General features: G+C 68.8%; 54 protein-coding genes and 1 pseudogene (2 of these 55 running past the window's edge). 27 read left to right on the forward strand and 28 right to left on the reverse strand.

The genetic code is table 11. The annotated features are described in order from the left end of the window. The 3 genes from PBN85_RS02210 to PBN85_RS02220 form a co-directional block, all read right to left on the reverse strand. Positions 1-1728, reverse strand: the 5' portion of a protein-coding gene (locus tag PBN85_RS02210) for an AI-2E family transporter (RefSeq protein WP_051583245.1). 132 nt of this gene lie to the left of the window's left edge; 1728 of the gene's 1860 nt are visible here — the first part of the coding sequence; its start codon is at positions 1726-1728; the stop codon falls past the left edge of the window. 13 nt (positions 1729-1741) lie between these two features. After that, complete coding sequence (locus PBN85_RS02215; RefSeq protein ID WP_037531800.1) at positions 1742-2083, reverse strand: SWIB/MDM2 domain-containing protein; 342 nt, start codon at positions 2081-2083, stop codon at positions 1742-1744. Positions 2084-2198: 115 nt separating this feature from the next. Beyond that, complete coding sequence (locus PBN85_RS02220; protein WP_153810790.1) at positions 2199-2369, reverse strand: hypothetical protein; 171 nt, start codon at positions 2367-2369, stop codon at positions 2199-2201. 373 nt (positions 2370-2742) lie between these two features. Between PBN85_RS02220 and PBN85_RS02225 the strand changes: the two genes are divergently transcribed. The 5 genes from PBN85_RS02225 (at position 2743) to PBN85_RS02245 (ending at position 7611) form a co-directional block, all read left to right on the forward strand. Beyond that, positions 2743-3264 (forward strand): hypothetical protein, encoded by a 522-nt coding sequence (locus tag PBN85_RS02225; RefSeq protein WP_271300022.1) that lies wholly within the window; start codon positions 2743-2745, stop codon positions 3262-3264. A gap of 24 nt (positions 3265-3288) precedes the next feature. Next, positions 3289-3777, forward strand: a complete 489-nt coding sequence (locus PBN85_RS02230) for a hypothetical protein (protein ID WP_037531803.1) — start codon at positions 3289-3291, stop codon at positions 3775-3777. A 9-nt stretch (positions 3778-3786) separates the two neighbouring features. After that, positions 3787-6312 (forward strand): TcfC E-set like domain-containing protein, encoded by a 2526-nt coding sequence (locus PBN85_RS02235; protein WP_037531805.1) that lies wholly within the window; start codon positions 3787-3789, stop codon positions 6310-6312. A gap of 58 nt (positions 6313-6370) precedes the next feature. Next, positions 6371-7048 carry a hypothetical protein gene (locus PBN85_RS02240; protein WP_271300023.1) on the forward strand — a complete coding sequence of 226 codons (678 nt, stop codon included), beginning with the start codon at positions 6371-6373 and terminating at the stop codon, positions 7046-7048. 83 nt (positions 7049-7131) lie between these two features. Then, on the forward strand, positions 7132-7611 hold the full coding sequence (locus tag PBN85_RS02245) for a hypothetical protein (protein WP_333781837.1): 480 nt from the start codon (positions 7132-7134) through the stop codon (positions 7609-7611). On the opposite strand, the gene PBN85_RS02250 is transcribed toward PBN85_RS02245, so the two are convergent. Together PBN85_RS02250 and PBN85_RS02255 are read right to left on the reverse strand one after the other, a co-directional pair. Then, positions 7606-7980, reverse strand: a complete 375-nt coding sequence (locus tag PBN85_RS02250) for a hypothetical protein (RefSeq protein ID WP_037531810.1) — start codon at positions 7978-7980, stop codon at positions 7606-7608. The two genes, PBN85_RS02245 and PBN85_RS02250, sit on opposite strands and share 6 nt — an antisense overlap. 82 nt (positions 7981-8062) lie before the next feature. Further along, a pseudogene (locus PBN85_RS02255) lies at positions 8063-8380 on the reverse strand (DUF1636 domain-containing protein); the annotation flags it as partial. 363 nt (positions 8381-8743) lie between these two features. On the opposite strand from PBN85_RS02255, the gene PBN85_RS02260 reads away from it, so the two are divergent. Both PBN85_RS02260 and PBN85_RS02265 read left to right on the forward strand, forming a co-directional pair. Beyond that, positions 8744-8944: a hypothetical protein gene (locus PBN85_RS02260; protein WP_037531814.1), complete on the forward strand. Its 201-nt coding sequence runs from the start codon at positions 8744-8746 to the stop codon at positions 8942-8944. Positions 8945-9130: 186 nt separating this feature from the next. Continuing rightward, positions 9131-10144 carry a metallophosphoesterase gene (locus PBN85_RS02265; protein ID WP_271300024.1) on the forward strand — a complete coding sequence of 338 codons (1014 nt, stop codon included), beginning with the start codon at positions 9131-9133 and terminating at the stop codon, positions 10142-10144. A 73-nt stretch (positions 10145-10217) separates the two neighbouring features. On the opposite strand, the gene PBN85_RS02270 is transcribed toward PBN85_RS02265, so the two are convergent. The 4 genes from PBN85_RS02270 to tgt all read right to left on the reverse strand — a co-directional run bounded on the left by PBN85_RS02270 (position 10218) and on the right by tgt (position 12327). Beyond that, positions 10218-10481 (reverse strand): hypothetical protein, encoded by a 264-nt coding sequence (locus PBN85_RS02270; protein ID WP_271300025.1) that lies wholly within the window; start codon positions 10479-10481, stop codon positions 10218-10220. Further along, positions 10478-10684, reverse strand: coding sequence for a DUF5818 domain-containing protein (locus tag PBN85_RS02275; protein WP_037531818.1), 207 nt, complete (start codon positions 10682-10684; stop codon positions 10478-10480). The genes PBN85_RS02270 and PBN85_RS02275 overlap by 4 nt, the downstream gene beginning before the upstream one ends. A gap of 315 nt (positions 10685-10999) precedes the next feature. Further along, positions 11000-11188: a hypothetical protein gene (locus PBN85_RS02280; protein ID WP_037531820.1), complete on the reverse strand. Its 189-nt coding sequence runs from the start codon at positions 11186-11188 to the stop codon at positions 11000-11002. 2 nt (positions 11189-11190) lie between these two features. Then, positions 11191-12327 (reverse strand): tRNA guanosine(34) transglycosylase Tgt, encoded by a 1137-nt coding sequence (tgt, locus tag PBN85_RS02285; RefSeq protein WP_271300026.1) that lies wholly within the window; start codon positions 12325-12327, stop codon positions 11191-11193. Between the two features lie 64 nt (positions 12328-12391). Between tgt and PBN85_RS02290 the strand changes: the two genes are divergently transcribed. Continuing rightward, positions 12392-12556, forward strand: a complete 165-nt coding sequence (locus PBN85_RS02290; RefSeq protein WP_200870340.1) for a hypothetical protein — start codon at positions 12392-12394, stop codon at positions 12554-12556. 7 nt (positions 12557-12563) lie between these two features. Here PBN85_RS02290 and PBN85_RS02295 read toward each other — a convergent pair whose 3' ends face one another. From PBN85_RS02295 to PBN85_RS02330, 8 genes are all read right to left on the reverse strand, one after another. After that, complete coding sequence (locus PBN85_RS02295; protein WP_271300027.1) at positions 12564-13013, reverse strand: EF-hand domain-containing protein; 450 nt, start codon at positions 13011-13013, stop codon at positions 12564-12566. Further along, positions 13013-14077, reverse strand: coding sequence for a tRNA preQ1(34) S-adenosylmethionine ribosyltransferase-isomerase QueA (gene queA, locus PBN85_RS02300; RefSeq protein WP_271300028.1), 1065 nt, complete (start codon positions 14075-14077; stop codon positions 13013-13015). The genes PBN85_RS02295 and queA overlap by 1 nt, the downstream gene beginning before the upstream one ends. Continuing rightward, positions 14074-14787: a peptidylprolyl isomerase gene (locus tag PBN85_RS02305; protein WP_037531825.1), complete on the reverse strand. Its 714-nt coding sequence runs from the start codon at positions 14785-14787 to the stop codon at positions 14074-14076. Before PBN85_RS02305 ends, queA begins: the two co-directional genes overlap by 4 nt. Positions 14788-14867: 80 nt before the next feature. After that, positions 14868-15374 carry a pantetheine-phosphate adenylyltransferase gene (coaD, locus tag PBN85_RS02310; protein ID WP_037531827.1) on the reverse strand — a complete coding sequence of 169 codons (507 nt, stop codon included), beginning with the start codon at positions 15372-15374 and terminating at the stop codon, positions 14868-14870. Between the two features lie 23 nt (positions 15375-15397). Then, a complete protein-coding gene (locus PBN85_RS02315; RefSeq protein ID WP_037531880.1) occupies positions 15398-16288 on the reverse strand; it encodes a polyprenyl synthetase family protein in 891 nt (296 codons plus the stop codon). 4 nt (positions 16289-16292) lie between these two features. After that, the gene (locus PBN85_RS02320; protein ID WP_037531882.1) at positions 16293-16532 is read right to left on the reverse strand and encodes an exodeoxyribonuclease VII small subunit; all 240 of its coding nucleotides are present in this window, start codon (positions 16530-16532) and stop codon (positions 16293-16295) included. A gap of 50 nt (positions 16533-16582) precedes the next feature. Beyond that, complete coding sequence (locus PBN85_RS02325; protein ID WP_271300029.1) at positions 16583-16777, reverse strand: hypothetical protein; 195 nt, start codon at positions 16775-16777, stop codon at positions 16583-16585. 62 nt (positions 16778-16839) lie between these two features. Next, complete coding sequence (locus tag PBN85_RS02330; RefSeq protein WP_271300030.1) at positions 16840-18507, reverse strand: GGDEF domain-containing protein; 1668 nt, start codon at positions 18505-18507, stop codon at positions 16840-16842. 97 nt (positions 18508-18604) lie between these two features. Between PBN85_RS02330 and PBN85_RS02335 the strand changes: the two genes are divergently transcribed. Beyond that, positions 18605-19015 (forward strand): NUDIX domain-containing protein, encoded by a 411-nt coding sequence (locus tag PBN85_RS02335; RefSeq protein ID WP_271300031.1) that lies wholly within the window; start codon positions 18605-18607, stop codon positions 19013-19015. Positions 19016-20389: 1374 nt separating this feature from the next. Here the strand turns inward: PBN85_RS02335 and clpA are convergent. Together clpA and PBN85_RS02345 are read right to left on the reverse strand one after the other, a co-directional pair. Continuing rightward, entirely contained in the window at positions 20390-22705 is a 2316-nt protein-coding gene (gene clpA / locus PBN85_RS02340) for an ATP-dependent Clp protease ATP-binding subunit ClpA (RefSeq protein WP_271300032.1), read from the reverse strand. Positions 22706-22839: 134 nt separating this feature from the next. Next, entirely contained in the window at positions 22840-23034 is a 195-nt protein-coding gene (locus PBN85_RS02345; protein WP_037531833.1) for a DUF1192 domain-containing protein, read from the reverse strand. A gap of 90 nt (positions 23035-23124) precedes the next feature. Between PBN85_RS02345 and PBN85_RS02350 the strand changes: the two genes are divergently transcribed. Beyond that, positions 23125-24123: an NAD(P)H-quinone oxidoreductase gene (locus PBN85_RS02350; RefSeq protein WP_271300033.1), complete on the forward strand. Its 999-nt coding sequence runs from the start codon at positions 23125-23127 to the stop codon at positions 24121-24123. 7 nt (positions 24124-24130) lie between these two features. Here the strand turns inward: PBN85_RS02350 and PBN85_RS02355 are convergent, their stop codons facing one another. Together PBN85_RS02355 and mnmA are read right to left on the reverse strand one after the other, a co-directional pair. Then, positions 24131-24385 (reverse strand): UvrB/UvrC motif-containing protein, encoded by a 255-nt coding sequence (locus tag PBN85_RS02355; RefSeq protein WP_081792895.1) that lies wholly within the window; start codon positions 24383-24385, stop codon positions 24131-24133. Further along, positions 24382-25497, reverse strand: coding sequence for a tRNA 2-thiouridine(34) synthase MnmA (mnmA, locus tag PBN85_RS02360; protein WP_271300034.1), 1116 nt, complete (start codon positions 25495-25497; stop codon positions 24382-24384). Before mnmA ends, PBN85_RS02355 begins: the two co-directional genes overlap by 4 nt. A 154-nt stretch (positions 25498-25651) precedes the next feature. Between mnmA and PBN85_RS02365 the strand changes: the two genes are divergently transcribed. The 3 genes from PBN85_RS02365 to PBN85_RS02375 all read left to right on the forward strand — a co-directional run bounded on the left by PBN85_RS02365 (position 25652) and on the right by PBN85_RS02375 (position 26671). Continuing rightward, positions 25652-25897, forward strand: a complete 246-nt coding sequence (locus PBN85_RS02365; RefSeq protein ID WP_081792896.1) for a hypothetical protein — start codon at positions 25652-25654, stop codon at positions 25895-25897. 102 nt (positions 25898-25999) lie between these two features. Then, positions 26000-26299 (forward strand): CtrA inhibitor SciP, encoded by a 300-nt coding sequence (gene sciP, locus PBN85_RS02370; protein WP_037531838.1) that lies wholly within the window; start codon positions 26000-26002, stop codon positions 26297-26299. A gap of 114 nt (positions 26300-26413) precedes the next feature. Continuing rightward, complete coding sequence (locus PBN85_RS02375; protein WP_037531839.1) at positions 26414-26671, forward strand: GlsB/YeaQ/YmgE family stress response membrane protein; 258 nt, start codon at positions 26414-26416, stop codon at positions 26669-26671. 949 nt (positions 26672-27620) lie between these two features. Here the strand turns inward: PBN85_RS02375 and PBN85_RS02380 are convergent. Then, on the reverse strand, positions 27621-28343 hold the full coding sequence (locus PBN85_RS02380) for an SIMPL domain-containing protein (RefSeq protein WP_037531840.1): 723 nt from the start codon (positions 28341-28343) through the stop codon (positions 27621-27623). A 208-nt stretch (positions 28344-28551) separates the two neighbouring features. Between PBN85_RS02380 and PBN85_RS02385 the strand changes: the two genes are divergently transcribed. Both PBN85_RS02385 and PBN85_RS02390 read left to right on the forward strand, forming a co-directional pair. After that, positions 28552-29739 carry an efflux RND transporter periplasmic adaptor subunit gene (locus tag PBN85_RS02385; RefSeq protein ID WP_271300035.1) on the forward strand — a complete coding sequence of 396 codons (1188 nt, stop codon included), beginning with the start codon at positions 28552-28554 and terminating at the stop codon, positions 29737-29739. A gap of 1 nt (position 29740) precedes the next feature. Continuing rightward, positions 29741-32971 carry an efflux RND transporter permease subunit gene (locus PBN85_RS02390; protein ID WP_037531843.1) on the forward strand — a complete coding sequence of 1077 codons (3231 nt, stop codon included), beginning with the start codon at positions 29741-29743 and terminating at the stop codon, positions 32969-32971. A gap of 30 nt (positions 32972-33001) precedes the next feature. On the opposite strand, the gene PBN85_RS02395 is transcribed toward PBN85_RS02390, so the two are convergent. Further along, positions 33002-34069 (reverse strand): suppressor of fused domain protein, encoded by a 1068-nt coding sequence (locus PBN85_RS02395; protein ID WP_271300036.1) that lies wholly within the window; start codon positions 34067-34069, stop codon positions 33002-33004. Positions 34070-34338: 269 nt separating this feature from the next. On the opposite strand from PBN85_RS02395, the gene PBN85_RS02400 reads away from it, so the two are divergent. The 9 genes from PBN85_RS02400 to PBN85_RS02440 all read left to right on the forward strand — a co-directional run bounded on the left by PBN85_RS02400 (position 34339) and on the right by PBN85_RS02440 (position 47143). Then, the gene (locus PBN85_RS02400; protein WP_271300824.1) at positions 34339-35547 is read left to right on the forward strand and encodes a DUF445 domain-containing protein; all 1209 of its coding nucleotides are present in this window, start codon (positions 34339-34341) and stop codon (positions 35545-35547) included. Positions 35548-35629: 82 nt separating this feature from the next. Continuing rightward, entirely contained in the window at positions 35630-36730 is a 1101-nt protein-coding gene (locus PBN85_RS02405) for an ABC transporter permease (RefSeq protein WP_037531844.1), read from the forward strand. After that, positions 36730-37659, forward strand: a complete 930-nt coding sequence (locus PBN85_RS02410; protein ID WP_037531846.1) for an ABC transporter ATP-binding protein — start codon at positions 36730-36732, stop codon at positions 37657-37659. The genes PBN85_RS02405 and PBN85_RS02410 overlap by 1 nt, the downstream gene beginning before the upstream one ends. Further along, positions 37659-38621 (forward strand): MlaD family protein, encoded by a 963-nt coding sequence (locus tag PBN85_RS02415; RefSeq protein WP_037531848.1) that lies wholly within the window; start codon positions 37659-37661, stop codon positions 38619-38621. The genes PBN85_RS02410 and PBN85_RS02415 overlap by 1 nt, the downstream gene beginning before the upstream one ends. Positions 38622-38625: 4 nt before the next feature. Further along, entirely contained in the window at positions 38626-39210 is a 585-nt protein-coding gene (locus tag PBN85_RS02420) for an ABC-type transport auxiliary lipoprotein family protein (protein ID WP_037531850.1), read from the forward strand. A gap of 85 nt (positions 39211-39295) precedes the next feature. Then, complete coding sequence (locus PBN85_RS02425; RefSeq protein ID WP_271300037.1) at positions 39296-40210, forward strand: ATP-grasp domain-containing protein; 915 nt, start codon at positions 39296-39298, stop codon at positions 40208-40210. Continuing rightward, positions 40207-41223: an LLM class flavin-dependent oxidoreductase gene (locus PBN85_RS02430; RefSeq protein WP_271300038.1), complete on the forward strand. Its 1017-nt coding sequence runs from the start codon at positions 40207-40209 to the stop codon at positions 41221-41223. Before PBN85_RS02425 ends, PBN85_RS02430 begins: the two co-directional genes overlap by 4 nt. Positions 41224-41680: 457 nt before the next feature. Beyond that, complete coding sequence (locus tag PBN85_RS02435; protein WP_271300039.1) at positions 41681-44488, forward strand: TonB-dependent receptor; 2808 nt, start codon at positions 41681-41683, stop codon at positions 44486-44488. Positions 44489-44683: 195 nt separating this feature from the next. Continuing rightward, a complete protein-coding gene (locus tag PBN85_RS02440) occupies positions 44684-47143 on the forward strand; it encodes a TonB-dependent receptor (protein WP_271300040.1) in 2460 nt (819 codons plus the stop codon). 45 nt (positions 47144-47188) lie between these two features. Here the strand turns inward: PBN85_RS02440 and PBN85_RS02445 are convergent, their stop codons facing one another. From PBN85_RS02445 to bamA, 4 genes are all read right to left on the reverse strand, one after another. Next, positions 47189-47383 (reverse strand): hypothetical protein, encoded by a 195-nt coding sequence (locus PBN85_RS02445; RefSeq protein ID WP_037531856.1) that lies wholly within the window; start codon positions 47381-47383, stop codon positions 47189-47191. Next, entirely contained in the window at positions 47374-47679 is a 306-nt protein-coding gene (locus PBN85_RS02450) for a hypothetical protein (protein WP_037531857.1), read from the reverse strand. Before PBN85_RS02450 ends, PBN85_RS02445 begins: the two co-directional genes overlap by 10 nt. A gap of 123 nt (positions 47680-47802) precedes the next feature. Next, positions 47803-48627, reverse strand: coding sequence for a response regulator (locus tag PBN85_RS02455; RefSeq protein WP_081793023.1), 825 nt, complete (start codon positions 48625-48627; stop codon positions 47803-47805). A 151-nt stretch (positions 48628-48778) separates the two neighbouring features. Next, a complete protein-coding gene (gene bamA, locus PBN85_RS02460) occupies positions 48779-51298 on the reverse strand; it encodes an outer membrane protein assembly factor BamA (protein ID WP_271300825.1) in 2520 nt (839 codons plus the stop codon). Between the two features lie 375 nt (positions 51299-51673). Here bamA and PBN85_RS02465 point away from each other — a divergent pair, with 375 nt between their 5' ends. The 3 genes from PBN85_RS02465 (at position 51674) to PBN85_RS02475 (ending at position 54750) form a co-directional block, all read left to right on the forward strand. Then, positions 51674-52516 (forward strand): alpha/beta hydrolase, encoded by an 843-nt coding sequence (locus PBN85_RS02465; protein ID WP_271300041.1) that lies wholly within the window; start codon positions 51674-51676, stop codon positions 52514-52516. 66 nt (positions 52517-52582) lie between these two features. Beyond that, the gene (locus tag PBN85_RS02470; RefSeq protein ID WP_271300042.1) at positions 52583-53755 is read left to right on the forward strand and encodes a methyl-accepting chemotaxis protein; all 1173 of its coding nucleotides are present in this window, start codon (positions 52583-52585) and stop codon (positions 53753-53755) included. 80 nt (positions 53756-53835) lie between these two features. Continuing rightward, positions 53836-54750, forward strand: a complete 915-nt coding sequence (locus tag PBN85_RS02475) for a polysaccharide deacetylase family protein (protein ID WP_271300043.1) — start codon at positions 53836-53838, stop codon at positions 54748-54750. On the opposite strand, the gene PBN85_RS02480 is transcribed toward PBN85_RS02475, so the two are convergent. Beyond that, on the reverse strand, positions 54751-56612 hold the 3' portion of the coding sequence (locus PBN85_RS02480; protein WP_271300044.1) for a beta-glucosidase. It continues 349 nt past the right edge of the window; the window shows 1862 of its 2211 coding nt (coding positions 350-2211); its start codon lies off the right edge, out of view — the gene reads right to left on this strand; the stop codon is at positions 54751-54753.

The raw sequence follows: 56612 nt of genomic DNA on the forward strand, positions 1-56612 counted from the left end.
GAGCCCGACGACGATCCGTGCCGCCGGCAGCCGCTCGCGCAGGCGGCGGATCAGGTAGCGCAGCCGCGCCGGCACGTCGTGCAGGTCGAGGTACAGGATCGCGACGACCGTGACGCCGCTGACGTCGAGCGTGGCGATGGCGTCGCGCGACGCCGCCGCGCTGGCGATGCGCCGCGCGGCGAGACCGTGCTGGCCGAGCAGCTGCGCGAGCATCGCGGCGATCGCCTCGTCGAACGCGCCGTCACCGGGGATGCACAAAACGACGCCGTCCTGGCCCGCGACCGGCGGCGCGCCCGGCGCGAGGTCGTCGATCACCGACAGCATCGACCGCGTCATCCGCGCCGCGCCGGCGGCGTCGATCGTACCGCGCGCGACATCTTCGGCGGCAAGTTTGAGGCCTTCGCGCGCGACGCCGTCGTAATAAGCGGTGAGCGTGCGGTCGTCGAGCAACGCCTCCGCCTGCGCCAGCGCCTCGTCGGGATTGTTGGCGAGGATCCGCTGGTAGAAGCTTTCCACCGGCGTCAGCGCCGGACGGTCGCCGAGCAGCACGTCGAAGAATTCGAGGCTTTTGACGTGCCGCCCCATCACCACGAGGCACAAGGTCAGCGGCGTCGACATGATCAGCCCGATCGGCCCCCACAGCCATGTCCAGAAGATCGCCGAGACGATCACCGACACCGGCGACAGGCCGGTCGAGTGACCGTAGAGCAGCGGCTCGACAACATAGCCGGTCAGCGGTTCGACGATGACGAACAGCGCGACGACCTCGATCGTCATGCCCCAGCCGGGCTCGACCGCGGCACCCAGCGCGGCGGGGGCGACCGCGGCGAGGAACGAACCGATATAGGGGACGAAGCGGAGCAGCCCCGCCATCACCCCCCACATCGCCGGCGAGGGGATGCCGATCAGCCACAGGCCGATGCCGATGACCAGCCCGAAACAGGTGTTCACCGCGAGCTGCGACAGGAAATATTTGCTCAGCCGCTGACCGGCGTCGTCGAGCGCGCGGGTGGTGCGGTGAAGGTCGCTCGACCCGAAGACGCGGATGAAGCGGTCGCGCAGATCCTCTTTCTGCATCAGCACGAAGATCGCGACGATCAGCACGATGATCGTGGTTTCGAGCGGGCCGAGGATCGGTTCGACCACCGTCTTGGCAAGGGTGAAGGGCGAGCTGCTGCCCTCGACCACCTCGACGGGGACGGGCTGGCGCTGGCCGGGCGTGGCAGACGGGCCGCGCAGCGTCGCCGGCCGGGTGGCGCGGTGCGTCTCGCCGCCGCCGAGATCCTTGGTCAATGCGGCGATGCGCTCGACGGCATAGCCCCGCACGCCCTGGATCTTCGCCTCGATCGTCTGGGCATAGCGCGGCGCGTCGGCGGTCAGCGCCGCCGCCTGGCTGCCGATCAGCGTGCCGACGAGGCCGAGCAGCCCGAGCGCGGACAGGACGGTGAGGATCACCGCCGGCGCCCGCCACAGGCGCAGGCGTTGCAGGCCGTTGACCACCGGCGACAGGACGAACGACAGCATCACCGCGAGGGTGATCGGGATCAGCACGTCTTGCCCGAAATAGAGCGCCGCGATGACCAGCGTGCCGACCGCGACGCCGGCGAGCGTCTTGAGCTCGGGCGACGAGGCGGCCCGCACCTGTGCGGCACCCGGTGCCGCGACCTCCGTGTCGCGGCTGCCGGTCACCACATTCTCATAACCGGCGACGCCGTCGGACCCGTCCATGGCGAGCGGCTGCTCAGCCCTTCTTGGCGGTGAGGTGCGCGCTCAGATGCTTGTTCATCTCGAACATGCTCGCCGACTTCTTGCCGAACACCTTTTCGAGCGTCGCGTCGGCGTTGATCTGGCGGCGGTCCTTGGCGTCCTGCAGGTCGTGCTTCTTGATATATTCCCAGACCTTGCTGACGACCTCGCTGCGCGGCAGATCCTTGTCGCCGACGATCGCCGCGAGTTCGGGGGAGGGCGTTACCGGGGCGGTGATGCCGCCGCGCGCGCCGCCGGCAGGCTTGCCGGTCTTCTCCACCTTCTTCTCGGCAGCCTTGGTTTCCTGCTTGCCGCGTTGTTCAGCCGAACGTGCCATGTCCTACTCCCTCTTCCAATTCACCGCCGTAACGATCCGGAGGCGCAGAAGGCTCCGTCAGCGGATCATGCGGCGGCGGGCAGCGAAAGTCACGCAGCGCCGCCGGCTTTGCGGTTCAGCGTGCGGCGACCGTGACGGCCGGCTGGCTCATCGCCTCGACCGCGGCGATCTCGATCGGGGTGAGGCCGGACAGACGGTCCTGCGCCTCGACGGTACGGATTTCGTGCGTCGGCAGATCAGTAACGGCAACGGACGGGCGGGCGGCCCCGAAGAGGCCCAACTTCATACGGCTCATAATGTCCTCGGATTTGCGGGGATCTGTCCCTCGCGCGATCCCACAATCCGGTGCCGGCAGCTTGGTTCCATGCCGTTTACCGCGTCCGTCCCGCATCGGGACGGCCGCGCTCCGGCCCCAAAACCGTATAAAGTAGAATTGACGGCCGCGGACAAAGACCATTTATGGTTCTAATACCATTCGATAGCCGCCGAACCGGGTAAAATGATCAAGAGCTTGTTAACAGGAAAATGCGAGTGACACGGTTGTGACCGGTGCAACCCGCATATCGTCGTTTCGACGAGTAAGGCGGCGGATACGGGCATAGATGCATTTGCACTAGACTTGGGCCATGAGCATGAGACACTTCGAGCTTCGCAACTGTTTGATCCTGTCTGTGGCGCTGCTGGCGGCGACGCCGGCGGCCGCGGCGACCAACGGCACGCTCGGGGCGACATCGACCGGGACGGTGCAGATCACCCTCTCGGTGCCGAGCCGGGTGCAGATCTCGGGCCTGACCGACATCAGCTTCGCCAATGCCGATCCGAGCCAGCAGGCGAGCAGCTCGCAGAGCAATTGCGTGTGGAGCAACACCGCGACCAAGGGCTATACGATCACCGCGACCGGCAGCGGCACCGGCGGCGCCTTCACGCTCGCCTCGGGCGCGCTCACCCCGGTCAGCTATGCGGTGCTGTGGAACCAGTCGGCGGGCCAGACCTCGGGCACCGCCCTGGTCGCGGCGACCGCGTCGAGCGGCTTCGTGTCGACCGCGACCGCGCCGACCTGCGCCACCTCGCCGTCCGCGACGTCGAGCCTGACCGTCACGATCGCGCCGTCGCAACTGCAGGCGATGCCGTCGCTGACCGCCTACACCGGCACGCTGACGCTGCTCGTCAATCCGCAATAATCACGGCGACGGGAGGGGCTGGCGATGCGGCGGCGCGCGCTGGCGTTACTGGCCCCGGTCGGTGCGGGACTGGCGGCGTTCGGCGCGAGCCCGGCGGCGGCGCAGCAGGTGCAGATCACCCGGCTCGGCGACTATGCGTTCGGGCTGGTCGGCGTCGATCAGGACATCAGCAGCAGCCGCAGCCTGTGCGTCTCCGCCGCGAACCTGACCGGCCGCTACAGCGTCACCGCGAGCGGCAGCGGCGCGGGGCAGGCCTTCACGCTCGCCGGGGCGGGCGCGCCGCTCCCGTTCGAGGCGCAATGGAGCGGTTCGGCGGGGCAGACCGGCGGCACCGCGCTGGTGCCGGGGGTCGCGCTGACCGGCCAGACGACGACCCTGCTCGGCCTCAACCTCAGCTGCGCACTCGGCAACGACAGCGCCAGCCTGACGATCGTGCTGCGCGCCACGGCGCTCGGCCGCGCGACGGCGGGCGCCTATAGCGGCACGCTGACGCTGCTGATCGCGGCGGAATAGGCGCGGGCGGTGGGCTGGTCGACCGGCTGGTGCGCGCTGGCGCTGGCGCTGCTGGGCACCGCCCCGGCGGCAGCGCGGGACGCGGCGACGGACGCGCCGCCGCGACTGGCGGTGGCGGCACCGGCGGGGTTCGACGGCCTGCTCGCACCGCAGGCGGCGCTGGTCGACGTCTATCTCGGCGGCCGCGCGATCGGGCAGGCGCGCGTCCATTATCGCGGCGACCGCATCAGCTTCGACGCGGTCGATGCGCTGGTCGCGCTGATCCCCGATGTGCGCGATCCCGCGGCGGTGCGTGCGGCGCTGGCGATACCGGAACTGCCCGCCCACCGCGCGCTGGTCTGCGCGGGCGACATCGATCCGGCCGATTGCCGGACGCCGACGCCCGACGTGGCGGGCGTGGTGTTCGACGAGGCGCGGTTCCGCGTCGACCTGTTCCTCCACCCGCGCCTGCTCGCCGTCCGCCCCGCCGCCGAACGCCGCTACCTGCCGCGGCCGCCGTCGCAGCTCACCCTGGTCGACCAGATCGGCGGGACGATCGCGGGCAGCGGCGGCTATCGCGACTATGCGCTGCTCAACCGGGCGCTGCTCGGTTACGGCCCGGCGCGGCTGCGCAGCGAGACCTCCTATTCGTCACGCTATGGTCTGCTCGCCGATACGCTCGCGGCGGAGCTCGATACGCCGGGCTATCGCCTGTCTGCGGGCGTGCAATGGGCGCCGGGGATCGACCTGACCGGCCGGCGGCGGCTGGTCGGCGTCGGTGTGCAGAGCCAGATCGACACGCGGCTCGACCGCACGGTGATCGTCGGCAGCCCGCTGATCGTGTCGCTGGCGATGCGGTCGCGGGTCGACGTGCTGCGCGACGGGCGGCTGCTCACCTCGCGCAGCTACGATGCCGGCAATCAGGCGATCGACACCAGCGGCCTGCCCGACGGCGCCTATGAGGTGGTGCTGCGGATCACCGGCGCCGGCGGCGCGGTGCGCGACGAGCGCCGCTTCTTCACCAAGAACGCCGCGATCCCGACGGTCGGCGCGCCGATCGTCTTCGCTTATGCGGGCGTGCTCGCCGACGATCGCAACGGCCGGTTCGTGTCGCCGTCGCGCGTCGCCTTCTACGAAGCGGGGATCGCACGGCGGCTCGATCCGCACCTCGCCTTGGACGCGACGCTGATCGGCACGGATCGCAATGCGATGGTCGAGCTCGGCGGCTATTGGCTCGGCCGCACGGCGCAGCTGCGAGGAGCGGCGCTCGCCTCGGTCACCGGCCAGTTCGGCGTGCTGGTGCAGGCGAGCGCGGCGGAGGCGGCGCGCTTCCATTATGCGATCGACCTGCGCCGGGTATGGAGCCGCGGCGACCGGCCGCTCGTCCCGCTCGGTGCTCGCGACGATGCCGCGCTCGGGCTCGGCACCGAACCGGCGGCGCGGCTCGCGAGCGGTGGCTTCACGCAGATCAACGCGACGGTCAATTACGCCCTGCCGCGCGGGCAGATCGCGCTGTCCGGCTTCTATCGCGACGACCGGCGCACGCGGGCGAGCTATGGCCTCGGCCCGAGCCTGACGATGCCGCTGATCCAGCGCGGCGGCGTGCAGGTGACGCTGCGCGGCGACGCGACGGTGACCAATCAGGCGCACGCGGTCTATCTCGGCATCAGCCTGCAACGGCTGCGCGGCACCAGCGCGGTGAGCGCGACCGCCGGCCTGCGCGGCGACGGCGGCGCGGGCGTGCGCGGGCGCGCCGCGCCGGTCGGCGGGATCGGCGCCGCGTGGCAGACGGATCGCGCGCTCGGCGGCACGCTCGCGCTGTCGGGCGGCGTCGAGCGCGAGATCGACGGCACGCTCGCGCGCGGCCATGCCGACTGGCGCGGCGATGCGGCGAGCCTTTCCGCCGATCTCGCCCAGCCGCTCGCCGGCAGCAACGGCACGACGCAATACAGCCTCGGCTTCCAGACCACCGCCGCGGTGATGCGGCAGGGGCTGGCGATGCAGGGGCGCGAGCGCAACGACAGCGTCATCCTCGTCGCGCTCGCCGGCGCTGCGCCGGACGACGGCGCCGACGATGCGGCGTTCGAGGTGCTGGTCGACAATGGCGCGCGCGGCATCGTGCGGCCGGGCGGCACGCTGGCGGTGTCCGTCCCCGCCTATCGCCAATATGCGGTGCGGCTGCGGCCGACCGGCGCGGCGCTGATGCAGATCGACGGCGGCGCGCGCACCGTCAGCGTCTATCCCGGCACGGTCGCGCGGCTGGCGTGGCGCGCGCGGACGGTGATGGCGATGTTCGGCCGGCTGCTGTGGCGCGACGGATCGCCGGTCGCCGATGCTGCGATCCGCGCACCCGGTGCGATCGGCAGCACCGACGGCGCCGGCTATTTCCAGATCGAGACGGCGCGGGACGCGACGCTGCGGATCGCCGCGCCGGACGGGCGCAGCTGCGCGATGCCGGTGCGGGCGACCGCCGGGGCGAGCGGCTATGCCGCGCTCGGCACGCTGATCTGCGGCGGCGGATCGATATTCAACCAGATCGCGGATGCGCGGCCATGACGGAGAGACGAGGATGAGGGCGATCGGGATGAGGGCGATCGGGATGAGGGCGATCGGGATGAGGACGTTCGGGATCGTCGCAGCATCGGGACTCACCGCCTCGCCCGCCGCGGCGCAGCTGGTGCTGAGCCAGGTGGTGGTCGACCTGCCGCCGACCGCGCCGCCGCGCGTCGACGTCGAGGCGGCGAACGGCGGCACGGAGCGGATATACGTCGTCGCCGAACCCGCCGAGATCATCGCGCCCGGCACGCCCGACGAGCGCCGCGTCGTCGATCCCGATCCGGCGCGCAGCGGCCTGCTCGTCTCGCCGCAGAAGATGATCCTAGAACCCGGCGAGCATCGGCTGATCCGCATCGCCGCGGTGGCGCCGCACGGCGCGCGCGACCGGGTCTATCGCGTCACGGTCAAGCCGGTGGCGGGCGAGGTCACCGGCGCGCAATCGGCGCTCAAGGTGCTGGTCGGCTACGACATGCTGGTGATCGTCCGGCCGCAGGTGATGACCGATGCGGTCAGCGCGCGGCGCGACGGCACGATGCTGACGCTCGCCAACGACGGCAGCACCAGCGTCGAGCTGTACGACGGCAGGCAATGCGCCGCGGGCGGCGGCGACTGCCGGCCGCTGCCGGCGAAACGGCTCTATGCGGGCGCACGCTGGGTGCAGCCGGTCGATCCGGCGCGGAGCGTCACCTATACGGTCAAGGCGGGGCTGGCGGTGAAGACGATGACCTTCCGCTGACGCCTTGCCGATCCGCCGCCCGGCCCGTAGGCGCCTCGATAGAAGCCGGTAAATCGAATAGCTTAGGGGGCATTATGCGGATTATGGGGTGGATCGCCGGCGGGCTCGCCGTGGCGATGGCGGCCGCGACGCCGGCGGCGGCGCAGCTGACGCTGGAGGCGAACGGTGCGCGGGCCGATGCCCGCTGGGGCGGTGAACTCGGGGTCGGCTACGGCTTCGGCGCGGCGGGCTTCCGCCTGACGCCGATGATCGGCGCCTTGGTCTATCGCGGCGACAACGATCGCTATCATGAGGATCCGAACGGCGGCAACGCCCGCTGCCGCGATGGCGAGACCGGCCAATATGCGGCGAGCAGCAAGTGCGACGATACCGCGGTCAAGGCCTATGGCCGTGTCGAGGCGACCTATGCGATCCCGCTCCTCGCCACGGTCGGGGCAGGCGTGCGCATCGGCGACGACCTCCGCCCCTATGGCACGGTGGCGCTGCCGCTGCTGCCGACGATCAGCGTCAAGGGCAATGCCGGCCCGCATTATTACGCGCTCGGGCTGCGCGTCGGTCTATAGGCCGCCCTGGAAGGCGAAGGTGAAGCGCGACGGTGTCGTCTTCGCGGAGGTGCCGGCGCGGCGGGCGGGGGTGACCGCGGTCAGCGTCAGCAGGCCGTCGGCGACCGGCACCGGCACGCCGAGGATCAGGTCGACCGGCTTCGTCCAGTCGCCGCCCGAGACGGTGGCGCGGACCACGACCCGCCCGGCCCAGACGCAGGTCGTGCCGACCGGGCAGCGGCTGTCCTCGACGACGTGATCCGGGCGGACACGCGGACCGCCGACCAGCGCGGTCTCGCCGAGCGCGACCGGGCCTTCGACCGGCGGATGCTGCGCACAGGCGGCGAGCGCGACGGCCAGCGCCGTCGCGGCAGAGCGGCGATGGCTCATGCGACGAGGAATCCTTCGGGCGGGTCCGGGTGAGGAAATGGCCTTTCACCGCTTCGGGCCACACGGCGAACGCCACCTCTCCCGTCTCGCTCGCCGCATAATGCGCGGCGAAGGTGAGGATCGCCTGCGCCGTCGCGGCATCGGGGCGGAACCGGCCGAGCACATAGCCGATCTTGCCCGGCGCGCGGAGATGGACGGTACAGGCTTCGGCGCAGGCGAACAGGCAGGGCATCGCCCGCACCGCCACTCCCGTAGAGGCCTGACCGGCCTGCGCCTCGCGCAACGCGGCGAGCAGCCGTGCGCCGGCGGGGCCTTGCGCGGCATCGCGGGGATCGCCGCGGCGGTGGCAGGTGCTGCACGCGATGACGTCGACGCCGGGGGGAACGGGGACGAGCTTCATATCCGCATCACGCTGTCCTGCCGCGGCCCGGCACCTGCCGCCGGCATGGCGGCAGGGGGATGGCGGAGCCGCCGGCCTAACGGTCGACACCGGGTTTGCCAACCGGACGGCCCCGGTACGCTGGCGTACACTGTCCGAAGCGGGCGACGAATAGGGTCGACTTGCTGACGTTAACCATTAAGGGCGGCCGCAGCGGCAGATTTCTCCCGAATATGTCGTGTGCAGTTCTCCAGGACTGTCGGAGCCGTCGCTACGTGAGGTGGCGGCGGCTCCACCTTGTCGGGCGTCGCGGCGGCGGAATGACGCGGCGATGCGACCCATCGCGCCGCGGTGCGTTGCCGTCTCCACACAAGGAGACCGACGATGAACGACCCGATCCGTCCCGATGCCGAAGGCCAGACCGACCTGCCGATCCAGCCGACCGGATCCGGTGTCGCCGATCTCGAAATCGCCTATGAACAGATGAAGCTCGCCGAACAGGCCGAGGCGGATGTCGGTGCGGTGTCGGATATCCCGACCGAGCCGGGCGCCGCCGCGGCCGAGAGCGCCGCGCATCCGAGCTGATCGCCGCCCGCGGCGCGTCGGCATTCTGCCCCGCCGGCGCGCCGGCCTTTTCGTGACGCCGGGTGTCCGGCGGGGAGACTGACGATCTTTCACCTGTTCTTCGCGACACCCACTGCGTACGTCATCCTGCGCTGGCTGCTGCCGCTCGGCCTGCCGCTGTGGACGAAGGGGGGCATCGGCCTCGCCATGCTGGCGGCGTCGCAATTCCATTTCTGGAGCCGACTCTCGTCCGGCTCGGTGTTCGCACCCGAATTTCCGCGTGGCGTGGTGATCGCGTTCAACTGGGCGTTCGGCGCCCTGCTGCTGCTCGCGTTGGTGCAGATCGCGCTCGATCTCGGCACGCTCGCGACGATGGCGGTGCGGCGCGGTGGCGTCGCGCTGCCCGATACGGTACGTTATGCCGCGGCCGGGGTGGCGGCGCTGCTCGCCGCGATCGGCGTCGCGCAGGCCGTGCGGGTGCCGCCGGTGCGCGATATCGCGGTGACGATCCCCGATCTGCCGGCGGCGTTCGACGGCTATCGGCTGATCCAGCTGACCGATCTGCACATCAGCCGGCTGTTCCCGCAAGGCTGGGCGCGGGCGGTGGTCGATCGCACCAATGCCGCCGGCGCGGATCTGATCGTCGTCACCGGCGATTTCATCGACGGTTCGGTGGCGATGCGCCGCGACGACGTCGCGCCGCTCGCCGGGCTGCGGGCGCCCGACGGCGTCTATGCCATCCCCGGCAACCACGAATATTTCTTCGATTACGGCGGGTGGATGCGCCACCTGAGCGGACTCGGCTTCCGCATGCTGCCCAACGCGCATCGCGTGCTGACACGTGGCGATGCGGCGATCGTGCTCGCCGGCGTCACCGATATCTCCGCGCGAGCGCATGGCGAGGCGGGGCCGGACCTCGGCGCGGCGCTCGCCCGCAGCCCTGCGGCGCCGGTGATCCTGCTCGATCATCAGCCGCGTCTCGCGCGGGCCGCCGCGGCGCGCGGCGTCGCGCTGCAACTGTCGGGGCATACGCACGGCGGGATGATCGCCGGGCTCGCCGCGGCGCTGGGGCCGGCGAACGGCGGCTTCGTCTCCGGCCGCTATGACGTTGACGGCATGACGCTGTACGTCAGCAACGGCACCGGCCTGTGGCCGGGCTTCGCGCTGCGCCTGGGCCGCCCGCCCGAGATCACGCGGATCACGCTGCGCGCCGCGCGGTAAGGGTTTGCGAAGAGGCAAGCACGGCGTCAGCCGCGCGCCCAAGCATGACACCTCTGCGCGTCCGCGCGAACCGCTACAGGCCGAGCTTGTCGAGCGCCGCGGCGAGTTCGCCGTCGACCGCCGCATCCTTCGGGGTCAGCCGGTTGAGCGCGGTCTGGACGCGGGTCTGCGCGACCTGCAGCGTCTTGTGCCGCACCTCCCGCGTCGCATTGGTCCGCCACGAGGCGCTCTCGCCGAGCAGCGCCGCCCATTTCGCCTCCTCGGCGGCAAGGATGGCGAGCGCGAGGCGCAGGCCGTCGCGGCGGCCGCGGGCATAATCGTCGGACGGCGCGCTCACGCCGGCGCGACGCCGTCGGCGTTGACCAGCTGAGGCCCGACCAAGGTGCCGACCAGCCGGACGCGCTTCTCCACGAGATCGACCGGGGTGCGATGCAATTCGAGCTCCCAGCGTCCACCCGCATCGCGGCGGAGGTAGAAGGCGCCGCCGTCGCGGATCAGCGTGCCGGTTTCATCGACCCTGGTGCCGATCGCGATCGTCATGGCGGCCCTCTTCATGCAAGCGTCGGAACGGTGGCAGGGGGTGCGATGCCCCGCCGATCCGCCACGGGGGTCGGTGCCGGTCGTGCCGGCGGCGCCTCTCCCCGCGGTGGCTGAGCCCCCGGCGCAACGGCGTCAGCCTGCCGGACCAGTGGGCAAAAAGAAAGGCCGATCGAAACGACCGGCCGTAAAGTTTTTAGGAGAGGATGCCTGAAAGGCACGCTCTTTGTGCAGCGCAGCACCGATCCTCGCAAGTGCAAATGTTAGCGCTTAGCATGCAAAATATGCAATCGTCGGGGATGCAGCCCACGGTGCGCGTCAGTCCCGGCTCTTGCCCGAATTGGCGAACAGCACCGCCGCGGCCACCGCCGCGGAGCCGATGCCGACGCCGATGATCCGCATCGGCCAGCGCTTCTTGCTCGCCGGATCGCGCGTCGCCGCGACGGCATCCTGCTGCGCCTTGGCGGCGGCGGCGGCGGCGAGGATCTCATTGGGTTGATCGGACATGCTTACTCTCCCTTGCCGCGCTGGTATCGCCCTCGAAACGCATCGGCGAATGCGGTCAACGTGCCGTCTGCAATGGCGTTTCGCAGGTCGGCCATCAAGTCTTCGTAGAAGCGGATATTGTGCTCGGTCATCAGCATCGCGCCGAGGATCTCGCCGGCGCGGACGAGATGATGGATATAGGCGCGGCTCCAGGTCGTGCAGACCGGGCAGCCGCACGCCGGGTCGAGCGGCGTCTGGTCCTCGGCGAACCGGGCGTTGCGCAGGTTGATCGGTCCCTCGCGGGTGAAGGCCTGGCCGGTGCGCCCCGATCGCGTCGGCATGACGCAGTCGAACATGTCGATGCCGCGCTCGACCGCGCCGACGATGTCGTCGGGCTTGCCGACGCCCATCAGATAGCGGGGCTTGTCGGCGGGCAGCTGGCCGGGGGCGAAGTCGAGGCAGCCGAACATCGCCGCCTGTCCCTCGCCGACGGCGAGGCCGCCGACCGCATAGCCGTCGAAGCCGATGTCGACCAGCGCGTCGGCGCTTGCCTTGCGCAGCCCCTCGTCGAGCGCGCCCTGCTGGATGCCGAAGATCGCATTGTTGGCGCCGTGGTCGCCGCCGCCGTCGAAGGCGGCGCGGCTGCGCTTCGCCCAGCGCATCGAGCGTTCCATCGCCGCCGCCTGCACCTCGCGCGTCGCGGTGGTCGGCACCAGCTCGTCGAACGCCATGACGATGTTGCTGCCGAGCAGCCGCTGGATCTCGATCGAACGTTCCGGGCTGAGCAGGTGGCGCGTGCCGTCGAGGTGCGACTTGAACGACACGCCCTCCTCGGATCGCTTGGTCAGATCGGCGAGGCTCATCACCTGATAGCCGCCCGAATCGGTCAGGATCGGCTTCGACCAGCCCATGAAGTCGTGCAGCCCACCCAGCCGCGCGACCCGCTCGGCGCCGGGGCGCAGCATCAGGTGATAGGTGTTGCCGAGGATGATGTCGGCGCCGGCGGCGGCGACGTCGGCGGGCTTCATCGCCTTGACGGTGGCGGCGGTGCCGACCGGCATGAAGGCGGGGGTGCGGATCGTGCCGCGCTGCATGGCGATCGCGCCGGTGCGGGCGCGGCCGTCGGTCGCGGTGATGGTGAAGGCGAAACGCGGAGACATATCCTCGCTTTGGCGAAGCCGGTGCGCGGTGTCGAGCGTTGGGAGCGGGCAAGGAGAGATGCTGATGACCGACGCTTCGATGGCCCCCGGCGACGACGCCCCCGCCGGCACCCCCGGCACCGGCGAGAATGTCTGCCCGCGCTGCAACGGCAGCGGCCGGATCGACGATGCCGCCTGCCCGAATTGCGACGGCAGCGGCGTGGTGATCGAGGGGATCGGCGGCGGGTGAGCGGCGGCTAGCGCTTCTTCTTGCCGGGCGGGCCCATCGTCCGGCCGGCATTGGCGCGGATCGTCAGCAGCTCCTTGTGGGAGACGAAGCCGTCGCGGTTCACATCGAGGCGGGCGAAGACCCGCGCGAAGGCGGCCTGCAATTCGGCGAGCGTGATGCGGTTGTCGCCGTCGCTGTCGACCTCGAACGGGCTCGGCAGTGCGTTGCGGTCGCCGAGCCAGCGCTCCGCCCAGTCGGCGAAGGCGATATAGCCGATGGCGCCGCTGTTGCCGGTATCGCTCGCCGCGAAGCTGCGGCGGACGCCGGCGTCGAGCTCGGCGCGGCTCGTCCGGCCGTCACCGTCGCTGTCGAAGCCGGCGATCGCCATGCCGACCGGCTCGACGACGAAGGTCGCCGGCGGCTGGCCGGGCGGCGTCGCGGCGGGGATCGCCGCCTGGAGCAGCAGCGCGAGCAGCATCAGCGCCGCCCCGGCAGCAGCAGCGACGCATCGCCATAGCTGTAGAAGCGATAGCCGGTGGCGATCGCATGCGCATAGGCCGCCTGCATCCGCTCCCGCCCCATCAGCGCCGAGACCAGCATGAACAGCGTCGAGCGCGGCAAGTGGAAGTTGGTGATCAGCCCGTCGATGCCGCGGAAGGCATAGCCGGGGGTGATGAAGATCGCGGTGTCGCCCTCGAACGGGGCGATGATCCCGTCTTCGCCCGCCGCGCTCTCGATCAGCCGCAGCGAGGTGGTGCCGACCGCGATCACCCGCCCGCCGCGCGCGCGCACCGCGTTCAGCCGCGCGGCGGTTTCGGCGTCGATCCGGCCCCATTCGGCATGCATGCGGTGATCGGCGGTGTCGTCCGCCTTGACCGGCAGGAAGGTGCCCGCGCCGACGTGGAGCGTCAGCGTCTCATGCGCGATTCCCGCTGCGCCGAGCGCGTCGAGCAGCGCCGGCGTGAAGTGCAGCGCCGCGGTGGGGGCGGCGACCGCGCCGGGTTCGGCGGCGAACATCGTCTGGTAATCGTCGGCGTCCTGCGCGTCGGTCGGGCGCTTGGCGGCGATATAGGGCGGCAGCGGCATTCGCCCGGCGCGTTCGAGCAGCAGCTCCACCGGCTCGTCGCCGAGGAAGTCGAGCGCGAAGCTGCCGTCGTCGCCGCGATCGCTCGCGCGGGCGGCGACGCCGGCGCCGAATTCGATCAGGTCGCCGTCGCGCAGCCGCTTGGCGTTGCGGATGAAAGCGCGCCAGCGCCGCGGCCCTTCGCGTTTGTGCAGCGTCGCGCCGATCGTCGCGCCGGCACCGCCGCGTCCGCCCTCCGCGCTGCCGCCGCGGCGTCCTTCGAGCTGCGCGGGGATGACGCGCGTGTCGTTGAACACCAGGCAATCGCCGGCCCGCAGCGCACCCGGCAGATCGCCGACGACCCGGTCGAAGGTGTCGTCACCGTCGAGCACGAGCAGCTGCGCCGCATCGCGCGGCACCGCCGGCCGCAGCGCGATCCGCTCGGGCGGCAGATCGAAATCGAAGAGGTCGACCCTCACTGGCCGGCGGCGGCGGCCTTGGCGGGCGCGCGCTTGGGCGCGGCCTTGCCGGCCGGCCCGATGCCGGGCAGCGTCACCGGCGCGCCGAGCGTCACCGGGGCGGGCGGGGGCGCCGGCGTATAGGCCGGCGGATTGTCGGCGGCGATATAGGCGTGGACGATGCGGGTCGGATTGGCGGGCGGCTCGCCGCGCTCGATCGCATCGACATATTGCATGCCGTCGAGCACCCGGCCGAACACCGTATATTTCTTGTCGAGGTTGAGCTTGGGCTGAAAGACGATGAAGAACTGGCTGTTGGCGCTGTTCTCGTCATCGGCGCGCGCCGCCGATACCGCGCCGCGGACGTGCGGCAGGTAATTGAACTCGGCGGCGACGTTGGGCAGCGTCGAACCGCCGGTGCCGTCGCCCTTCGGGTCGCCGCCCTGCGCCATGAAGCCGTCGATCACGCGATGGAACAGTAGCCCGTCGTAGAAATGCTGGCGGGTGAGCGTCTTGACCCGCTCGACCATCTTCGGCGCGACATCGGGGCGCAGCCAGATCGTCACCCGGCCGCCGTCCGACAGATCGAGCAGCCAGAGGTTCTGCGGGTCGTTCATCGCCGGCGGCGTCGCCCGCTGGGCGGGCGCGACGGGCGCGGTCTGCGCCGTGGCGGCGACGGGCAGGATCGACAGGCTGAGGGCAACGACAAGCAGACGGGCGAACGGGCGCATGGAATATCCAACCTAGGTGGGTTGCGGCGGCTTAGAGCAAAAACCGGGTTGCACCAAACTGAACGTGCGGGGGCAGCGGGCTAGCTTCCCTTGCGGCCCAGCACGTTCACGCGCGCGACCACCTCTTCGCAGACCGCCGGCGTGACGAATTTGGCGATCGGACCGCCGAACAGCGCGATCTCCTTGACCAGCCGGCTGGCGATCGGCTGCAGCGCGACATCGGCCATCAGGAAGACGGTCTCGACGCGCGGATTGATCTGCTGGTTCATCCCCGCCATCTGATATTCATATTCGAAGTCGGCGACCGCGCGCAGCCCGCGGATGATGACGCGCGCGCCTTCGCGCTCGGCGAAATCCATCAGCAGCGAATCGAACGACACCACCGCGACATTGCCGCCGAGCTCGGCGACCTCGCGGCGGACGATCGCCATCCGTTCCTCGATCGAAAACATCGGCGACTTGGACGGATTGGTGGTGACGCCGATCACCAGCCGGTCGACCAGCTTCGCGCCGCGCCGGATGATGTCCATATGCCCCAGGGTGATGGGGTCGAAGGTGCCGGGATAGACGCCGATCCGCTCTGCCATGAAACCCCCCTTGGACCGTCGCCTCAGCGGTCGCGGTCGACGACGTAGCGCGCCACCGCGCGCAGCACGTCCGCTTCGGCGCCGAAGCCGTGGAGATGCTGTACCGCCTGGTCGACCAGCATCCGGCATTGTTCGCGCGCGCGCGTCACGCCGAGCAGCGACAGGAAGGTTTCCTTGCCCGCCTCGCCGTCCTTGCGCAGCGCCTTGCCGACCCGCGCCTCGTCGCCCTCCGCATCGAGCAGGTCGTCGGCGATCTGGAAGGCGAGGCCGAGGTCGTGCGCATAGCCGTGCAGGCTGCGCCGCCCCTCGGGCGGGACATGGCCGAGGATCGCGCCCATCTCGACCGAGACGGAGATCAGCGCGCCGGTCTTCATCTGCTGCAAGCGCGTGACGGTGGCGAGGTCGAAGCGCGAGCGTTCGGCGACGAGGTCCATCATCTGCCCGCCCGCCATGCCGCTCGGGCCGGAGGCGCGGGCGAGCGCCATCACCAGCTCGGAGCGGACGAAGGGGTCGGCATGCGTCCGGGGATCGGCGAGGATCTCGAAGGCGAGCGCATGCAGGCAGTCGCCGGCGAGGATCGCGGTCGCCTCGTCGAACGCCTTGTGCACCGTCGGCTTGCCGCGGCGGATGTCGTCATCGTCCATCGCCGGCAGATCGTCGTGGATCAGCGAATAGACGTGGATCGCCTCGACCGCCATCGCCACGTCGAGCGAACAGTCGCGGTCGACGCCGAACAGATCGCCGGTCGCGGTCACCAGCAGCGGCCGCAGCCGCTTGCCGCCGCCGATCGCGGCATGGCGCATCGCGCGATACAGGTCGGCGCGGGGATCGTCGGGAATGGCGAGCAGACGGTCGAAGCGCGCGTCGATATCGGCGCAGACCGTGGCCAGGGCGTCGTCCAGCGGCGTCGTCACGCGATCAGGCCGCGGCAAAGGGGCGCGTCTGCGTCGGCTTGCCCTCGGCATCGAGGCGGATCGCCTCGATCCGGGCCTGCGCCGCATCGAGCCGCTCGGCGCAGCGCTGCCGCAACCGGTCGCCGCGCTCGTAGAGCTGGATCGATTCGTCGAGCGTCGCCTCGCCGCTTTCGAGGCGGCCGACGATGCGTTCGAGTTCCTTGAGCGCGTCCTCGAACGTCAGGCTTTCGATCGGATTATCCATGGTGTTGCTATGCGGCAGCGCCGAAGCGGGTGCAAGCGCCCGCCGCCCGCTCAGTGCGCCCGCGCGGTCCATGTATAGAGCACCGAGACGCCGACGAGACCGAGGTCGATCGCCGCCTGGAAGCGGCGCGGGCGGGGATCGCCGATATCATGGGTCAGCAGGCGGATGTCCGGAGTCGGGTGCCGCACCGCGACGACGGCGAGCAGCGCGATTCCCGCGACCGCCCATTTGCGCTGCTGCCTCATGCCTGCCCGTCTCCTTCGCGAGAGGACAGACATACCAGAGATTACAAGCCCCTGCCAGCGGGTCAGGCGACCTGCGCGAGCGCGACGCCGTGACGGACGCGATCGCGCCCCGCCGCCTTGGCGGCGAACAGCGCGCGGTCGGCGCAGCGGTACATCGCCTTCCATTCGGTCTCGCGCGCGAGCGTGCCGGTGCAGGTGCCGATGCTCGCGGTGACGATCAGATCGAACGGCATCCGCTGGACGCGCAGCCGGTCGAGCACGCCGCGCGCATCGAGCGGCTGTTCCGCCGGGCTGAGGATGGCGAATTCCTCGCCGCCGATCCGCGCGACCAGCGCGTCGGGCGCGGCGGCGCGCAGCGCGCCGGCGATCAGCCGCAGCACCTCGTCGCCGCCGTCGTGGCCGAGCGTGTCGTTGATCCGCTTGAAATGGTCGATGTCGACGAGGATCAGCTGATGCTCGCCGGCCCGGCCGATCGCGCCGTCGAGAAAGGCGCGGCGGTTGAGCAGGCCGGTGAGCGGATCGGTCGCGGCGAGCCGGTGGGCGGCGATTTCCCGCGCCCGCGCCGCATCGCGCTCGAGGCTGAGCAGCCGGATGCGATAGGCGACGCCGAGCGACGACAGCGCCGCCTCCAGCGCCATCGCCAGCAGCGTCGAATTGTCGATCCACCAATGCCAGGCGATCAGCTGATAGGCGGCGAGGATGCGCACCCCGGCGAGCACCACCGGCGCGCCCCAGGCGAGACCGAACAGCCACAGGTAATTGCTGCGCCGGCGATAGGCGCGGTAGAGGATCGGGCCGATCAGCGTGATGACGCCGACATAGGCGATGGTCGAAATACCGTCGGTGATCGCCACATAGCGGGGCGTGAACCAGGCATAGGCGGTCGCGGCGGTCAGCAGCGTCGCGATCAGCCCGGTGCTGTAGGGGCGCAGCCAGCCGTCGAAGACGCGGCGTTCAAAAAAGGCGCGGGCGAACACCAGCGCTGCCGAGGCGGTGCCGGCCAGCAGCAGATAGTTGAGCCGCTGGCGGTCGTTGTTGTCGATACCGCTGATCTGGCCGAGCAGGCCCGACGAGGAGAAGGCATAGCCGAGCAGGAACAGCACCATCAGGCAATAGGCCGGCTGGAACGCCTGCCGCAGCGCCGCCCACAGCGCGAGATTGTAGATCAGCAGCGCCAGGCACATGCCGGCAAAGGCGGCATAGAGCGCCGCCATCGTCATGTCGCTCGCAGCGGCGGTATCGGCATCGACCAGCACCGGGCCGATCAGCACGCCGCGCCGGTTGAGCGAGCCCTCGACATGCCAGAGCAACCGCGTCGGCGGCGCGGCATGCGGCGGCAGCGGCAGCTCGATCGTCGCGCCGAGCCGCAGGTGCCGGCCGGTATCGCCGCTGGTCACGCCGATATGGCGGATCGCCCCGTCGGCGTAGCGGACATTGAGGGTGACGCGCGACTGCCAGAGGCTCGCCTGGCGCAGGCGCAGCGGCACGGTGCCGGGCGGCAGCGGCTGCGAGATCAGCCAGAAGTCGCCGGGGCCGAACCTGCTCTGCTTCGCTGTACAGGCGAAACGATCGGGCCGGTCGAACAGCGTCGCAGCCTCGTCACCGGCGGCGGCGGGGCGGATGCAGCTGTCGAGGTCGATCCGCGTCGCGGCCTGCGCCCGTCCGGGCAGCAGCGCGGCAACGACCAGCAACAGGACGGTGAGAATCCATCGGGTTGCGGGCGGCGGCATGCGTGAGAGCGCTAGCAGACGAATGCGAACCGAGGGTTAACGGAAGCTTGTGCGGATGGCCTTGGGCTAAGGCCGGCAGCGGCTATACGCCTGTGTCATGACCGACGGGACGGAACCACGGGTGGGCTGCGGCGCAGCGATCGTCGCGGATGGACGGATCCTGCTGCTGCGTCGCCGGCGACCGCCCGAATCGGGTCATTGGGGGCTCGCCGGCGGCAAGATCGACCTGTTCGAACCGGCAGAGGCGGCGATGCGGCGCGAGGTGGGCGAGGAACTCGGCATCGTCGTCGGCGCGGTCGAGTGGCTGTGCTTCGTCGACCAGATCGATCGCGCCGCCGGCACGCACTGGGTCGCGCCGATCTATCGCGTCCTCGATTTCACCGGCACCCCGCGCAACTGCGAGCCCGACAAGCACGACGGGCCCCAATGGTTCGCGCTCGACGCGCTGCCGGAGGCGCTCACCACCCCGACCCGGGCGGCGCTGGCGGCCCTGCGGCAGCTCGGGTGAGGGGGCCGGCGAAGCGTCCGCGACCGCGCGCGGCGCCGCCTGACAGGCAGTGTCGTTCGAGCTTGTTTGAGGCCTCCGCGATCGGCTGATGAATGCGCCGGTGATGGCGGGATGTCTCGGCGCACCACGACCGTTGTCTTGCTTGGCTAAGAGATGCCCGCCTGCGCGGAACGTCCGCGATACTCGCAGCCTCGCCCGATACACCCCGTCACCCCGGACAGGTTCCGGGGTCCACCGTACCGCAAAAGCAACAAACGACGCTCCTGCCGAACCGTGTATGCCGGAACACGTCCGGCATGACGGCAGAAGGTTTCCAGTACTCCGCGAAAGCGGAAGCCCAGTATCTCCTTGCTCCCAAGACTGCCGTTCTACTTGGCACTGGATTCCCGCCTGCGCGAGACCTCTGCGAAAGTTTCGAAACCGCCCCGGCGAAAGCCGGGGCCCAGTTGGGAGGTATTGTAACTGATTGCAAAGCTTCACCAAACTGGACCCCGGCCTGCGCCGGGGTGGTACGTGAGCAGGTCAGGTTGCTACTTTCGCAAAGGTCCCGCCTGCGCGGGTATACTGCGTCACGTGGCAAGCAGATCAGCCTCCAGAACCACCTTGCCCACGCAAACGCTCGGATATGTCGAACGGTCAAGTGACCTCGACACAGATCCCGCCCCTGCGAGACCGCAGGCGACCGCAGCGAGTCCGGCTCACCGCAAGGTGTCGCAACGATCTAGAGGACACCCCCCGCCGTTCCCCCCTATAAATCTCTGCGTCCTCTGCGTCCTCTGCGCCTCTGCGCGAACCCGGCACCAGTCGCCGGCCGGACAAATCCCCCTGACGAACCCAGCCCAAATGGACCGGGCGGGCCGTATAGCTTTGAGCCAAAACACAAAATGCCACCCGCTGTCCTACGCGACCGGCCTTTGCTAGCGGCACGGGCGCACGAATCGCTCCTTCTCATCGTCGAACAAACGGAAACGATCGGCCCGGATCGTTTCGATCAAGGTGTCCATCTTGTCCATGTTGCCCCATTCCGGCCACATTCAGGCCTCCGCCGTCGCTCTTCCCGGGGGCGGCGATGCTTCGCCGTGCAAGGGTTTCGATCAACAATGGCTGGACCGGACGCCGCAGCATGCGGTCGCGTGATCAACCACCCCGTCATGCCGGAGCGATAACGGCACAAGGCACTACGCAGCGCGACCACCGCGCCACATGGAAAATGGGCCGCCCGGTCGCCCGGACGGCCCTGTCTCCACGTGGCATCAGCGACGCCATGCCGCCACGCCGATCGCCCCCGGGTCCCCCGGGCACTACCCGGAAGGCGCAAACGCAAACGGGCCGGACTGTCGCCAGCCCGGCCCGCTGCCATTCAAACCCGACGCCTTACTTCGCGTCGACGGGCTCCGCCTTGCCCTTCTTCTTCGGCTTCTTCGGCGCGGCGGGTTCGATCGCGAAGGACAACGTGCCGTCCTTCATCCGCACCGTGACCTCGCCGCCATGGACGAGCTTGCCGAACAGCAGTTCCTCGGCGAGCGGCTGCTTGATCTTCTCCTGGATCAGGCGACCCATCGGACGCGCACCATAGAGCTTGTCATAGCCCTTTTCGGTCAGCCAGCTCTTGGCGGCATCGTCCAGGTTGATGTGGACGTTGCGGTCGGCGAGCTGGAGTTCGAGCTGGAGGATGAACTTGTCGACGACCCGCGCGACCACCTCGGTCGGCAGATAGCCGAACGGCACGATCGCATCGAGGCGGTTGCGGAACTCCGGCGTGAACATCTTCTGCACCGCCTGCTCGTCCTCGCCCTCACGGGTGAGATTGCCGAAGCCGACCGTCTCACGCGCCATGTCGGACGCGCCGGCATTGGTCGTCATGATCAGGATGACGTTGCGGAAATCGACCGATTTGCCGTGCTGATCGGTGAGGCGGCCATTATCCATGACCTGCAACAGGATGTTGAACAGGTCGGGATGCGCCTTCTCGATCTCGTCGAGCAGCAGCACGCAATGCGGATTCTGGTCGACCGCATCGGTGAGCAGCCCGCCCTGGTCGAAGCCGACATAGCCGGGAGGCGCACCGATCAGCCGGCTGACCGAATGGCGCTCCATATATTCGCTCATGTCGAACCGCTGGAGCGGGATGCCGAGGATCGACGCCAGTTGCTTGGCGACCTCGGTCTTGCCGACGCCGGTCGGGCCGGTGAACAGATAGTTGCCGATCGGCTTTTCCGGTTCGCGCAGGCCGGCACGGGCGAGCTTGATCGCCGAGGCGAGCTTCTCGATCGCGGCATTCTGGCCGAAGACGACGCGCTTCAGATCCGTCTCGAGGCTTTCGAGCGCGGCCTTGTCGTCGGTGCTGACCGACTTGGGCGGAATCCGTGCCATCGTCGCGATCACCGCCTCGATCTCCCTGGCGGTGATCGTCTTCTTGCGCTTGGCGACCGGCACCAGCATCTGCATCGCGCCGACCTCGTCGATCACGTCGATCGCCTTGTCGGGCAATTTACGGTCGTTAATGTAGCGCGCCGACAGCTCGACCGCCGACTTGATCGCATCCGGCGTATATTTGACCGAATGATGCTCCTCGAATGCCGAGCGTAGTCCGGCGAGGATCTTGATCGTGTCCTCGATCGTCGGTTCGTTGACGTCGATCTTCTGGAACCGGCGGAGCAGCGCGCGGTCCTTCTCGAAATGGTTGCGGAATTCCTTGTAGGTGGTCGAGCCGATGCACCGGATCGTACCGCCCGACAGCGCCGGCTTGAGCAGGTTGGACGCGTCCATCGCGCCGCCGCTGGTCGCGCCGGCACCGATCACGGTGTGGATCTCGTCGATGAACAGCACCGCATGCGGCAGCTTTTCCAGCTCGTTGACGACTGCCTTCAGCCGCTCCTCGAAATCACCGCGATAGCGGGTGCCGGCGAGCAGCGCGCCCATGTCGAGGCTGTAGATCACCGCCTCGCTGAGCACGTCGGGCACTTCGCCCTCGACGATCTTGCGGGCGAGGCCTTCCGCGATCGCGGTCTTGCCGACGCCGGGATCGCCGACATAGAGCGGGTTGTTCTTCGACCGGCGGCACAGGATCTGGATCGTGCGATCCACCTCCGGCCCGCGCCCGATCAGCGGATCGACCTTGCCGATCTTCGCCTTCTCGTTGAGGTCGACGGTGAATTGCTTGAGTGCGCTTTCCGTCTTGCCCTTCTCCTGTCCCTTGGCCGGCTTGTCTTCGTCGGCGCCCTTGGGCGTCGTCGCCTCGGCGGCGCCGCTGCCCTTGCCGACGCCGTGGCTGATGAAGCTGACCGCATCGAGTCGGCTCATGTCCTGCTGTTGCAGGAAATAGACGGCATAGCTCTCGCGCTCGCTGAACAAAGCGACGAGCACGTTGGCGCCGGTCACCTCGTCGCGGCCCGACGACTGGACGTGGAGGATCGCACGCTGGACGACGCGCTGGAAGCCGCTGGTCGGAGAGGGATCGGTCGCGGCATCGACCTTGAGCGCATCGAGCTCGGTATCGAGATAATGGGCGACGGTGGTCTTGAGGTCGCCGAGCTCGACATGACACGCCTCCATCACCTTGGAGGCATGTTCGTCGCCGATCAGCGCGAGCAGCAGATGTTCGAGCGTGGCATATTCGTGCCGACGCGAGGACGCGGCCTCGAGCGCCTTGTGCAGCGTGGTCTCGAGCGCGGGGGCGAAGGAAGGCATTCAGATTACTCCAGTCGGGCCGCGGTGGGTCGCCGCGCCCTTTCCCATCATGTCGGTATCGCGGACGCTCGCATCAAGCACTTGACGTCGCGTCGTCGGCATCGGCGAACCGGCCCGGGCGGCGCGACGGCCGGTCATCGCCTGAACAGCGCGTCCGCGCTGGCGCGATGATCGACCGATCGGTCGCGGGCGAGCCGGGTGCGCCGGATCTCCGCCTCCAGCGTGACGATCCGGGCATCGAGCTCGGCGATCGACAGCGGGTCGAGGTCCTGCCGCAGCAGCTCGGTCAATGCGTCGTTGGGACGCGACGGGGCGTCGTCCGATTCCATCGCTGCCTAACGTTGACCCCCGCCCGCACGATGTCAATAAGGCTGGACGGCGGCGTACCCCGCCCGCGGATCGACGGACAGGAACAGCGGATGAGCGAAGTGCCCGAGACGATGCAGGCGATCGACCCGGAGGCGCATGGCGGGCCGGAGGTGTTGCGGCTGGTCGAGCGACCGGTGCCGCGCCCGGCGGCGGGCGAGGTGCTGATCCGCGTCGCCGCGGCCGGGGTCAACCGGCCCGACGTGTTGCAGCGCAAGGGCAATTACCCGCCGCCGCCGGGCGCACCGTCGATCCTGGGGCTGGAGATCGCCGGCACGGTGGCGGCGGTCGGGCCGGATGTCGACCCGGCGCTGCTCGGCCAGCGGGTCTGCGCGCTGCTCGCCGGCGGCGGCTATGCCGAATATGCCGTCGCGCCCGCCGGCCAGTGCCTGCCGGTGCCCGACGGGCTGGAGATGGTCGAGGCGGCGGCGATCCCCGAGACGCTGTTCACCGTCTGGACCAATTTGTTCGAACGCGCCTTCGCCACCGAGGGCGACAGCGTGCTGCTTCACGGCGGGACCAGCGGCATCGGCACGATGGCGATCGCGCTCGCCAATCTGTTCGGGCTGACGATCATCGTCACCGCCGGGTCGGACGCCAAATGCGCCCGCGCGCTCGAGCTCGGCGCGACGCATGCGATCAACTACCGGACCGAGGATTTCGTCGAGCGGGTCAAGGCGATCACCGGCGGCAAGGGCGTCACCGCGGTGATCGACATGGTCGGCGGCGATTACGTGCCGCGCAACCTCCAGTGCCTCGCCGATGACGGCCGCCACGTCTCGATCGCGGTGCAGGGCGGCGCGCAGGCGACCTTGCCGCTGTTCGAGATCATGCGCCGCCGCCTGACGCTGACCGGGTCGACGCTGCGCCCGCGCGACACCGCGTTCAAGACGCTGGTCGCCGACGAGATCGGCCGTACCGTCTGGCCACATGTCGAGGCCGGGCGGCTGCGCCCGATCATCGACTGCACCTTCCCGCTCGCCGACGCCGCCGCCGCGCATGCGCGGATGGAGGAGGGCGACCATGTCGGCAAGATCGTGCTGACGGTATGAGCGGTGCCTAGCGCCCGCGGTTACGGGTCATCGGGTCAGGCTTGGCGGGCTTGACCCAGCCGTCGGGGGGCACGACGCGCGACTGGCTGGTGCCGAGGCCCATCGCGCCGGGGCGTTGCCGATCGAGGCCGGTCGGGTCGGCATCCTCGCCGCCGGCGCGCAGCAGGCTGATCCGGTCACGCAACCGACCCGCGGTCTCGAAATCGAGCGCCGCCGCGGCGGCCTCCATCTCCAGCCGGAGTGCCTCGATCGAGACGCTCACGCCGCGACCGCGGGCAGCGCCGCAGGCTCGGTCGCGGTGATCCAGCCGCCGCCGAGCACGCGTTCGCCGGCGTAGAGAACCGCCGCCTGACCGGGGGCGACGCCATATTCGGGCGCGGCGAAGCGCAACCGGTCGCCGTCGAGCCGCGCCGGCACCGGCTTGGCCATCGAGCGGACCTTGGCGGTGATCGGCCCGTCATAGTCGCCGCCAAGCCAGTTGAGCCCGCTGATCGCCGCCGCCGACACCGCGAGCGCGGCGCGCGGGCCGACCACGACCTGTCGCGTCGCCGCATCGACGCGAACGACGTAGAGCGGTTCGGGCGAGCCGCCGATCTCCAGCCCGCGGCGCTGGCCGACGGTGAAATGGATGATGCCGCGATGCGTGCCGAGCCTGCGACCGGCGAGATCGACGATATCGCCCGCAGTGTCCGCCTCGGGGCGCAGCTTGCGGACGAGGCCGGCATAATCGCCGTCGGGGACGAAGCAGATATCCTGGCTGTCGGGCTTGGCGGCGACGCCGAGACCGAGGTCGGCGGCGATCGCGCGCACCCGCGGCTTGGGCAGGCCGCCGAGCGGGAAGCGCAGATAGTCGAGCTGCGGCTGCGTCGTCGCGAACAGGAAATAGCTCTGGTCGCGCGCCGGATCGGCACCGCGGTGCAGCTCGACCTGCGTGGGCGTGACCAGCCGGCGGACGTAATGGCCGGTGGCGAGGCAATCGGCGCCGAGCTCGCGCGCGAGGCTGAGCAGATCGGTGAACTTCGGGCCGGTGTTGCACTGGACGCAGGGGATCGGCGTCTGCCCGGCGAGATAGGCGTCGGCGAAGGTGTCGACCACCGTCTCGCGGAAGCGCGTCTCGTGGTCGAAGACGTAATGCGCGATACCCAGCCGGTCGCACACCGCGCGCGCGTCGCGGATGTCGCGGCCGGCGCAGCAGCTGCCGGCGCGGCCCGTCGCCTCCCCGTGATCGTAGAGCTGGAGCGTCACGCCGATCGTCTCCGCCCCGGTGTGCGCGGCGAGCGCGGCGACGACCGAGCTGTCGACGCCGCCCGACATGGCGACGACGATCCGCTTGCCGGCGAGCGGTTCGCCAAGCTGGAAATCCACTTCGTTCATGCCCGCTTCTACTCCGTCCGCCGCGGAACCGCAAAACCGCGCCTGGTTAACATGGGTTCACATAGGTTCGTGCAAAAGTCTGCGCGGCTTTACCGGGCCTTCATGGCTCGTTGCTAAAAAGGAGACTGGCACAGGCAACGACGAGTGGCACAGGTTGGACCTCAGCTTCCCAGGCTTCGACAGAAACACGGAGGTGACGAAACTTCCGGGGGATCTGGCGGTGCTGATGGTCGGCATCGCCGCCCGGCAGACGGCGTCTCCGACCGCCGTCGCCCAGGCACGGTTCGGCCGCATCGGTCACCCGTCGCGCTTGCTGCAACCGCTGGACGGCGCGTTCAACGGCCCAACCGCGGCTCTGCTCGCGCAATGGAGAGAAGGACGACCCCGGCCAGAAGGCTGAAAGCCCCGTTAACCCTCGCGTGCAATTCGATCTTCAAGACCGGCCGCTAGGGTTGTGTATCGCGTTTGAGAGGGGGCCCCCAGCCCCGATCGAGGTTAACTGATGATCGAGAACCAGAAAATCCGTCCTGCCAAGGTGATCGGCCCGCTCGGCGAATCGCTGACGCTGGATTCGCTGCCGCCGCCGTCGACGACGCGCTGGGTGGTGCGACGCAAGGCGGAAGTGGTCGCGGCGGTCAACGGCGGCCTGCTCACCGTCGACGAGGTGTGCGCACGCTATGGCCTGACGGTCGAGGAATTCGCCAGCTGGCAGCGCGCGATCGACCGGTCGGGCATGCCCGGGCTGCGCGTCACCCGGATTCAGCATTACAAGTCCCTGTACGAGCGCCAGCAAAAATATTGAGCGGGGTGGCTTGACGGCCGCGCTTCGTCCGAAAACCGAAACGCGTGCGGAACATTGTTACGGGGTTGAGAGTCTTTCCCGACGGAGCCCATGGCGGGCGCAACGGAGGGATTTATGGGTATCATTCTTTGGCTCGTCATCGGTGGCGTTATCGGCTGGCTCGCCAGCATCATCATGCGCACGGATGCCCAGCAGGGGATTTTCCTCAACATCGTCGTCGGCATCGTCGGTGCCTTCCTCGGTGGCCTGATCATCTCGGGCGGTTCGATCAACAATGCGCCGCTCAACATCACCTCGTTCCTGGTGTCGCTGCTCGGCGCTGTGATCCTGCTCGGGATCGTCAACCTCGTGCGTCGTGGTAGCGTTCGCTAAGAGCGGCGCGGCACGGCGTCGCTGACGCCACGCGAAGACAGGGCCGTCCGGGCGACCGGGCGGCCCTTTTCGTTATGCGGTGCGGCGGTGGCGTTGCGTGGTGCCGCGGGCCGTCTTCGGTCCGGTATGACGGGGTGGTCGCATGACCGCGAGCTGCTCCGTCCGTTTAGCCCTTCCTTGCCCCGGCTCTCTCGATACCGGGATTCGCCGCGGTGCGGACGGCCGGCGGCGAGTGCCTGAATGTGGCCGGAATGGGGCAACATGGACAAGTTGAACACCTTGATCGAAACGATCCGGCCTGATCGTTTCCGTTTGTTCGACAATGAGAAGGAGCGACTCTTGCGCCCGTGTCGCTAGCAAAGGCCGGTCGTGTAGGACAGCGGGCGACATTCTGGGTTTTGGTACAATGCCATACACTTTACCTCGTCCAATTTTTTGGCGGGGCTGGTCAAATGGGTCCGACGGGACGGCAACCGGCGACAGGTGCTGGGTTCGCGCAGAGGCGCAGAGGGCGCAGAGGGATGTGGCGGACGCGGCGGGGCGTGTGATCTCCGGAGGCCGCCCAAAGTCGGTGGTGAGCCGGGTTCGCCGCACGCATCGGACCCTTGGCAGGGCGGGGCATCTGTGGAGGTTGCCTAGTGATTCGGGGTATCCAAACGCCCGCGCGGACACGGCCGTCTTGGCGGTTAAGCCGCGAGACACGAGGCACTGTGTTCCCGCGCAAGGCGGGAATTCAACGTCAGGCAGAGCCGCAGTTCGCAATTGGAGACAATACTGAGATCCCACTCTTGCGGGAGCGCCGAAGGTGTTTGGGCATTTCCACTCCCGTTGACTTGTTCGCGAGATGACGTCGGGACTATTGCGGGGGCGGGAGTGTTGCAGACGGCGAGCCCTCTGTGTCCTCCGCGCCTCCGCGTCAACATGTCTGCATTTGCGACCGCTGCCGCCGCTATTGCAGCAGGAAGCGCACCGACAGCGTCACCGTCACCTCTTTCTCGCCCGGTGCGATCGCGGTGGGTGCGGCGTCGGCCTTGAGCGCGCGGGCCATGAACATCGGTTGCGGGCCGGGCGTGCCGGCGTCCTGGCCCGCCTCGGCGATCGAGATCACCCGCGCGACCTTCATCCCCGCCGCCGCGGCATAGAGGTCGGCGCGGGCGCGGGCGCGCTTGACCGCATCGGTGCGCGCCTCGTCGAGCGCCGCGTCGGGCTGGTCGATCGAGAGACTGGGGCCGTCGATCTGGTTGGCCCCCTGCGCGACCAGGGCATCGAGCACCGCACCCGAGCGGGCGACGTCGCGGAAGCGGACGCTGACCGTATTGGTCGCCTGATAGCCGGTGATCGCCGGCGGCTGGCCGTCGGTGTAGCGATATTGCGGGCTGAGCGCGACGGTGGCGGTGGCGATGTCGCGCGGCGCGACGCCAGCGCGCTTGAGCGCGGCGAGCACCGCGTCCATCCGCCGCGCATTGTCGCCGAGCGCCGCCGCGGCGGTCTGCGCCTGCGAGACGACGCCGGCACGGACCGTCGCGAGATCGGGCACCCGCGTCGTCCGCCCTTCGGCGCTGACGTCGAGGATCGTGCCCTGCGCCGGCACCAGCGGCTCGACCGTGGTCGGCGCGGTCTGCGCCTGCGCCGCCGCCGGGATCATCAGCGCTGCCGCGACGAGATATTTCATGTCTGTCCTTCCGAGTTGATCGATGTGGCACGAGCATTTGCCGCAGCCGGGATCAACCCCGGCTGAACAGGCGATGTTATTGCGGGAACTTCAAGAATAGGGCATGGCGACGGCGCCGCGCCAGCGGGGGCTTGAGCGTGGTGGCTTATTCATATAACACAGTCGCGACGCAGATGGCCTCACGAGTGGCCGAGGGGATGGGACGGGCATGAACGACTATCAGGGTTCGATCGGGCACGACGAGCGATTGGCACTGCCGGGCGATCCGGCGCCGTCGTCCCGCCGCCGCCGGATCGTCATCGCGCTGATCGTCGTCGCGCTGCTCGCGGTCGCCGGCTGGGCCTTGTTCGGCCGCAAGAAGGCCGATCCCGCCGCCGGCCAGAAGACCGAGCAGATGCCGGTCGTCACCGTCATCGTCCCCGGCCGCAAGACGGTCGACCGCACGATCACCGCGACCGGCACGCTCGCCGCGCGGCGCGAGATGCCGGTCGGCGTCGCCGGTGACGGCGGCATGATCACCCGCGTGCTCGTCGAGCCGGGCCAGTGGGTCGGCGCGGGGCAGGTGCTCGCCACCGTCGATCGCTCGGTGCAGACGCAGACCGCCGCCTCGCTCGCCGCGCAGGTCGCGGTGGCGCGCTCCGACCAGACGATCGCGCAGGCCGAGCTCGACCGCGCGCAGCAGCTCGTCGACCGCGGCTTCATCTCCAAGGCCGATCTGCAGCGCAAGGCGGCGACGCGCGATGCCGCGGCGGCGCGCGTCCAGGTCGCCGCCGCCAGCCTGCGCGAGGCGAAGGCGCGCAACGGCCGGCTCGACATCCGCGCGCCCGAGGCGGGGCTGGTGCTGACCCGCCAGGCCGAGCCGGGCCAGATCGTCAGCGCCGGATCGGGCGTGCTGTTCCGCATGGCGCAGGGCGGCCAGATCGAGATGCGCGCGCAGCTCGCCGAATCGGATCTCGCCAGCCTGCGCCCCGGCGCGCGCGCGACGGTGACGCCGGTCGGCAGCGATCGCAGCTTCGCCGGCGAGGTGTGGCAGGTGTCGCCGATCATCGACGCGACGACGCGGCAGGGGATCGCGCGCATCGCGCTGCGCTACGATCCGGCGCTGCGCCCCGGCGGCTTCGCCTCGGCGACGATCGTCGGCGGCGCCGCGGTCGCGCCGCTGTTGCCCGACGCGGCATTGCAGAGCGACGACAAGGGCAGTTTCGTGTATATCGTCGGCAAGGACGACAAGGTCGAACGCCGCAACATCAAGATCGGTCAGGTCTCCGACGCGGGCGTGACGGTGATCGCCGGCCTCGACGGCACCGAGCGCGTCGTGCGGTCGGCGGGCGGGTTCCTCGCCCCCGGCCAGAAGGTCAAACCCGTGGTCGCGGCCGCGCAGGCAAAGGCAAGCTGACATGAGCTTCCGCAACATCTCCGCCTGGGCGATCCGCAATCCGGTTCCGCCGATCGTGCTGTTCCTGGCACTGACGCTGGCGGGAATCGTCAGCTTCATGCGGATGGACGTCAACAACGATCCCGACATCGACTTCCCCGTCGTCATCGTCGTGATCAGCCAGCCCGGCGCGGCGCCGACCGAGCTCGAGAATCAGGTCACCAACCGCGTCGAATCGGCGGTGCGCTCGCTCCAGGGGATCGACGAGATCACCTCGACGGTCACCGAGGGCCAGTCGACCACCGTCGTCCAGCTCGCGATCGGCACGCCGATCGACCGCGCGGTCAACGACACGCGCGACAAGATCGCGCAGATCCGCAGCAACCTGCCCGAGGGCATCCTCGAACCGCAGATCTTCCGCGCCGACACCACCGACAACGATCTCGCCAGCTATTCGGCGATCGCCAGCGACATGACGGTCGAGCAATTGAGCTGGTACATCGACAATACGGTGACCAAGGAACTGCTGTCGGTGCCCGGCATGGCCGCGGTCAACCGCAACGGCGGCGTCAGCCGCGAGATCCGCGTCATCCTCGATCCGCTGCGCCTGCAGAGTCAGGGCCTCACCGCCAGCCAGGTCAATGCGCAGCTGCGCCAGATCAACCTCAACGCCGCGGGCGGCCGCGCCGAGATCGCCGGGTCCGAACAATCGGTGCGCGTGCTCGGCAACGCCAAGAACGCCAACGAGCTCGCGCAGACGCAGATCAACGTCGGCAACGGCCGCACCATCCGCCTCGGCGACATCGCCACGGTGCGCGATCTCTATGCCGAGCAGCGCAGCCGCGCCGCGGTCGACGGGCGCCAGGCGATCAGCTTCGACTTCCAGCGCGCCAAGGGCGCCTCCGACGTCACCGTGTTCAACGAGGCGGTGAAGAAGCTCACCGACCTCGAGAAGCGCAACCCCAACGTTCATTTCATCCTGCGCTCGAACAGCGTCAAATATACCGAAGCGCAATATGAGTCCGCGATCCATGCGATGATCGAGGGCGCGGTGCTCGCGGTGCTCGTCGTGCTCTTGTTCCTGCGCGACTGGCGCGCGACGCTGATCTCGGCGCTGGCGATCCCGCTGTCGGCGATCCCGACCTTCTGGTTCATGGAGCTGCTCGGCTTCAACCTCAACCAGATGACGCTGCTCGGCCTCAGCCTCGTCGCCGGCGTGCTGGTCGACGACGCGATCGTCGAGATCGAGAATATCGTGCGGCATATGCGGATGGGCAAATCCGCCTATCAGGCATCGATCGACGCGGCCGACGAGATCGGCCTCGCGGTGCTCGCCACCACCATGTCGATCGTCGCGGTGTTCATGCCGGTCAGCCTGATGCCGGGCATCTCGGGCCAGTATTTCCAGAACTTCGGTCTCACCGTCGTCGTCTCGGTGCTGATGAGCCTTGCCGTCGCTCGCCTCATCACGCCAATGATCGCCGCCTATTTCCTCAAGAGCTTCGGCCACGCCAGCCATGGCGAGGGCAGGCTGATGGATGGCTATATGGCGGTGCTGCGCTGGACGCTCGACAGCACGCGGCAGAAGGCGAGCGCGGCGCGCGGCGGCCTGCATCGCGTCACCAGCCGCTGGCGCGATCATCGCATGTGGGTGATGGGCTTCGGCCTGCTCGCCTTCATCGCAACGCTGGCGATGTTCGCGGTGGTGCCGATGCAATTCTCGCCCGCCGAGAACAGCGACAATTCGACCGCGACGATCGAGATGGTGCCGGGCGCGACGCTGGCGCAGACCGACGAGGTCGTCACCCGCGTCGGCGAGTTGCTGCGCCGCCAGCCCGAGGTCGCCTCGGTCTACACCCGCACCGGATCGAACGGCGCGGTCAACACCGGCCGCGTCACCGCGACGCTCAAGGAAGACCGCAAGGTCACCAGCACCGAATTCGAACGCAATCTTGCGCCCGAGCTCGCCAAGTTCGCCGATGCGCGCGTCGGCTTCCGCTCGCAGTTCGGCTGGGGCTCGTCGGGGCGCGACATGACGATCGTGCTCGGCGGCGACGATCCGGCGCTGCTCCAGAAGACCGCCAATACGCTGGTCGATCAGATGGCGAAGCTGCCGACGCTGACCCAGCCGCGCATCTCGGGCAATCTCCAGCGGCCCGAGATCGTCATCAAGCCGCGCTTCGACCTCGCCGCCAATCTCGGCGTGACGACGCAGGCGCTGTCGAGCGCGATCCGCATTGCGACGCTGGGCGACATCGACCAGAATTCGGCGCGCTTCTCGCTCTCCGACCGGCAGGTGCCGATTCGCGTCGCCCTCGATCAGGGCGCGCGGACCGAGCTGTCGACGATCCAGAACCTGCCCGTCTCGACCGCGAGCGGCGGCTCGGTGCCGCTGGCGCTGATCGCCGACATCAGCCTCGGCTCGGGACCGACGCAGATCGATCGCGTTAACCAACAGCGGCGCATCGCGGTCGGCGCCGATCTTGCCCCCGGCATCGTCTCCGGCGTCGCGCAGAAGCAGATCGACAATCTGCCGATCATGAAGAACCTGCCGCTCGGCGTGAACAAGCTGACGCTCGGCCAGGCGAAATGGCAGGCGGAGATGCTCAACAACTTCGTCGTCGCGGTGATCGCCGGCACCTTCCTCGTCTTCGCGGTGCTGGTGCTGCTCTATCGCCGGGCGCTGCCGCCGTTCGTCAACATGGCGTCGCTGCTGCTCGCGCCGCTGGGCGGGCTGATCGCGCTGTGGGCGACGGGCAATCCGCTGTCGCTGCCGGTGTTCATCGGCTTGCTGATGCTGCTCGGCATCGTCGCGAAGAATTCGATCCTGCTGATCGATTTCGCGCTCGAGGAGATGAACAAGGGCGTCGACACGCTGACCGCGATCATCGACGCCGGGCACAAGCGCGCGCAGCCGATCGTGATGACGACGGTGGCGATGGTCGCGGGCATGATCCCGACCGCGCTGTCGATCGGCAGCGACGGATCGTGGCGCGCGCCGATGGGCATCGTGGTGATCGGCGGCCTGATCCTGTCGACGATCCTGACGCTGGTGATCGTGCCGGCGGCGTTCAGCCTCGCGGTCGGGATCGAACGCTATGTCGGGCCGCGGCTCGGCCGGCGGCTACTCACCTATCGTCCCGGCGACGACGGCAGCACGGTGGTCGGCATCGCTGGCCCCAACCAGCCGAGCATCGCGCCGGTGCCGGGCCGGCTGGGGCATGACGACGGGGGCGCGCAGCCGGCGGAGTGATCCGCCGGCGACGGATCGGCCGGCGGACGTTCAGCCGACCGAGCGGATCACCGCGCCGCTCGCGTCGCGGATGTCGGTGCGCTCGATCTGCCAGACGACGCCGGGCAGCGCGTCGAGGCGATAGGCGCCGCTGACCGGACGCAGCGTGTCGCGTGACTGGTCGAGCCCGCCCCGATCGAGCGTCACGCACGGCGGCCGGGCCTGCGCGTTGATCCTCGATGCCTCGCCCGCGGCGAACCGGATCGCGTCGTCCGTATCGAGCAGCAGCAGGTCCCGCCCGAACGGCAGCCGCAGCGCGAGCAGCGCGAGCAGCGCGAGCAGGGTCTCGACCTGACCCGCGCCGATCCGGATCAGTGTCGTAGGAGCAGACGGATCGCCCTGCTGCGAGTAGGCGACCGTCGGCACGAACAGCATCCCCATCGACGACCCGTCGCGATCGCGCCCCGTCTCCACGGCGTCTCGTACGTCGGGCCGGTCGAGCAGCGAGGCGCGCGCGAAGTCGGTGATCCAGAGCGGCAGGTGCGGCAGCAGCGCCGCCAGCACTCCGCGCGTCTGCCAATTCTTGCCCGCCTCCATCTCATCGACGGTGAGGCCGACGATCTGGACGAAGGCGACGCTGCCGTTCGGCGGGGCGATCGGCGGCAGCTTCGGGTCGGCGACGAAGGCGAGCCCCCGCAACTGCGTGTCCGTGTCGAGCGCGATCGATCCGTTGGGGTCCATCCACTCGCCGTCGCGCAGGGCATTGCCTGAAGTGAAGACATAGCGCGCCAGATTCTGCATCAGGCTGATCGCCCATCCGGGCAGATTCTCGTCCGCTGGATCGCAGCGCAGACGGAAAGTCAGTTCGAAGCCGTGGCCGCTGATCGCCTCGTCGTCGCTTTCTTTCCAGTACAGTTCGGAGAGTCCGAAGCCGACGCAATGCCAATGCGGAATCGGCTCGGCACGCTTCCACGCGCTGATCCCGTCGAGCGGATTGCCGTCGAAGCCGAATGGCAGGCTCGACCCATAATGTCTGGGCTCCTGCTGCGGATAGAGGCGCGCGCACGCGGCCCGGATCGCATCCCAGCCGGCGGTGGCCGCATTGTCGCCTTCGGTCATGACGCGAGGCTAGGAGCGGCGCGAAAGGCTGTCGACGCCGCACCGGCAAGCCGTTGACCGGGCAGCGCCCTCGTGCCGCACCTGACGGAATCCGCGGTGCCGGTGCGACGCGACCCGGCGGTATGCGAGTGGCCGCCGCCATCGGCAGGGGGGTGATGCGCAAACCGAACGCGATCCCACTTGAACTTCCCCGCCGCTCGCGGATTGTTTCGCCCATGAACACCCGTCCCCGCAGCGCCACCGAGGCGGCTCCGCCCGCTCTCGTCGCGATGCGGCGGATCGCCGTCGGGCTGCTGGTGGCGATGGCGGCGCTGTTCCTCGTCAGCCGTCATCTCGCCCCCGCCTATCCCGGCTGGGGGTTCGTCCAGGCGTTCAGCGAGGCGGCGATGGTCGGCGGGCTGGCCGACTGGTTCGCGGTGACCGCGCTGTTCCGGCATCCGCTCGGGCTGCCGATCCCGCACACCGCGATCATCCCGCGCAACAAGGACCGGATCGGCGATACGCTCGCGCAATTCCTGCGCGCCAATTTCCTCCAGCCGGCGGTGGTCGGCCGGCGAATGCGGCGCGTCGACGTCGCCACCGCGATCGCGCGCTGGCTGACCGATCCGCCCGAGGGCGCCGGCGGGCGCTTCCGCCAGGGCGCATCGAAGCTGGTCGCGCAGGTGCTCGACGGGCTCGACCCGCAGCGGCTCGGCGGGATGGTCAAGGCGGGGATCGCCGCGCGGCTGCGCGCCACCGACGTATCGCCGATCCTCGGCCGGATGATGCAGGCGGCGATCGCCGAACAGCGGCACGCGCCGCTGCTCGACAGCGCGATCCGCTGGGGCGCGAAGGCGCTCGCCGCCAACGAACATCTGATCCGCGCGATGGTGCACGAACGCGCCGGATCGATCCTGCGCTGGACCGGGCTCGACGAGACGGTCGCGGACAAGTTGATCGCCGGGCTCGACAAGCTCGTCGCCGACATGGCCGAGGATCCGCAGCATCCGTTGCGGCTCAAGGCGGAGGAGGGGCTCGACCGGCTCGCCTGGGACCTGCAGTTCGATCCGGCGATGCGCGCGCGGGTCGAGGCGATGAAGGTCGAGCTGATCGCCAATCCGGCGATGCAGCGCTGGCTCGACGGCCTGTGGGAATCGGCGCGCGCCGCGCTGCTGCGGATCGCGCGCGATCCGGAAAGCGCGATGCAGGGGCAGCTCGGCGACATGCTGCGCCAGCTCGGCGAGACGCTGACCCACGATCCCCGGCTGGCGCGGACGATCAACCGCTTCGTCCGTCGCGCGGTGGTTGGCATCGCCGCGGATTATGGCGACGGCATCGTCCGGCTGGTGTCGGAGACGGTACGCGGCTGGGACGCGCGCACGATCACCAGCCGGCTGGAGAATGCGGTCGGCCGCGACCTGCAATATATCCGCATCAACGGCACCCTGGTGGGTGGTCTGGTCGGCCTGATCATCCATGCGGTCGACGTGCTGCTGTGAACCCAGCCTGTCCGGTCAACCCAACCGTCGCGTATGATAAACGCCTTGCCGAAGGTCGGAACTTGGCTCACAAGCGCAGGCGATGAGCGCCACAGCCGAATTCGAGCAGGACAGCGGCGGAACCCTTCGCTTTTCCGGTGACCTGCTGCTGCGCACGCTGGGCGATCTGCCCGACCGGCTCGACGCGGTGAGCGGCCCGGTGCGCAGCATCGACCTCAGCGGCATCGACCGGATCGACACCGTCGGCGCCTGGCTGGTCCACCGGCTGGCGACGCGGCATCAGGCGTCGATCGAGGGGCTCGACGCGGACGGCCGCTATCTTCTCGATTCGGTGGTCGCGGCGGATCGCCCGGTGGCGATGCCGGTGCGGCCGAGCAATGCGTTCAGCAAGCTGCTCGGCGAGATCGGCGATGCGGTGGTGATCACCTTCCGCACGCTCTACGGCCTGCTCGGTTTCCTCGGGGCGACGACGATCGCCTTCGTCAACGTCGTCCGCCATCCCAGCCGCTTCCGTTTCAACGCGACCGTCCACCGGTTCGAGGTGGTCGGCGTGCAGGCGCTGGCGATCGTCGGGCTGATGAGCTTCCTGATCGGCATCGTCATCGCGCAGCAGGGCGCGGTGCAGCTCAGGCAGTTCGGCGCGGAGGTGTTCACGATCAATCTCGTCGGTCGGCTGACCCTGCGCGAGCTCGGCGTGCTGATGACCGCGATCATGGTCGCCGGCCGCTCGGGTTCGGCCTTTGCCGCGCAGCTCGGCACGATGAAGCTGACCGAAGAGATCGACGCGATGCGGACGATCGGCGTGTCGCCGATGGAGGCGCTGGTGCTGCCGCGGACGATCGCCGCGGTGCTGCTGATGCCGCTGCTCGGCTTCTATTCGTCGCTGATCGCGATCGTCGGCGGCGGGCTGCTCGCCTGGGTGTCGCTCGACATTCCGCCGGTGACCTTCATCCAGCGGATCCGCGAGGTGGTGCCGATCACCGACCTCTATATCGGCCTGATCAAGGCGCCGGTGTTCGGCGCGATCATCGCCATCGCCGGCTGCTTCCAGGGCATGCTCGTCGAATCGGACGCCGAGCAGGTCGGCCAGCGGACGACGTCGGCGGTGGTGCAGGCGATCTTCCTCGTCATCGTGCTCGACGCCTTTTTCGCGGTGTTCTTCACCTGGGTGGGGTGGAACTGATGGCCAACACCCCGGCATCGGCCCGCCCGCGCGACTCGGGACGCGACGAATCGATCATTCAGGTCCGCGGGCTGAAGAATGCCTTCGGCGAATCGGTGATCCACGACGGGCTCGACCTCGACGTACGGCGCGGCGAGATCCTCGGCGTGGTCGGCGGGTCGGGCACCGGCAAATCGGTGCTGATGCGATCGATCATCGGCCTGCAGACCCCGGTGGCGGGCGAGATCACCGTGTTCGGCGAACCGACGATCGGCCGCGAGGAGACCGAGGCGACCGCGATCCGCAAGCGCTGGGGCGTGCTGTTCCAGGGCGGCGCCTTGTTCTCGACGCTGACCGTCTCCGAGAACGTCCAGGTGCCCCTGCGCGAATTCTACGGCGGGCTCGACCCGGCGCTGATGGCGGAGATCGCCGCCTATAAGGTGGTGATGACCGGCCTGTCCCCCGATGCCGGCCCCAAATATCCGTCCGAACTGTCGGGCGGCATGAAGAAGCGCGCCGGCCTTGCCCGCGCGCTGGCGCTCGATCCCGAGCTGCTGTTCCTCGACGAGCCGACCGCCGGGCTCGATCCGATCGGCGCGGCGGCGTTCGACCAGCTCACCAAGTCGTTGCAGAAGACGCTCGGCCTCACCGTCTTCCTCATCACCCACGATCTCGACACGCTCTATGCGATCTGTGACCGGGTCGCGGTGCTCGCCGACAAGAAGGTGATCGCGGTCGGCACGATCGACGAACTGCTCGCGCTCGATCACCCGTGGATCGAGGAATATTTCAAGGGTCCGCGCGGTCGCGCCGCGATCGCGACGCAGGAGGCGCAGGACGCCAGCCAGCATCCGACCGAGGTCAAGACGCAGCAGATCGCGGCAAGTCCGGCCGCGGCCACCACCACCGAACCGGCCGACCCGGCCCGACCCCCTGTAGGGACCGACTGATGGAAACCCGTTCCAACCATGTGATCGTCGGCGCGGTGGTGCTGATCCTGCTCGCCGCGCTGGCGGTCTTCACCGTCTGGATCGCCCGCCTGGGCAGCGCCTCCGAGCGCGAATACGACATCTTCTTCAAACAGTCAGTCGACGGCCTCGCCAAGGGGTCGACGGTGACCTATTCGGGCGTGCCGACCGGACAGGTCAAGGCGATCGCGCTGTGGAAGCCCGATCCGCAGTTCGTCCGCGTACGGGTGACGGTGAAGGACGAGACGCCGATCCTCCAAGGCACCACCGCGACGATCCAGGGCAGCTTCACCGGCACCAGCACCGTCGCGCTCGACGGCGCGCGCAAGGGCGCGGTGCCGATCGCCTGTCCCGATCATCCCGATGCGACGCAATGCCCCTATGGCGTGCCGGTAATCCCGACCAAGCAGGGCGGCATCGGCGCGATCCTCAATTCGGCACCGCAGCTGCTCGAGCGGCTGTCGACGCTGACCGAGCGGCTGACCGGGCTGCTCACCGATCGCAACCAGGCGTCGATCGCCGGCATCCTCGACAACACCAACCGGCTGTCGGGCGCGCTCGCCGACCGCGGGCCGGAGATCGCGGCGACGCTGGCGCAGACGCGCATCGCGATCCAGCAGGCGGGCGATGCCTCGCAGCAGATCGGCAAGCTCGCCGAGACGACCAACGGCCTGATCGCGCAGGACGTCAAGCCGACGATGCAGAACCTCAACAAGGCGATCGCCTCGGCGCAGCAGAGCGCCGAGACGCTCAATGCGGCGATCCAGGACGCACGGCCGGGCCTGCAGACCTTCTCCAAGCAGACGATCCCGGAGGCGAACCGGCTGGTGCGCGATCTGCGCGTCACCGCGACGGCGCTGTCGTCGATCGCCGACAAGGTCGATCAGGGCGGCGCCAGCTCGCTGATCGGTCAGCAGAAGCTCCCCGATTACAAGGGCAAGTGAGATCATGAAGACCAGGCTCCTCATCCTCGCCGCGACGCTGCCGCTCGCCGGCTGCATCAGCTTCGGCGCCAAGCCGCCGCCCTCGCTGCTGACGATCGAGGCGACGTCGGCGCCGGCGGTGGGCGCGGACCAGAATTCCGCCAAGGCGCGCTCGATCACCATCCAGGTGCCGACGACGCCGACCGCGATCGCCGGCGCCCGCGTGCCGGTCCAGGCGACGCCGACCAGCATCGCCTATGTCAAGGACGCGCAATGGGCCGAGCCGCCGGCGCGACTGTTCGCCCGCCTGCTGTCCGACACGGTGTCGGCGCGCAGCAACATGGTGGTGCTGTCGACGGTCCAGTCGATCAGCGATCCGAGTGCGACGCTCGCCGGCGAGCTGCGCCGCTTCGGGCTCGATGCGACGACGCGCGAAGCGGTGGTGACCTATGACGCGGCGCTGACCCGCGCCGGGCAGGAGACGGTCGAGAAGCGCCGGTTCGAGGCGCGCGTCCCGGTGCAGACGATCGACGCCGCCAATGCGGGGACGGCGATCAGCCAGGCGGCCAATCAGGTCGCGGTCGAGGTGGCGGCCTGGGTCGCCGGCTGAGCGGCGGTTCGACAAGCGTAACTAGCTGGGGTGCAATCAAAATTGGCCGTCCGGATGGCGCGGCCTTACGCTAGGCGTCGCTGCTATGCCTGATCTTGCCATCCTGTACGAACATCCGCAGTGGTTCGCGCCGCTGTTCGCCGCGCTCGACGCGCGTGGCATCGATTATACCGCAATCCATGCCGACGGCTTCGCCTTCGATCCCGCCGCCGCCGCGCCGCCGGCGCCGCTGGTGTTCAACCGCATCGCCATGTCGAGCTTCCTGCGCGCGCCGGAGCATCCGATCTTCCACGCCGCCGCGGCGCTGGCGCAATGGCAGGCGCGGGGGGCGCGCGTGCTCAACGGCAGCGACGCGCTGGCGATCGATTCGTCCAAGGCGCGGCAATTGTCGCTGATCGCCGGCCTCGGCCTCGCGATCCCGGCGACGCGCGTCGTCCATCGCGCCGCCGACCTGCCCGCGGCGGCGGCGGCGCTGCGCTTCCCGATCGTCGTCAAGGCGAACATCGGCGGGTCCGGGGCGGGGATCGTCCGCTATGACGATGCCGCCGCGCTCGCCGCCGCGGTCGCCGACGGCAGCGTGCCCGACAGTATCGACCGCGTGCTGCTCGCGCAGGAATATGCCCCGGCGCGCGGCGACCGGATCATCCGGATCGAGACGCTCGGCGGCCGCTTCCTCTATGCGATCGAGGTCGACGGCGGCGGCAGCTTCGATCTCTGTCCGGCGGATGCCTGCGCGTTGCCCGGCAAGCCGACGATCACGATGACGCGCGTCGATCCCGACCCGAGCCTGATCGCGGCGGCGGAGGCGATCGTTGCGGCGGCGGGGATCGACGTCGGCGGGGTCGAGGTGCTGATCGACGATCGCGACGGCGTCGCGCGCTTCTACGACATCAACGCCTTGTCCAATTTCGTCGCCCGACCGTTGGAGGTGCTCGGCTGGGACCCGCATGTGCGGCTGGTCGACTGGCTGACGGCGATGCTGGCGGAGACGAGGCGATGAGATATGGCTATTGGATGCCGGTGTTCGGCGGCTGGCTGCGCAACGTGCCCGACGAGGGAATGGCGGCGGACTGGGACTATGCCAAGCGGCTGACCCAGGCGTCCGAACGCTGGGGCTATGACCTCACGCTGATCGCCGAGCTCAACCTCAACGACATCAAGGGCGTCGACCAGCCCGCGCTCGACGCCTGGTCGACCGCCGCCGCGCTCGCCGCGGTGACCGAGCGGATCGAGCTGATGGTCGCGGTGCGGCCCAATTTCCACCATCCCGCGCTGTTCGCCAAGGCGGCGGCGAATATCGACCGGATCTCGGGCGGGCGGCTGGCGCTCAACGTCGTGTCGAGCTGGTGGGCGGACGAGGCGCGGCAATATGGCCTGCAGTTCGACCAGCATGACGATCGCTATGCGCGCACCCGCGAATGGTTGCAGGTGGTCGAAGGGCTGTGGACCGAGGAGCGGTTCAGCTTCGCGGGCGACTTCTACCGGACCGAGGAGGCGATCTGCGCGCCCAAGCCGGCCCGGCGGCCGACCGTCTATGCCGGCGGCGAGAGCGAGAAGGCCAAGGCGATGATCGCCTCGCAATGCGACGCCTATGTCATGCACGGCGACCCGGTCGCGGCGATCGCGCCCAAGATCGCCGACATGCGCGCGCGGCGTGCCGCGGCGGGCGGGGCGCCGATGCAGTTCGGCATGGCCGCCTATGCGATCGTCCGTGACAGCGAGGCGGAGGCGCAGCGCGAGCTCGAACGGATCACCACCGTCACCGATCTGCCGGCCGGTTACGCCAATTTCGACCAGTGGCTGTCGGGCACGCAGCTCGAGCGCGAGCTGAAGTTGCAGGAATATGCCGTCTCCAACCGCGGCCTGCGCCCCAATCTGGTCGGCACCCCCGAACAGCTGAAGGAGCGGATCGCCGAATATGAGGCGGCCGGGCTCGACCTGCTGCTGCTCCAGATGAGCCCGCAGGCGGAGGAGATGGAGCGGTTCGCGGTGCAGGTGATGGGGACGGCGTAGGATCGACCGACCGGCTCGCGCGGGCAAGCGCCGCGCGTCGGGCCGATGCCGCCCCGCCGGTGGGGCGGTCGTCCCATCCGGATGCCGAATCTCCTGATGCGCGGAGAGCTGGCATCGGCGTGTTCGGGTGGATGCGCATTGATGGACGTGCAGAACCGCAACGACCGGATCGCGGCGGCCGGCCGAACGCCGCGCGGCCGTGTGACATGACCGGCAACATTTCTCCCATCATCGTAATAAATGATACGCGGCCTGACCCGCCGGCAAGGTCCTGATAAGAACAGTTGCGGGATCAGCACGCCGTTGCAGCGTAATAGACCCGATCGATGTCAGTCGGTTGATCCCGATCTGCTTCGCCCGCATGCCTGACGTTCGGTACCATTATCCCCGATAAGGGTGGGCCGCCATCTCAGGACTGGTGTGGAGTAAAGATATGCAAAGGGTTCACCGTCGACGATTGCTGGCCACGACGCTGCTGCTGGGCTGCGCGACGCCGGCATGGTGCCAGAGCGACGCCACCGCCGTCGCTGCCACCGCCGACGCGCAGACCGCGCCCGAGGCGGCGCCGCAGGACGAGATCGTCGTCACCGGTTCGCGGCTCGGCGGAGCCGCGCTCGACCAATCCTCGCCGATCGCGGTGGTCAGCGCGCGCGAGATCGCGCTGTCCGGCCAGGTCAACGTCGAGAACATCCTGAAGGACCTGCCGCAGCTGGTGCCGAGCATCACCTCGGCCTCGAACAATCCGGGCGGCGGCGTCGCCACCACCGATCTGCGCGGCCTCGGCGCGTCGCGGACGCTCGTGCTGGTCAACGGCCGCCGCTACGTGTCGTATGATTCGAGCCAGATCGTCGATCTGAACACCATCCCCGCCGGGCTGATCGAGCGCGTCGACATCGTCACCGGCGGCCGGTCGGCGATCTACGGGTCGGATGCGATCGCGGGCGTCGTCAATTTCGTCATGAAGAAAGACTTCACCGGCGTGCAGGCCAACGCCAATTACCGCATCAACGAGGCGGGCGACGGCGGCACGTTCAATTCCAACCTGCTGCTCGGCGGCAATTTCGCCGACGGGCGCGGCAATGCGACGCTCTATTTCGATTATACCAAGCGCGACGGGATATTGCAGGGGCAGCGCGCCTATTCGCGGCAGGCGCTGGTCGACGACGGCGACGGCAATCTGATCGCCGGCGGATCGGGATCGATCGAGGGCACGCGCTTCGCGATCGGCGGCGTCAACCGCAAGTTCAACGCCGACGGCAGCTACAGCGCCTACAGCGCGGCGAGCGACGCCTATAATTACGCGCCCTACAATTATCTGCAGGTGCCGCAGAAGCGGTTCCTGATGAGCGCGCAGACGCATTACGAGGTCAGCCCGGCGCTCAACGTCTATGCCGAAGGGCAATTGATCAACAACCGCGTCAAGAACCAGCTCGCGCCGACGCCGTTCACCGGATCGGTCGCGCTCGACGCCGATTCGTCGTTCCTGTCGGCGTCGTCGCGCGCGCTGCTCACCGGGCTCGACACCGATGGCGACGGCTATGTCACCTCGACGATCTACCGCCGGCTGACCGAGGTCGGCAACCGCATCTCGAGCGTCGACAATACCGCCTATCGCGCGGTGCTCGGCGCCAACGGCGATATCGGTCACGGCTGGGCCTATGACGCTTATTACAGCTATGCCCGCACCCGCTCCGACGAGACGCAGACCGGCAACGTCTCGCGCAGCCGCGTGCTCCAGGCGCTGCGCACCACCTATGATTCGAGCGGCAATCTCGTCTGTTCGGACAGCAGCAACGGCTGCGTGCCGCTCAACATCTTCGGCGCGGGCAACATCAGTTCCGCGGCGGCGGCGTTCATCACCATCCCGGTGCAGAACAGCAGCACGATCACCGAACAGGTGGCGAGCGCGTCGATCTCCAACAAGAATCTGTTCGACCTCGGCGCGGGGCCGGTCGGCATCGTGTTCGGCACCGAATATCGCAAGGAATACGGCGTCTACAGCCCCGATTTCTCGCTGTCGTCGGGCGACGTCGTCGGCTTCAACGCCGGTGAGGGGCTGAGCGGCGGCTATGACGTCAAGGAGCTGTATACCGAGGTCGCGGTGCCGCTGCTCGCCGACAAGCCGTTGATCCACAAGCTCGAGATCAACGGCGCCTATCGCTATTCCTATTATTCGACCGCAGCCAAGTCGGTGAACACCTATTCGGCGGGCGCGGTGTGGGCGCCGATCGCGGATCTCTCCTTCCGCGGCCAATATGCGCGGGCGGTGCGCGCGCCGACCGTCGCCAACCTCTACAGCGGCTCGGCGCAGGACTTCCCGACCGCGACGGATCCGTGCACGCTCGCGGTGGCGGTGACCAACGCCAATCTGCGCGCGAGCTGTCTCGCCACCGGCGTGCCGGCGGCGCTGCTCGGCACCGCCTATGACGGCGGCAGCACGCAGATCCAGACGGTGACCGGCGGCAATGCCGCGCTGCGCGAGGAGACGTCCGACACCTATACCGCCGGCATCGTCCTCCAGCCGACCTTCCTGCGCGGCTTCTCGTTCACCGCCGATTATTACAAGATCAAGATCGCCAACTATATCGCCTCGGCGGGTACGGCCAATCTGATCCGCGCCTGTTATGGCGACGCCACCAACGGCTATACCGCCTATAATGCGAGCTATTGCGCCTCGCTGCCGCGTGACGCGAACAGCTATGCGATCACCGATGCGGTCAACACGCTGTCGAACACCGGCGGCGTCAAGACGCGCGGCGTCGATTTCGAGGCGCGCTACGGCCTGCCCCTCGGGTTCGGTGCGTTCGGCAGCAGCACCAGCCGGCTCGACTTCCGATTCAGCGGCACGCGGCTGATCGCCTTCGACTATAACCCGCTCGCCGCGATCCCTGACCTGACGCTCAACTGCGCAGGCAAGTTCGGCATCAGTTGCGGCAACCCCTATGCCAAATGGCGGCTGTCGGGGCGCACCACCTATGCGACCGGCCCGATCACCGTATCGGTCCTCTATCGCCATCTGTCCGCGGTGCGCGACGACGACGATACGACGACCTATACGGTCGAGCGGATCAAGCCCTATGACTATTTCGACCTGACGGCGGCGTTCGACGTCAAGCCGGGCTTCACCTTCTCGGTCGGCGTCAACAACATGTTCAACCGCAAGCCGCCGATCCTCGGCGACAATCAGGAGCAGGCGAACACCTATCCGTCGACCTATGATCCTTATGGTCGTGCCTTCTTCATGAGCACCAGCGTCAAGCTATAGGCCCGCCCGCGACCCCGCCGCGCCGACGGGTGGCGGGGTCGCAAGCCAAATGCGTCACAAAAGCGTCATAAAGCGCCAATGTCGCGTAACATTCCACGGAGTGACCGCAACATAGCGGACATTCCGTGGTCAATGCCGCGGGTTAGAGGCTCCGCCCGGGCGGCGTGCTGGACACCGCCAACTCGGGAAACAACTGTGAAACAGGTTCATCTGACCCGCGGCCTTCTCGGCTGCTCTCTCTCCCTGCTTGCCGCGCCGGCTCTGGCGCAGACCACGGGCACGCAGGACTTCGACGATATCGTCGTCACCGGCAAGGCGGCCGACGCCAATGTCGGCGGCGTGACGCTGCCCGCGACCGCCAAGGCGAAGGTCGGCCTCGACAGCAGCTTCATCCAGCATGAGACGCCGGGCCAGACGATCAACGACACGCTCAACATGCTGCCGGGCGTCAGCTTCCAGAACAACGATCCCTATGGATCGGCGGGCGGGACGATCAGCATCCGCGGCTTCGACGGCAGCCGCGTGTCGCAGATGTGGGACGGCTTTCCGCTCAACGATACCGGCAATTACGCCATATACTCCAACCAGCAGCTCGACCCCGAGCTGATCGGCCAGGCGACCGTCAGCCTCGGCTCGACCGATGTCGACAGTCCGAGCGCCTCGGCGACCGGATCGACGATCAACTATCAGACGCGCAATCCGAGCGAGGACTTCCACGTCCGCGTCGCCGGATCGGTCGGCGACTATGACTTCATGCGGATCTTCGGCGTGGTCGACACCGGCGTCATCACCCCGTTCGGCACCCGCCTGCTGCTGTCGGGCAGCAAGTCGACCAACGATGTCGTCTTCACCGACAAGGGCAAGATCGACAAGACGCAGTTCAACGCCAAAGTGTATCAGCCGATCGGCAGCAACGGCGACTTCATCTCGATCGCCGGGCACTACAACCGCAACATCAACAACTTCTTCGGTTCGGTGCCGCTCAGCACCGTGGGCGGCAGCGTCGGCACCGGATCGGGCAACCGCTTTCCGCTGACCCGCGCCGAGCGATTCTACGACGTCGCCGATTGCGTCAGCAGCGCCGGCGTGGCGTGCGGCTTCGGTGCCTATGACTATCGCTACAATCCGTCGAAGACCGCCAACGTCCGCGTCAATTCGCGCTTCACGCTCGCCGACCGGCTCGTGCTGACGGTTGATGCGGCCTATGCCTATACGCTCGCCAACGGCGGCGGCACCGCGACCGCGAACGAGGGCTTTGCGACGATCGGCGGCCAGCGCGTCGCGGGCTATGTCGGCAGCACGCCCTATTTCGGCGGGGTCGACCTCAACGGCGACGGCGACACCAACGACACTGTGCTGGTCAGCGCGCCGAGCACCACCCATACCGACCGCTATCTGCTCAATCTCGGTCTGCGCTACGATTTCAATCCGTTCCAGACGGTGCGGATCGGCTACAGCCTCGATTACGGGCGGCACCGCCAGACCGGCGAGCTGACCACGATCAACGGCTACGGCCTCGCCAGCACGCCCTTCCCGAGCGAAGCGCCGCTGCTCGATTCGACCGGCACCGCCTTGCAGAAGCGCGACCGCCTGTCGAAGGCGATCCTCAACCAGGCGTTCGGCGAATATCGCGGCCGCTTCCTCGACAGCCGGCTGACGCTCACCGCCGGCGTGCGCGCGCCCTTCTTCACGCGCGACCTGACCAATTATTGTTTCACGACCAGCGCGAGCGGAGCGCTGATCTGCTCGGGCCGGAATGCCGCGACCGACGCGATCATCGCCGCGGCCTATCCCACTTATCAGGGGCCGCAGAATCGCGTCTTCCACTACAGCCGGGTGCTGCCGAGCGCCGGGCTGGTCTATCAACTGACCGCGCCGCTCGCCTTCTTTGCGAACTATTCGAAGGGGATGCAGGTGCCGGGCACCGACAATCTCTACAACAGCTTCTATTATGCGCAGGGCACCAGCGGCGCCGAGGGCGCGAAGCCCGAGACGACCGACAATCTCGACGCGGGGCTGCGCTATCAGGCGGGGCGCGTCCAGGCGCAGCTGTCCGGCTGGTACACGGTGTTCCACGACCGGCTGGCGTCGTCCTACGATCTCGAGACCAACACGACGATCTACCGCAACCTCGGCACGGTGCACAAATATGGCGTCGACGGCAGCGTCAGCTACCGGCCGGTGCGCGCGCTGACGCTCTATGCGTTCGGCTCCTATCTCAAGTCGAAGATCCTCAACGACGTGCAGGCGAGCGCGACGACCACCTATCTGACCGCGGGCAAGCGCGAGGCGGGGGCGCCGACCTATACGTTCGGCGGCCGCGTCGAGGGCCATGCCGGGCCGGTGCGGCTCGGCATCGAGGCGAAGCGGACCGGCGAACGCTATGTCAACGACCAGAACCTGCCGGTCGTGATCGGCGGGGTACAGGTCTATGGCGCGAAGGCGCCGGCCTATACGCTGGTCAACCTCGATGCGCGCTTCTCGCTCGAGCCGCTCGGGCTCAACGACCAGACCTATCTGCAGCTCAACGTCAGCAACCTGTTCGACACCTTGTACGTCGGCGGGTTCAGCGGCACGACCTCGACCGCGTCGCTGACCTATGCGCAGATCGGCGCGCCGCGCGCGGTGTCGGCGACGCTCACCATGGGCTTCTGATGGCGGGCGGGCGGCGCGCTCTCGCGGCGGGCCGCCCGCGTCCGGTCAGGGCCGGGGCGTGAAGCGGATCGCGACCGCGGGGGCGAGCGGCGATCCGGCGAGCAGCGCCATCGCGGCATGCGGCCCGGTGATGCCGCGCGGCAGCGGCGGCAGCGCCTCGCCATGTCCGAGCCGGTAGGAGGGCGATCCCGCCGCGGCGATCCACGCCGCGCCGAGGCTCGGGCGATAGCTTACTGGCATGTGACGGTTCCGTTCGTGACGAGGGGGTTGATGCCGTGCTGGCCCATGAAGTCGAACAGGCCGGCGAGCAGCCCCTGCGCGGCGGGCACCGACAGCGCGAGCCGGCCGACGACGACGCGTTCCATCGCCGGCTGCGCCTTGGTGTGATCGCAGCGCGCGCTTTCGACGGTGATGCAGACGATGCCGTTGATCACCGACAGGCCGGAGATGCCGGTCGCGAAAATCTCGGGGGTGAAGGGATTGTCGATCAGCGGCACGCTGTCGGGCGGTGGCGTCGGGTGGGGATGCATGTTCATCGCAAGGGTCCTGGACGAGGGGGGCGGGCAATCATGCCGCTGAAGACTGTTGTATGTGGGCAACATGTCCCCGGAATTTCGCGGGCATGTCCGCGACCACATCCGAATCCTGTTGCAATTTTCCTAATTCGCCAGCGCCGTCTCGCCCGGGCGGCGATAATGGACGATCGGTACGAACAGATAGCCGCCGTTGCGCACCGTGCGGATCAGCTCGTCGCGGGCATGCAGCGCGAGCTTGCGACGCAGGCGGCTGAGGTTGACGTCGATCGAGCGATCATGCGGATTGCCCCATTCGCGGCCATAGGCGCGCACCAGCTCCTCACGGCTGTGCACCGTCTGCGGCGCGGTGACGAAGGTGGCGAGCATGCCGAATTCACCGTTGGTCAGCGGCACCGGCTCGCCGGCGGGCGACACCAGCCGGCGCGACCGCACGTCGAACGCCCAGCCGGCGAAGCAGGCGACCTCGACCGGCGGCAGCGCGGTCGATGCGATCGGGCGGACGCCGTCGCGCGACAGCCGGTTGCGACGCCGCAGCACCGCGCGCACCCGCGCCAGCATCTCGCGCGGGCTGATCGGCCGCGCGACGCAATCGTCGGCGCCCATTTCGAGCGCGACGATCCGGTCGACCTCGGTGGCGAGCCTGGTCATCACGATGATCGCCGGGCTGCGCTGTCCGTCGGTGAGCGAGCGCATCACCGACAGTCCGCCGTCGCCGCAGGCCGCCATGTCGAGGATGACGACGTCGCAGCGGTGCAGCCGGTGATGATCGAGCAGGGCATGCGTGCTCGCCACCGCCGTCGCGCCGATGCCGTTGTCGAGCAGCATCTCCGCCAGCGCGGCGGTCACGCCGGCGTCCTGGTCGACGATCACCACCGCCGGCGCGTCGGGCGGCACCGCGCCGGGCGGCGGGGTGGCGGCGCGGCCGAGCGGGGGCGTGTCATTCGTCATGGTTCATGTCCTGATCAGCGATGGCCCGGCCGGAGCCGTTACGTTGCGATGATCTGGCAAGCTGGCTTGTCAGCGAAATGTCAGGATGTTGCAGTGCCGCATCATCGCATCGGGGACGTGCCGATTCGTGACGCGCGACGGGTCGTTCCGCCTAGAACGACCCGCCGACGTTGAACGTCACCAGCTTGGTGTCGTCCCCCGGTGACTTGACCAGCGCCTTGGCGAGATCGATGCGCAATGGCCCGAACGGCGAGGTCCAGTTGACGCCGACGCCGAGCGACACGCGCGGCCGCGCGGTATTGCCGCTATAGGTCTCGCGATAGCTGCCGAGCGTATAGGTATAGGCGGTGCCGGTGTTGGTCGTCGTCGTCGCGCCGCTGCTGTCGATATAGAGCAACTCGCCGGCGCTGTTGGTATATTGCCGCGTGCCCGCGACGCAGGCGGTCGCGGCGGCATTGGCGACCGCGCAGGTATCGACCAGCGTCGGCTTGGTCCCGCCGAACACAGCGCCGACATCGAGATAGATCGACGGCCGCAGGCCGAGCTCGCGCGCGCCGGCGCCGAGCGGCAGTTCGAGTTCGAACCGCGTCTGGTAATAAGCGGTGCCGCCGAGCGCGGTGCGTGTCGTCGTGCTGCTGTCGGTGACCGTCGCCGGCACCGTCGACGTATCGTAATAGGTGCGCGTCACGCTCGGCCCGACGCCGCGGATGTCGAAGCCACGCATCTGCGGATCGCCGAGGTAGAAACGGTCGGTCAGCCGCACGTCCTGCCCCAGCCCCTTGATATAGCCGCCCTCGGCATGGGCGGTGAAGACGAAGTTCGATCCCAGGTCGATATATTGGGAGGCGTTGGCGGTGGTGCGGATATAGCGCGTGTCGCCGCCCAGGCCGGCGAAATCCTGGCTGAAGGTGACGCGGCGGCCGCGGGTCGGGCGCAGCCGGCTGTTGGTGCTGTCGAAGAGCAAGGAATAACCGACCGACGAGGTCCAGCGGCTGCCGACCGCATCGCACAGATAGGTGCCGGCGATCGCCGTATCGCACACCCCGTTGGTATAATACGTGTCGGCGTCGAGCGTGACCTGATCGTAGGACAGGCCGTAGCGCGCCGACAGCGACCAATATTCGTTGAGCGGCATGCCGGCGCGGATCTGGAAGCCGGTGGTCACCTGTTCATAGGCGGAGCTGCTCGAACTGGTCGACGTGCTGTACGAGCTGTAGTCGCGGCGGAAGATGTCGCCGCCGAGCGCGATGTTGGTGTCGAACAGATAGGGTTCGGTGAAGCCGGCATTGACCGACTTGGCATAGGAGGAGACGCTCGCGCTCAGCCGCAATTCCTGGCCCTTGCCGCGGAAATTGCGCTGCGTGACGCTCGCCTGGGCGATGAAGCTTTCCAGGCTGGAATAGCCGACCGACAATTGCAGCTCGCCGCTGCTCTTCTCCTCGACGTTGGTCTGGAGGACGACGCGATCGGCGGCGGAGCCGGGGACCTGTTTGATCTCCATCTTGTCCTGGAAGAAGCCGAGGCTGTTGATGCGATCCTGCGAGCGCTTGACCTGGAAGCTGTTGAACGCGTCGCCTTCGGCGAGGCGGATCTCGCGGCGGATCACCTTGTCCTGCGTCTGCGTGTTGCCGTCGATGTCGATCCGCTCGATGTAGGTGCGCTGCGCCTGTGCGATGTGGAAGTTCATCCCCATCGTCAGCGTGTCGGGATCGCGCTGAAAATCGGGCGACACGTCGGTGAAGGCATAGCCGAACAGCCCGGCCGCCTCGCTCAGCTGGTCGACCGAATTTTCAACGAGCTTGGCATTGTACCAGTCGCCCTTCTTGATCGGCAGCGACGCGGCGAGTTTCGTGCTGTCGAAGTCGCGAATCTCGCTGTCGACGGTGACGTCGCCGAACGTGTAGCGCTTTCCTTCCTCGACCACGTAGGTGATGATGAAGTCGCGTTTGTCGGGGGTGAGTTCCGCCACCGCGCTGGTGACGCGGAAATCGGCATAGCCTTCGGTCAGGTAGAATTGGCGCAGCTTCTGCTGGTCGTAGTTGAGCCGGTCCTGATCGTAGCTGGTGTTCGACGACAGCAAGCGGAACCAGCGCGATTCCTTGGTCACCATGGCGCTGCGCAATTTGGCGTCGCTGAACACCGTATTGCCGATGATGTTGATCTGGCGGACCTTGGACTTGGGTCCCTCGGTGATCTCGAACACCACGTCGACGCGATTCTGGTCGAGGCTGACCATCTTCGGGCTGATCACCGCGGCGAAGCGGCCCTGGCGGCGGTAGAGTTCGATGATCCGCGACACATCCTGGCGGACCGCGGTGCGGGTGAAGATCTGCCGCGGGGCGAGCTTGATCTCCTTGGTGATCTTGTCGCTCTTGAGCGCCTTGTTGCCCTCGAGGATGACCCGGTTGATGATCGGGTTCTCGCGTACGCGCAGCACGATGTCGCCGGTTTCGACGCCTGCGATCGAGAAGTCGACGAACAGGTCGGAGGCCTGCAGGTCCTTGAGCGCCTGGTCGAGCGTCTCGGCAGTGTACGGAATGCCGACGCGCAGCTTGGTATAGGAGAGCACCGTCTCGGGCTCGATGCGCTGCGCCCCTTCGACGCGCAACGTCTTGATCAGCCGTACCGGCGCGGGCGCGACGGTCTGTGCGGCGGCGATCGCCGGGGTCATCAGCGCGCTCGCGCAGATCAGCGCGGCAAGGGTCGAATGTCGGATCGGCGGCATACACGGCTTTCGTAAGGAGCCGGAGCCTTTGACGGCCTGCCATGTCGCCAGAATGTCCCGTGAGGTCCGGGCGTTGCAGGATCGGACCGGGATATGTCCGATGCATCCGCGCTGAAGTGTTGCAGGAGGGAGCGCTGTACTTTGTAACAGCGGCGCTACATGGCCGCATCCTGTGCCGTCTTAATCGGGCAGCAGCGCTGCTCCCGTCGGCAGCATATCGTTTTCGCCGCGGGCTCGCTATGGGAGGGAGATGCCGATCGACGCTGTGCAGATCCTCGATGCCGCCGGACGGCGCCTGCCTCCGGTGTGCCGGGTGCAGTCGTGATCCGCAGCCCCTTCGCCCTCGCCGGCGCGGCGCTGCTGGCCGCCTGTTCGCCGCTCGGGCTGTTCGATACTCTGGTGCCGAAGGACGGCGGCACGCGGCGGGTCGCGGCGGGCGTCGCTTATGGGGCGGCGGCCCGGCAGCGGCTCGATGTCTATGCGCCGCGGATCCGCGACGGCGCGCGCCGACCGGTCGTCGTCTTCTTCTACGGCGGCAGCTGGAACAGCGGCACGCGCAGCGGCTATGCCTTCGTCGGCAAGGCGCTGGCGGCGCAGGGGTTCGTCGTCGTCATCCCCGATTACCGGCTGGTGCCGCAGGTCCGCTATCCCGCCTTCGTCGAAGATGGCGCGGCGGCAGTGCGGTGGAGCGTCGCGCATGCCGCGGCCTATGGCGGCGATCCTGCGCGGATCGTCGTCATGGGACATTCGGCGGGCGCCTATATCGCGGCGATGCTCGCGGTCGACGCGCGCTGGCTGGGGGCGGAGCGCGGCGCGATCAAGGGGCTGGTCGGGCTCGCCGGACCCTATGATTTCGCGCCGTTCGACGCCGAGGCGAGCCGTGCCGCGTTCGGCGACTGGCCGCGCCCGGCCGAGACACAGCCGGTGACTTGGGCCGGGGCGGGCGATCCGCCCGCGCTGCTGCTCGTCGGCGACGACGATACGGTCGTGCGGCCGCGCAACAGCGAGGCGCTCGCCGCCAGGCTGCGCGCCGGCGGCGTGCCGGTCATGCTGCAGCGGTATGCCGGCATCGGCCATGTCGGCCTGCTGCTTGCCATCGCGCGGCCGCTGCGCGGACGCGCCGCGGTGCTGCGCGATGCCGCGGCGTTCATCCGGGCACGGTGAGCGACGCGGTCTTAACGCCATATTGGGTTTATCTAGGTTAGCACCTGCTCGCATATGGCGAGCGAGATGAACGACTTACAGCATTCCCACTTCAACGAGGACGGTGTCGAGGTGCTGCGCCGCGCCTTCGATCCGGAGGGCACGCTCGACGCCGAGCTGCGCGAGATCTGGCCGTTGATCCGCGCCGGCGTCGCCGACGACGTCACGCGCTTCTGGGCGCCGTTCGGCGGCGCGACGACGCCCTATCGGATCGGTGCGGAGCAACTGGCGACGCTGATCGCGCGCGACATCCGCTATACCGAGCGCAAGTTCACCGAGGGGCTCACCCCGGCGCTGATCGCCAAGATGATCCGGCGCGGGCGGGCGAGCAGCCAGGATCGCGCCACCGAGATCGCCTTCACCGCCGGGCTGCTGCGCAGCTATCACGCGCGGCACCACCGGCTGTGCCGGGCGCTGGCCGGTGATCCGATGCGGCTGGCGCGCCTGACCCATGCGCTCTACAGCCTGTACGCGCTGGAAAACTCCGTCCTGCTCAACGGCGCGGCGCTGGCCCGCGCCGATCGCGAGGTGGGTGACGGGATCGAGCATCGCGCCAAGCTCGAGGCGATCGACCGGTCGCAATGCTGGCTGGAGATGACGCCGGACGGGCTGATCACCGCCGCCAACGCCAATCTGCTCACCGTGATGGGCTATCCGCTCGCCGAGATCGTCGGGCGGCATCATTCGCTGTTCTGCTTCGACGAGGATCGCGACTCCGCCGCTTATGCCGCCTTCTGGGAGGCGTTGCGTTCGGGCAATTTCGCCCAGGAGGAATTCCGTCGCCGCACGCGCGACGGCCGCGCGGTCTATCTTCAGGCGACCTATAGTCCGATCCGCGGCGCCGACGGGCGGATCGTCAAGATCATCAAGGCGGCGACCGACGTCACCGCGATGCGCGTCGCGGAACGCAGCGAGGCGGAGCGCGCGCAGCGCTTTCGCGTCGAGGCGGAGGCGCGTCGGGCCGCGCATGAAAGCACGCTCGCCGAGCTGTCGACGATCGTCGACGACATCAATGCGGTGACCAAGCAGACCTCAATGCTCGCGCTCAACGCGGCGATCGAGGCGGCGCGGGCCGGTAATCACGGCAATACGTTCGCGGTCGTCGCCAATGAGGTCAAATCGCTGTCCGGCCGGATCAAGGAGGCGACCGTCCATGCCGCGCAGGTGCTCAATTCCGGGCAACGATCGGTGATCGGCTGACTATCGATTGACAGCCGCGCGGCGATGCGGAACCCATCGGCGACAGGCCGCGACGGGCGCGCCGTGACGAGGGGATACAGATGCGCGGATGGGGGCTGATCGCAGCCGTGGCGGCGATGCTGACGACGGGCGCGACGCCGCCACCCGCGCCGGCGCGCGCGCCGCAGATCGCGCTGACCTTCGACGATCTGCCCGCGCACGGACCGCTGCCGGTCGGCGGCGACCGGCTCGTCATCGCGCAGCGGATCATCGCCGCACTCGCCGCGCAGCACGCCCCGGCGACCGGCTTCGTCAACGGCGGCTTCGGCGCGGGCGATGCGCAGGCGGGCAAGGTGATCGCGGCGTGGCGCCGGGCGGGGCTGCCGATCGGCAATCATACCTTCGGCCACGTCAATCTCGATCAGGTCGGCGCCCCCGCCTTCCTCGCCGACGCCGACCGCAACGAGGCCGGGATCAGGGCGGCGGCGGGGACGGGCGACTGGCATTGGTTCCGCTATCCCTTCCTCGCCGAGGGGCAGGCGGCGGCGACCCGCGATGCGGTGCGCAGCGGACTCAAGGCGCGCGGCTATCGCATCGCCGCGGTGACGATGAGCTTCGGCGATTATGCGTGGAACGATGCTTTCGCGCGCTGCACCGCCAAGCAGGACGCAGGCGCGGTGCAGGCGCTCGAGGCGAGCTATCTCGCTGCGGCGCGGGCGCAGGCGCAACGCTCGCGCGATCTCGCCAAGGCGGCGCTGGGGCATGACATCCCCTACGTCCTGCTGCTCCACCTCGGCGCGTTCGATGCGCGGATGGCACCGCGGCTGCTCGCGCTCTATCGCAGCATGGGGTTCGGCTTCACCACGCTCGCCGCGGCGGAGGCGGACCCCTTCTACGCCGCGGCGGTCGATCCGGCGAAGCCGGGACCGACCGCGACGCTGGAGGCGGCGGCGCGCGCCGCGGGCAAGCCGGTGCCCGCCGACGCACCGCTGCCGCCCGCGACGCTGTGCACCTGATCAGCGGGGCGGGTGCCAGCCGGCGGGGAGGGTACGCGCGGCGAGCGTCACCTGCACCGTCTGCGCCGGCGCGTCCGACGACCCGCCGAGCATCACCTGATAGCGACCGGCGGCGATCCGCCACTGGCGTGCGCCTTCGTCGAAGGTCGCGAACAGCCGCGGGTCGAGCGGCACGCTGAGCGTCGTCGCGGCGGCGGGGGCGAGCATCGCGATGGCGAAGCCGCCGAGCCGCTTCGGCGCTTCCCATCCCGCGCCGGCGACATAGACCTGCGCCACCGCCTTGCCGGCCCGCGCACCGGTGTTGCGGACCCTGAATCGTGCCGTCACGCCGGCGTCGTCGTTCGCCACGCTGAGCCCGTCATAGGCGAAGCTCGTGTAGGACAGGCCGTGGCCGAAGGCATAGGCGGGCGTCTGACGCTGGCGATCGAACCATTTGTAGCCGATCGCCGCGCCTTCCGAATAGGTGACGTCGCCGGCCTTGGGCTCGCCGGGCCGGGGCAGCTGGTCGAGCCGGTCGGGGAAGGTGATCGGCAGATGGCCCGAGGGATTGGTCCGCCCGAACAGGACGTCGGCGATCGCCGCGCCGCCCGCGGTGCCGGGATACCAAGCGGCGAGCAAGGCGCCGATTTGGTCACGCCACGGGGTGAGCACCGCGCCGCCGCTTTCGAGCACGACGACGGTCTTGGGATTGGCGGCGGCGACGCTGCGGATCAGCGCGTCCTGATTGTCCGGCAGGGTGAGCGACACGTCCATGCCTTCGCCCGCCCATTGCGTCGCGAAGACGATCGCGACATCGGCGCCGCGCGCCTGCTCCGCCGCGGCCTTGGCGTCGGTACCGTCGACGAAGGTGACGCGCGCGCCCGGCGCCTGCCGCCGGATCGCCTCCAGCGGGGACGACGGATAATACATCACCGGCCCCGGCCAGGCGGTCGGCGCGATCCCCGGGACCGCATTGCCGCCCTTGGGATAGACGAGCGACGAGCCGCCGCCGGCGAGCACGCCCTTGTCGGCATGGCCGCCGATGACGACGATCGATCGCGTCGCCGGCGACAGCGGCAGGAGCGCCTGCTCATTGCGCAGCAGCACCATCGTCTGCGCCGCGGTGTCGGCGGTGACGCGGGCATGCGCGGCGAGCATCGCATCGGGCAGGTCGAGCGGCGCGGCGGTGATCGGATGATCGAACAGGCCGTGGTCGAACATCGCGTAGAGGATATGCCCGACCATCCGGTCGAGCTGGCCTTCGTCGACCGAGCCGTCGGCGAGCGCCGCTTGCAGCTTCGCGCCGTAATACGGCGCATCGTCGAACGGATAGCCCGATTCCTGGTCGAGCCCCGCATCGACCGCCGGCTTGGTCGAATGCGTCGCGCCCCAGTCGGACATGACATAGCCCGGCCATTGCCAGTCGCGGCGCAGCACCTCGCCGAGCAGCCACGGATTCTCGCAGGCGAAGGGGCCGTTGACTCGGTTATAGGCGCACATCACCGATCCCGGATTGGCGCGCTCGATCGCGAACTGGAAGGCGAGCAGGTCGGACATCCGCGCCGCGGCGCGGTCGATCACCGCATTGCCGGCGTTGCGGTCGGTCTCCTGATCGTTGACCGCATAATGTTTGATCGTCGAGACGATATGGTTGGACTGGATGCCGGCGATCTGGCCGGCGACGATCGATCCGGCGAGCAGCGGGTCCTCGCCGCCATATTCGAAGTTGCGGCCGTTGCGCGGCTCGCGGGTCAGGTTGACGCCGCCGGCGAGCAGCACGTTGAAGCCCGAGGCGCGCGCCTCCGCGCCGATCATCGCGCCGCCGGTGCGGGCGAGCGCGATGTCCCAGCTCGCCGCGATCGCGAGGTTGGAGGGCAGAGCGG

It is taken from the genome of Sphingomonas sp. CV7422, assembly GCF_027945725.1.
Taxonomy (GTDB): domain Bacteria; phylum Pseudomonadota; class Alphaproteobacteria; order Sphingomonadales; family Sphingomonadaceae; genus Sphingomonas; species Sphingomonas kyungheensis.

Excerpts from the sequence above, each read along its gene's own strand:
- PBN85_RS02215 (WP_037531800.1), bottom strand. The coding sequence starts at position 2,083 with ATGGCACGTTCGGCTGAACAACGCGGCAAGCAGGAAACCAAGGCTGCC.
- PBN85_RS02220 (WP_153810790.1), bottom strand. The coding sequence starts at position 2,369 with ATGAAGTTGGGCCTCTTCGGGGCCGCCCGCCCGTCCGTTGCCGTTACT.
- PBN85_RS02230 (WP_037531803.1), top strand. The coding sequence starts at position 3,289 with ATGCGGCGGCGCGCGCTGGCGTTACTGGCCCCGGTCGGTGCGGGACTG.
- PBN85_RS02240 (WP_271300023.1), top strand. The coding sequence starts at position 6,371 with ATGAGGACGTTCGGGATCGTCGCAGCATCGGGACTCACCGCCTCGCCC.
- PBN85_RS02245 (WP_333781837.1), top strand. The coding sequence starts at position 7,132 with ATGGGGTGGATCGCCGGCGGGCTCGCCGTGGCGATGGCGGCCGCGACG.
- PBN85_RS02250 (WP_037531810.1), bottom strand. The coding sequence starts at position 7,980 with ATGAGCCATCGCCGCTCTGCCGCGACGGCGCTGGCCGTCGCGCTCGCC.
- PBN85_RS02260 (WP_037531814.1), top strand. The coding sequence starts at position 8,744 with ATGAACGACCCGATCCGTCCCGATGCCGAAGGCCAGACCGACCTGCCG.
- PBN85_RS02265 (WP_271300024.1), top strand. The coding sequence starts at position 9,131 with ATGCTGGCGGCGTCGCAATTCCATTTCTGGAGCCGACTCTCGTCCGGC.
- PBN85_RS02275 (WP_037531818.1), bottom strand. The coding sequence starts at position 10,684 with ATGACGATCGCGATCGGCACCAGGGTCGATGAAACCGGCACGCTGATC.
- PBN85_RS02280 (WP_037531820.1), bottom strand. The coding sequence starts at position 11,188 with ATGTCCGATCAACCCAATGAGATCCTCGCCGCCGCCGCCGCCGCCAAG.
- tgt (WP_271300026.1), bottom strand. The coding sequence starts at position 12,327 with ATGTCTCCGCGTTTCGCCTTCACCATCACCGCGACCGACGGCCGCGCC.
- PBN85_RS02290 (WP_200870340.1), top strand. The coding sequence starts at position 12,392 with ATGACCGACGCTTCGATGGCCCCCGGCGACGACGCCCCCGCCGGCACC.
- PBN85_RS02295 (WP_271300027.1), bottom strand. The coding sequence starts at position 13,013 with ATGCTGCTCGCGCTGCTGCTCCAGGCGGCGATCCCCGCCGCGACGCCG.
- PBN85_RS02305 (WP_037531825.1), bottom strand. The coding sequence starts at position 14,787 with ATGCGCCCGTTCGCCCGTCTGCTTGTCGTTGCCCTCAGCCTGTCGATC.
- coaD (WP_037531827.1), bottom strand. The coding sequence starts at position 15,374 with ATGGCAGAGCGGATCGGCGTCTATCCCGGCACCTTCGACCCCATCACC.
- PBN85_RS02320 (WP_037531882.1), bottom strand. The coding sequence starts at position 16,532 with ATGGATAATCCGATCGAAAGCCTGACGTTCGAGGACGCGCTCAAGGAA.
- PBN85_RS02325 (WP_271300029.1), bottom strand. The coding sequence starts at position 16,777 with ATGAGGCAGCAGCGCAAATGGGCGGTCGCGGGAATCGCGCTGCTCGCC.
- PBN85_RS02330 (WP_271300030.1), bottom strand. The coding sequence starts at position 18,507 with ATGCCGCCGCCCGCAACCCGATGGATTCTCACCGTCCTGTTGCTGGTC.
- PBN85_RS02335 (WP_271300031.1), top strand. The coding sequence starts at position 18,605 with ATGACCGACGGGACGGAACCACGGGTGGGCTGCGGCGCAGCGATCGTC.
- clpA (WP_271300032.1), bottom strand. The coding sequence starts at position 22,705 with ATGCCTTCCTTCGCCCCCGCGCTCGAGACCACGCTGCACAAGGCGCTC.
- PBN85_RS02345 (WP_037531833.1), bottom strand. The coding sequence starts at position 23,034 with ATGGAATCGGACGACGCCCCGTCGCGTCCCAACGACGCATTGACCGAG.
- PBN85_RS02350 (WP_271300033.1), top strand. The coding sequence starts at position 23,125 with ATGAGCGAAGTGCCCGAGACGATGCAGGCGATCGACCCGGAGGCGCAT.
- mnmA (WP_271300034.1), bottom strand. The coding sequence starts at position 25,497 with ATGAACGAAGTGGATTTCCAGCTTGGCGAACCGCTCGCCGGCAAGCGG.
- sciP (WP_037531838.1), top strand. The coding sequence starts at position 26,000 with ATGATCGAGAACCAGAAAATCCGTCCTGCCAAGGTGATCGGCCCGCTC.
- PBN85_RS02375 (WP_037531839.1), top strand. The coding sequence starts at position 26,414 with ATGGGTATCATTCTTTGGCTCGTCATCGGTGGCGTTATCGGCTGGCTC.
- PBN85_RS02380 (WP_037531840.1), bottom strand. The coding sequence starts at position 28,343 with ATGAAATATCTCGTCGCGGCAGCGCTGATGATCCCGGCGGCGGCGCAG.
- PBN85_RS02385 (WP_271300035.1), top strand. The coding sequence starts at position 28,552 with ATGAACGACTATCAGGGTTCGATCGGGCACGACGAGCGATTGGCACTG.
- PBN85_RS02390 (WP_037531843.1), top strand. The coding sequence starts at position 29,741 with ATGAGCTTCCGCAACATCTCCGCCTGGGCGATCCGCAATCCGGTTCCG.
- PBN85_RS02395 (WP_271300036.1), bottom strand. The coding sequence starts at position 34,069 with ATGACCGAAGGCGACAATGCGGCCACCGCCGGCTGGGATGCGATCCGG.
- PBN85_RS02400 (WP_271300824.1), top strand. The coding sequence starts at position 34,339 with ATGCGGCGGATCGCCGTCGGGCTGCTGGTGGCGATGGCGGCGCTGTTC.
- PBN85_RS02405 (WP_037531844.1), top strand. The coding sequence starts at position 35,630 with ATGAGCGCCACAGCCGAATTCGAGCAGGACAGCGGCGGAACCCTTCGC.
- PBN85_RS02410 (WP_037531846.1), top strand. The coding sequence starts at position 36,730 with ATGGCCAACACCCCGGCATCGGCCCGCCCGCGCGACTCGGGACGCGAC.
- PBN85_RS02415 (WP_037531848.1), top strand. The coding sequence starts at position 37,659 with ATGGAAACCCGTTCCAACCATGTGATCGTCGGCGCGGTGGTGCTGATC.
- PBN85_RS02420 (WP_037531850.1), top strand. The coding sequence starts at position 38,626 with ATGAAGACCAGGCTCCTCATCCTCGCCGCGACGCTGCCGCTCGCCGGC.
- PBN85_RS02425 (WP_271300037.1), top strand. The coding sequence starts at position 39,296 with ATGCCTGATCTTGCCATCCTGTACGAACATCCGCAGTGGTTCGCGCCG.
- PBN85_RS02430 (WP_271300038.1), top strand. The coding sequence starts at position 40,207 with ATGAGATATGGCTATTGGATGCCGGTGTTCGGCGGCTGGCTGCGCAAC.
- PBN85_RS02445 (WP_037531856.1), bottom strand. The coding sequence starts at position 47,383 with ATGCCAGTAAGCTATCGCCCGAGCCTCGGCGCGGCGTGGATCGCCGCG.
- PBN85_RS02450 (WP_037531857.1), bottom strand. The coding sequence starts at position 47,679 with ATGAACATGCATCCCCACCCGACGCCACCGCCCGACAGCGTGCCGCTG.
- PBN85_RS02455 (WP_081793023.1), bottom strand. The coding sequence starts at position 48,627 with ATGACGAATGACACGCCCCCGCTCGGCCGCGCCGCCACCCCGCCGCCC.
- bamA (WP_271300825.1), bottom strand. The coding sequence starts at position 51,298 with ATGACCCCGGCGATCGCCGCCGCACAGACCGTCGCGCCCGCGCCGGTA.
- PBN85_RS02470 (WP_271300042.1), top strand. The coding sequence starts at position 52,583 with ATGAACGACTTACAGCATTCCCACTTCAACGAGGACGGTGTCGAGGTG.
- PBN85_RS02475 (WP_271300043.1), top strand. The coding sequence starts at position 53,836 with ATGCGCGGATGGGGGCTGATCGCAGCCGTGGCGGCGATGCTGACGACG.